Origin of the sequence: Sphingobacterium sp. UBA6320 (assembly GCF_002440335.1) — a bacterium.
Taxonomy (GTDB): Bacteria; Bacteroidota; Bacteroidia; order Sphingobacteriales; family Sphingobacteriaceae; genus Sphingobacterium.
The window spans coordinates 158,821-216,491 of sequence record NZ_DJTA01000022.1; the positions used below are offsets into that span (position 1 = coordinate 158,821).

The following is a 57,671-nucleotide window of genomic DNA, read 5'->3' on the forward strand; positions in this document are numbered from 1 at the left end:
CCCAGTTTAGCAGATCAGCGGAGATTTCCCATTCCGCTTCTGTCGGCAAACGCATTCCTTTCCAATTCGCATAAGCAGTAGCTTCATAAAAGTTCACATGGTTGACAGGAGCATTCAGATCCAGTTCTTGTAAACCAGCAAGTGTATAATGCATCCATTGATGATCAATTTGATGCCAATATAAAGGTGATCTTCGCTGAGAGGTTTTTACCCAATCCCAACCCTCGGCATGCCAATGATTAAATTCAAGATAACCACCAGCTTCCATAAATTCTAGATATTCGCGATTACTAACCAAGCGATTCGCAATTTCAAAATCTCCAAGATATACACGATGCCGCCCAAGTTCATTGTCAAAGCAAAAACCTGTACCTTCAAATCCGATTTCGTATATACCTTCACGGAAGTTTATCATTTCCATAGCCTTCAATTCAGCTGTGGGAGAAATGCTATCTTGCAAATAAGGAGGGAAAAGTGGATTATGACCTAAGATATATTTAATATCGGTGATGAGCAATTCCTGATGTTGTTGCTCATGATTGAGTCCCAGTTCTAATAAAATAGCAATAGGTTCTGATAGATGAAATTTTTGATCAAAAAATAGCTGCATCTGTTCATCAACATATGCTCTATATTGATAAATATCGGCTACCGAAGGACGGCTCAAATTTCCACGATCTGTTCTGATCACACGCGCACCTACAGTCTCATAATAACTATTGAAAACATAATTATACTGTGGATCGAAAGTTTGGTATCCGGTGAAGTATGGAATTAATAAAAAAGTTTCAAAAAACCATGTAGTATGACCAAGATGCCATTTTGGAGGACTTACATCGGCAATGGGTTGTACCACATAGTCTTCGATAGCTAAAGGAGCGCAAATATGGACAGAATGATTTCTGATCGTCCTATATTTTTCTTCTAAATCGATGATGTGCTTGCTTACTGTATCTGCTGTTTTCATGTTACAATTTTTTATTTGACTTGCCAAATGACATCTACAAACCAATGTTTTGAATCGTACAGTTCCTTTACAGGATTAAAACCTGCTTGATGAGCAAGCTGTCGAATATCGTTATCGGAGAATTTCTGAGATATTTCCATATAGATCGGTTCATTTTCTACGAAGGAAATGTGCTGATTATCTATGATTACTTGTTGTGCCGCAAGACTGATGAGATAACTTCGACAGGCACCGCTGAGCGGATCATAGGTTTGATAATGCTCGAATAGATTCAGATCAAAATTAGCTTCCAGTTCCCTATTGATGCGTGCAAGAAGATTTAAGTTAAATTTTGCCGTAATGCCGCTAGGGTCATCGTAAGCATTTAATATGGTTTGAGGGTGTTTCTTTAAATCAAAACCAATGACCAGGTAATCGCCTACGTTAAGTTTTTGCCGCAATGAGGCACAAAACTGTGCGGCTTCTTCCAGTTCCATATTACCAATATTGCTTCCTAAAAACAAAACCACTTTGCGTCTTGAAGATAATGCCATAGCTTGATCGATCATCTCAAAATATTCACCTTTAAGACAAGTGATTTCAAGATTTGGTATGGATTTATTGAGATTTGTTTTTAAAAGAGACAGAATATTTCCTGATATATCGATAGGCATGTAACTGAAATTGACATCTTGATCAATCAGATGTCTCAGTAAGTAAGAAGATTTCATAGCATCACCAGCACCTAATTCAATCAGATCAAAAGGCTCCTCATCAGCTTTTATAAAATGAGCAATATCTGCCGTTTTATTTTTGAATATATCGAGTTCGCAATTGGTCAAATAATAGGTTTGCATAGCCATAATTTGTTGAAATAGATTATCGCCAATGCTATCGTAGAAGTATTTGGAAGATAATTTCTTCGGAGTGTTGCCTAAATCTTCTAATACTTCCTGACGAAATTTCTGAATAGTTTGACTAATATTATCTTGTTGGTGTTCGCTTTGCAGACCAAATTTCATTATGTCGTAATTTTTAATTTGTTATCGATGAAAAGTTCGACGGTTTCTATCGTTCTACTGTTATAACATATGAAAACTATGACTTGTTTGCAATATCGGATATTGTTAAAAAAGTAAAGCCATTTTTTCAAGGGCTTTATACGACTTAATTTGAACTATTATAATTTTAGGAAAGATAATCAGTCGGTTTTTATGATATTTTTATTTGGCTTTTGCTATCTTTTTTTTCTTTTTCTTCATTTTATTGATCCAAATAATAGTACCGGTAATCGGTAGCGAGGCACAGATCAAACCCACGATAAATGTTAGGATTTTGGTTAACATTCCGCCATAACTTCCTACATGAAGATCATAATTCATTGCACCAATTTTATCACCGATCGGAGCATTTTGAGATTGTTTCAGTTTTTCAATTTGACCGCTTGTTTGATTAAAATAATACCAAATGAATTCTCCAGTACGCTCCTCTGAAAACCGTACTTGTATATCCTGAGATTCGGCAATTGATTTGCGTAAGCGGATTGACATCATCTCTGCTTGAGGATGTTTGGATAAGGTGTAATGCAGGGCATTATCTATAGTTTTTGATTGATTTTGAGGTACATAATCAAAGTTGTTTTGTGGTGGTAGTTTTTTTGTATCCCCCAGATGATTGAAAGCATTCACATAAAATTCTTTAAAAGCAGGGAAAGTAAAAGCAATACCTGTTGTTGCAATTAGAAGAGCAAAGATTAAACTATAAAGTCCCAAAATCTGATGCAAATCATAATTTAATCGCTTCCATTTCACGTTGAAATCAAACCAAATCTGTCTTTTTATTTTTTTTAAACTCCATTTTTTAGGCCACCATAAAACAATGCCTGATAGTAGAATAATAATAAATATAATAATAGAAATTCCTACGACCCAATGACCGATCTTTTTCCCCAACAGGAGGTTCATATGTAACTGCAATATCACTTGGAAAAATTCAGTTTTGGAATTTTCCACTACTTGTACCTGACCCGAATAAGGATTTATAAATACCCGCTTATGATAAGTGAAATATTGATGATGACCAATACCCTGTTCATTCGTTTTTACAGCACGAAAAACCCATGTTCTGTTTGGAGAAAGATAAAGATCTGCACGGCTGATATTTTCACCTTCAGGTAAAGCTTTTTGAGCAATGTCTATCAGTTGGGTAAGGGGTAGGAGCTTACTATGATCGGATTGCGGTTCATGCGTATAATATTTTTGCGGATAGATGATTAATTTAAGCTCGTCATAGAATACATAAAAACAGCCAGATAAGCTTACAATGAAAACGACCAGACCTGTAAACAAGCCTAGCCATTTGTGTAACCATAGTATACCTTTTTTAATCATTCTTAAAACTGGTAATAAAGATTCACCGAAGTCACAGTACCGCTTCCTTTCACATACTCTGCATCTAAAGCACGATATTGACTCACTGTCGGGTAGTAAGATGTGTTGAATAAATTTTCTATTCCTAAACCTATTCTCCAGTTTTTATTAAATTTATAGTTCCCCGATAAATTGAAAAGATCTACATGACTGATAGGTCCTTCACTATTGTTGTATTTTCCTTTATCATTAAGCGCAAATCGATCCCTAGACCCTGTATGTATCCAAAACAATTGTACGTTTAATTGTTGGTTGGGTTTATAGTTAATAAATCCTGTTGCTTTTGGTGGTGCAATGCGGGAGCCATTCAGATAAATTTTAGTGCCATCATCCATTTTTGCTTTTCCTTCCACATAAGCATAACTACCACCTAAACTTAACTGTTGACTAAGCTGAGCATCTAGTGCGATTTCATAACCTTTTACCTCTTCAGGCTCGCGTTGTGGCATGAGAAATCCACCGACATCAACTAAGTTTACACCTAAATCCGAAGTACTGATATAATAAGAAGCTGATACATTGAATATGCTGAAACGACTAGAAAAACCCGCTTCATAATTATTGGTAATGATAGGATCTGTTTCTAGATTTCCGATCGTGTTTTCTGTAGCTCTGCGTAAGATACGGCCCAATTCATTGATGGCAAAGGCTTGTGAAAAACTCACAAAGGGATTGAAATAATCGTATTTTGTATACCGTAAACCGGCATTGAACATCGTCGCCTTATAAGGAATATTTCCACCACTCACCATAATGCTACCTTCGCCATTAGCACCTGTAGCGATCGTATTGAAATCATGGATCTTAACAGTCGCATTTTCATAGCGAACGCCTCCTTTGAAGATTAGATTTTCAACTAGATCTGCTTTTAACTGTACATATGGTGCAAAGTTAACCATATTCATTTTAGGAATGTATACACGGCCATCTGTCAAATCTTGATAGGTGACATCTTTTAATAAATCCAAACCATAGGTTATTTCGGTCGGGATAGTAAAAAGTTGAAATGGTGTATTTAAATTGACTCTTAATCCTTTTTTATCCGAGTTGATCATCGTTTGGCCAGGACCATACCAAGCCGTTCCGCTAACAACGTATCTATTCATGGATCTAAATGAATTCAAATAAGCTGTTACATCTAATTGCGTGGATTGAAAGAGATTATTTTTGGAGTAGCTCAGCATGGCATTGTGATTGTAAGGCGTACCAGCAGGTTTACCTGGTTCTTCGCCCACGACCCCGATGGTAGGCGATTGACCGTACACACCATTTTTACTGATATATTGAGCTCTTTGTGTGCTCCCGTAATAGTTATAGAATCCGGTCAAGGTACTGCTTGAGTCAATTTTATAACCAATTTTCGCAAATCCATTATATTGATAAGAGTTCGATAGACCATCTGTTTGTCCGAGCGGGAGACCATCGGAATCCCTTTGTAAACCAGTGTAATCTACAGATCCGGATACGGTGTAGCTCCACCTTTTCACTTGACCTAATAATTGTTGCGAAAATCTATACCCGATCGTTTCTTTTGGATCAAATGGATTGATTGATGTCCCCAATTGGGTTTGCCCGCCTATCTTTTTACCATCGCTGTTTTTTTTCGTGATATAATTGATGATACCTCCACCTGAACCATTACCATAAATGGAAGTAGCACCTTTTATCACTTCGATACGTTCAATTACACTGGGGTCGATAGTTCGTAGGTCACGTGCTCCATTCATAAGCGGTGTTGATTGTGGGATTCCATCAATTAATATGAGCACAGCACGTCCACGTAGTGTTTGTCCCGAATTGGTTGCTTTATTGGTAGAGGTGCCCAGCCCAGGAATCGCATTTCCTAATACCGAGGCCAAGTTATTGGTAATATTAGTCTGCGCTTGAATATCTTGTTGGTTCAGAATCGTAATAGAGGAGGGGATAGTCGAAATGCTTTCTGGTTTTCGACCTGCTGTCACCACGATCTCATCAAGTACATGCGTGCTTGCCACTAAAATAATGTTTAAAGCATCATGAAGCATCTGGTTTGATATTTTGAGCGTTTGCTCACGAAAACCCACAGCAGAAACCGATAGTTTTTGATTCACAATTTTTTCATTCGTTGTCCTTAGCAAACCACTTGTATCCGTACTTCCTAGAAACTGTTGATTAAGAAGGATTGTGGCACCAGCAATTGGATTACCTTTTTCTGTTTTGACATGTATAAGCATCTGTTGGGCTTCACATATGAAAACAAATAGCTGAAAGGCCGCAAACAGTAGGAGATATTTCCATCTTTCTTGGATGGATCTGAATGAAATAAGCATCTGTATTGTTCTATATTAATTTAGATTTGTTCTAAACAGAGGCAAATATACAATCTATTTGATTCGAGTAAAATTTTTTTTCAGTTTTTTTGGTCAATAATGTGATTTTTTTTAGGCTATTAAAAAAGGCCGCTCTAAAATACGATGATTTAGAGCGACCTTTTTTGTTTGTATCGACATTGCTATTGGCATTCTTTATTTTATAGTTTGGTTTCCTATATCCATTGTTTATAAGCTTTTTTAAGCTTGATGATGATCAGTGTAACAAACCCTAAAAATGCAAAAATAGCGTAGCCTATTCCAATTTCAGTTTGGGTATCTGGATTCACGAGACTCACGACAATATAGCTTAATGCCGAAGTGACCAGATACGTAATACCTCCTGCGAGTCCACCTGCTATTCCAGCTGATGAGGGAAAACGACCCAGGCAGTACCCAAAATAGTTATTGAATATAAATCCCGCAGTCACATGGATGAGAAAAGCAAATAACGATAAGGTGTAAATATTGGTGGCATATGGTGATATGAAGATCATCACAACGATAAAACCTATTTGTAGATAATTAGCTATTTGTAATTTTGGCAACAAAGATTTCTGGATAAGGGCTCGCCCTATAAATCCACCCGACATCCATGCAAGTCCCATCAGTAATGAAATGTAGCCGGTCGTAATAGAACTAAAGCCTAGGTTGTGCTCGATAAAGAACGGTCCACTGAGATTATAAAACATGACCAATCCATAACTTATACCACACATCAATACACCGAAGGTAAAATCTTTGGTTTGAAGCATGGTTTTAAATTCGGTCACTAAATAATTCAGTTGTAGGGGGTTCTTTTTACGTATAGTTTCGGCAGAAAAAATCAGTTCCAATACAAATAGAATAGCACTATATGCTGCCAGCAACATAAAGTTCGAGCGCCATCCAAATTGTGCTTGTAAATAACCACCGATAAAAGGTGCGATGATTGGGGCTAATGACCATACGATAGTAATAGCGCTTAAGTAACGTTTTCGTTCTTCCCCTTCATATACATCCACAAAATAGGCGCGCTTTGAAACAACGACAAATGCAGATAAAATCCCCTGCAATATGCGCATCAGATAAATAACCAAGATATTGTCTGTTGTGGCAGTTACCCAAAAACTTAAGGTAAAGAGAAAAAGTGAAATTAAAGTAATCCGGTATCTTCCCCAAGCATCAACAAGGGCACCCGTAAAAAATTGAGCGATCCCATAGCTGATTAAGAAAAGTGATAAGGTAAGTTGAATATTGCTTTCAGCCAATCCAAGCTCTTGCGCCATCTGCGGCATTGATGGTAAATAGATATCGGTAGCCAAACCTGAAATCGGTACTAATGCAAAAGCAATTAGTGTCGGTGCAAATGATTTTTTTGAATGTATAGTATTGCTTTGCATGTAACTCTTTTTATTGAAAAAATGAGGTGGGTAGATAAAGGGAAACCCATGTTGGGCAAAGGTATAAAATTCAACAATGACGTGTACTTGTTTTTACTGCAAGTGCAGCGTTACATGATCTATAAAAGCAATTGAATGGCCTATATAAATTTTATGGTATATAGGGTGTTAGATGATTTGTTGTTAATTATAGTGTTGATAATGAGTGTGATGATTTTTTTTATGCTGATTGATAATCGTTTTAAGACCTTTGTTAATCAGCATCCTGATAAAGAAATGACATCCTTTCTTACCATTTGTTTGACATTTAAATGATGTTATTTGCGGTTATGATGCTATTACTAATATGCTTGGAGATATTGATTATTGAACATAATTTATGAAAATATCCAGCGATATCGTTTTCGTATTTAATATCTATATTTATATCAATCAGCTTAATTTATTAATAATATTCATTTATACTTGTACGATCAACAGCACCAGTGGACTGCTATTATGATTAATTTAAACCAGAACTCATTATTATGAACATCTTGTTGCGCTTCAAAGAATGGTTATTATTGATAGGCATATGCTTTAGTTTCTTATCATACGGGCAAAAACAACCCCCTAATATTATATTTATATTGACCGATGATATGGGGTATTCCGATTTAGGTTCTTATGGCAGTCCGAATATTCAGACTCCATTCTTAGATTCATTAGCAAGCAAAGGTGTACGGGCTACAAATTATGTCGTTTCCACTCCTTCATGTACACCATCTCGCGCATCGCTATTGACCGGGCGCTATGCTTCTCGCTATAACTTGCCTCAGCCGATCGGTCCTGGTTCTGATTTAGGTCTACCTGATGCTGAGGTAACGATCGCTGAAATGTTAAAACAGCGGGGCTATCGAACAGCTTTGGTAGGAAAATGGCATCTTGGTGATAAAGCAGAATCGCTACCCAATGCACAAGGATTTGATTTCTTTTATGGGATGCTATATAGTCATGATTACCGTGCCCCATATGTCAAAACGGATACAGTGATTAAACTTTTTAGAAATCGTACTCCTGAAGTATTTGCACCTGATGACTCAGATCTTAGTCAACATTATCATCGTGAAGCGCTTCAATTTATCAATAAGCAAAAAAAAGACAAACCGTTCTTTTTGTATTATGCCCATAATTTTCCACATCTTCCATTGGCATTTTCAAACAAGAAAAATCCTTATGCTAATGCACAAAATGCGGGTACCCTTGGGGCGGTGTTGTATGAGCTGGATCAATATATTGCTCAATTATGGCACGCATTAGAAGCGAAAGGTCTGGATAAAAATACCATCTTGATGTTTTCAAGTGATAATGGACCTTGGATAGAATATCCAGCACGTATGGCAGATGATGGCGAGACGAAAAACTGGCATGTCGGAACTGCAGGAGTATTTAAAGGCTCGAAAGCGCTGACTTATGAAGGCGGTGCGCGCGTCCCTTTTATTGTTTTCGGAAAGGGGATCATTCCTGAAGGAAAAGTTATTCGTTCTTCTATCAGCAATCTAGATATTTTACCAACTATTGCTTCTTGGACAGGATCTTCTTTACCAGATAGAAAATTGGATGGCCAATCGATTCGTACTTTGCTAGAAGGCAAGGATCCTGATTTACATTATAATCACAGACCGATATTTTTGGTCAATTACGGTAAGCCAGAGGCAGTAAAGGTTGGCGATTGGAAATACAGGATTGTCAAACAGCGAACCAATTTGATATCAGGTAAAACCGAAGAAACGGTTGAAGAATTGTTTAATGTTGCATGGGATCCTAGCGAACGGACCAATTTGATCCATCAATATCCAGAAAAAATGGCAGAGCTGAAAACGGTATTTGCTTCTTTTGATCAAACAGAATAATTTTTCAGTATCTCCTATAACCTCAAATCAAATGATTAAGATAATTTGATTTGAGGTTTCAAACCCATAGTATTAATTTAGGCAATATCTTCGAAGTGGAATGGGAAATTTTCTCCCATAATGTTTCTATATTCGCTAGCAAAGCTTTGAAAACGTATACGGGCTTCTTGTGTCAATTTTAAAGCAAGCATTGCCCTAATTTGCATAAATAATACCTGTTCATGGAGTGGATCAAACATAAATATAACTTCAGCCAATGCTATACTATCGTTGTAGGCATGTGCCTCCATACTGTGATAGAGTTCTGCGATTAAAAGTGGTATTATATTTTTCTCCAGATCAGCCTTAGTCGAATCGAAAATAGGTTGATTGGTACTCTGTAAAAACTTTCCCCTTCCTAGTAAATGAATTAACTCATCTCTGTTTTCCGTAATGTTAAGAGATGAAGTCAGTTCCATGCATCTCGTGTAATCACAATAGAAATCGGCATCTTGTTCTATTTTAAAACGTCCTTTTTCATAGCGTAATTCTATTCCATCTAATTCGCTTAATGCTTTTCTTAAATGATTGATCGTCACACCCCTTGAATTTTTGACTTTATCTTCAGATTTGTCTGGCCAAACCAGATGACTCAATAATGCGGACGAAATTCCAGATTCACCCTGGTGTGTCAAAATCAAACAAAAGACTTGTTTCAGTCGGGTGCTAAATAAATGGGAGATATCCTTTTGATTGCGATCAAATACCTTAAATTCTCCAAACAAATAGATTGCATTGGCTCTAGAGTTGTTTTTCCATATAATTGCATCCGTAGTAATGGGTTTTAATTGATCGATGGGGGCTAATGGTTCAGTCTCGATCAACGCATGTTCCTTAGTCCTATCAGCTTCATTTTCGGGTATTGGAAAGGCAGCAGGTCCATCAAATTTCTTTTTCTTTAATCTTTTGATAATACTATAACTTGCTGTTCCGATAAGCGCCCCTAGCAGCACTAAAATCACATACTTTACTTTATTATCCTTTTTTGGATAGTTACTTAACTCAGCTTCTGAGATAGGAGGAGAATTTAAAGAATAGATTTTCAAGGTTGATTTGATATCATCACTTGACTCCTGTACCAAAGCGAGTAGACGACCAAGTTGATGATCATAGTAAAGCTGTGCCCGAGTTGAAATCTTATCCGAGTAGATCAACACGGAGTCACCTAATATTTCATAGCTTCCATCTTGAATTGAAAACCGATAAAGCTTGATTGCTGATCGGGTTAAGTGCTCAGGGTAGCATAAAGCATAGAAATGTGACTGATCGGGAAATACAATTCCTCTTGCAGGTACGACGTGTTTATCTTTCCATGCAATGTCCCACATCTTGGTTACCTTCTTCGTATCTAAGTTAATTTTATAGAGATCATAATAGTATTTTCTTCCCACGATGTGCTCCCCAGATTCGTTGCCCATACCCCCAAAAATATAAGCTGTACGACTATTTTCCATGTAACCAGCCGATAGAAAATAACGGGGAAAGAGTTTCTCTCCTGCAAGATCATCCAATTTTTGCCACTTGGAAGAGTCAATGGCATATTTATAAAATTGGTCACTATAGGACATGTTTCCATACCCTCCGAAGATGTAATATTGCTTTTCTTGCTGATCAAAAAAGAACCCATGGTGATGTAGCTCCTTTTGCACCCGGTCATAGCTTTCAATAGTCCAAGTAAAGTTATCCAGATTAAGACTTGCAACGGTTGGGCCATCATAGGGATAGTTATGATATAATTCATAGACATACAGCTTATTTGCTTTTACATCTAGAAAGTTTGTTGCTTGAATCAAGTCAACAGGGCATTGTTTTTGAAAAGCAACTTTTCGAGTATCATTCGTTTTAATATTATGAATGAATATCGAATCGCGATTGAAATAATAGATTTCTTTTCTGATGTCATGATAAGTAGACCCTGCTTGAGTCGACGAATGAAAGGTGTTCACTAATTTCCACTGGTATGAATCATTGATTAACCATTCCGGATTGGTTACTAATCCATAACTATTTCCTTCAAAGTCATGAACGATATGACCTTCATTTTCTCGTAATGGAAATATATATTTGGTGTTTTTATTTCCAATGGACAGATTTTTAATCCCCATATTCGGTACATCGATCAGGTAATCACTTTTTCCAAAAGTAATGATTGGAAAATAAGGATTAGAAAGTGCAATTTTTTCGGATGAAAAAACTTTGTTTTCTATTTGAAGTTTAAAAATACCCTGTAGGAGATCAAAAGTTAATTTAACCGGAAACCAAGTGTTATTATTTAATAATCGACGATCTATTTTAGCGGTGATCAAACTACTTTTTCCTTCTTCATTTAGTCTGAAGATGCATTGATCTTTTTCTTCATCGTAAAAGAGATTATAAATAGTGTTATTTTCCTTGTTTTGAACTCTGAGGATATTCCCAAGTGAATTAGTCTCATAGATAGATAGTTGAAAGTCAATGTCAAATGATCCTTCAAATGAAATATTTTTTTTCGCAAATACTTCATAAGATGTGCGTTTATCGATTGCATGATGACCTCCGTTAAATTTAAGTCCCTGTGAAAAGGCTAGCGTCGGCAGGAAAAAGTAAATAGCAAAATATATATAATAGAGTCTCATACAGAGCAATCAAAAACTTAAATCAGAAAGGATGGACGCATGATGCCTTTTTAAAAGGCGACTGCATCAAACCTCTAGCTGATTTAATGGTTAGTAACTAATTTGTCAACATCTTAATGCCCTAAAAGTATACAAAAAAACAATCAAATGAAATAAAAGCTTTGTTACATTTTTGCTGATTTTTTGATGTTTTCAATAGGCTATGCCATTAAAATACGGTGGGGTTATGGTTTTATTTTTATGTATTAACCCCTTTTTAACCCTAAAATTAATCGACTCCACGTATCTTGTTCCAGAATTTAATGCTCTCATCATGGGCACAATTCTGACTAATTATAAACCAGATACTTCTTATGAAATTTTTAAGAAAGCTGCAAAGCATTTTTATTCATGCTATGCCACTGTTTGTACAGTTTTGTTTTTTAATGCCTACTCATGCCGCGATGCCAATGGGCAGAAATGGTGAGAATGTGCCAGATTTACAAACTCAAAATTTATTACGTTCGATTCAACTTGTTGACAAATCTGTTTCCACCTATTTTTCAGGTGATGAGATGACCATGGCTAGATTTTACAATCCGGACACCAAAGAGCATTCTACAGAAAGAGGTAGTGTGTGGATGTATACGGCATCTATGGAAGCTGTCAATGCTGTCTTGACAAGTCTTAAGCTCCAAAAGGAAAACGGTAATACAATTTTGTATGATCAACATTATAATCGTTATGTCGATTTGTTAAAGAAACTATTTAATAATGCTGATTATTATCTAGGCACTTTTACGCTGACTTCATTTACACAAGAAAAAGAGTGGGCTGTTTACGCGGTAGACCGTGTTCGGGAAAAAGGTAAAGCGAATGTTGGCGGTATATTGAATGTTTATGATGACCAAATGTGGCTTGTCCGTGAATTATTAGATGCCTATCATCTCACGAATGATCAGATCTTTTTAGAGAAGGCTGAGTATTTGACGGCATATGTACTTGATGGCTGGGATAGTACGCTAGATGATAAAAATAAAGAGCATGGTGGTATTCCTTGGGGACCCGGTTATGTGACCAAGCATGCTTGCAGCAATGGCCCCATGGTTAGCCCTTTAGTATGGCTACATGAAATTTATAAGCATAAATCTGATCAGATCGAGCATCGCTATGTCGATAAAAAAGATAAAAAATCACGCCGTTCCAAAATGGTCAATAAAGGTGATTATTATTTAAGTTTTGCACAAAAAGTTTACGATTGGCAAAAAAGCTATCTTTTAAACAATCAAGGTGTCTATACAGATATGATGGGAGATTGTTCCCCAGATTGTACTATCGCATATGAAACTGTCCATGGAACGAGATACCGAGCAAATACATTCTTGAAAACTGCTGTAGGTCCCTCATTTTCCTATAACAGCGGAACGATGATTTCTGGAGCTGCAGATCTATATCGCGTAACAAAATCAAAAAAATACAGGGAAGATGGTCAATCATTATCTCATGCTAGTTTCCTGTATTTTGCCAAACTAGGAAAACAGATTCCAGCATATTATACTTACGAATCCTCGGGATTCAATAATTGGTTCAACGGTATTCTACTCCGAGGATTCTTTAATATTTATACCTATGATAAAAAAGCGGGAAGTTACATGGACTCTTTTCAAAAGAATCTGGATTATGGTTATGACCACTTCTTGAAGGATGGGTTTTTACCAACAGATTTATTAATGGGTTGGGACAGCGATCAAAACAAAAATAATCTGGAAGGTATGTTTATGTTTACCTATGCTGCGCAATATGCTATTTTATCGCAATACGAATTAGACAAATCGAAATAAACCTAAATAAGACTATGATGATAAAAACATTTAAAATTGGGGGGGCTATAGGGTTTTTACTACTGTTGCTCACACTTTGTGTTCCTATAACAGGTTGGGCACAGCAAGCATCTATCACAGGAAAGGTGCTGGATAGCAGCAATCAACCACTAGCTGGTGTTCTGGTTAGTGTACAAGGAGCAACTGTAAAAACAGAAACAGCGACCAATGAGGACGGCAGTTATTCCATACAGGTTACTGATGGAGCTTCTCTATTATTTAAGTTCATTGGTTATGAGTCCAAAGAAGAAGTTATTGGGGCAAGAAAGACCATTAATGTCATCTTGATGACCGATGAAACTGAATTGGAAACAGTTGTGGTCGTCGGTTACGGGACACAGAAAAAGATGACGTTAACCGGAGCTGTTGCTGGTGTAAAAGGGTCTGAAATGAGACAGACTAAAAATGAAAACCCACAAAATATGCTTGCTGGTCGTATTGCTGGTGTGCGTGTTTGGCAAAAAAGTGCCGAACCAGGTGCATTTAAAGCCAATTTTGATATCCGTGGTATGGGGGCGCCTTTGGTAATTATTGATGGAGTTCCCCGTACTTCCGAAGATTTTCAGCGTCTAAATCCTAGTGATATTGAAGAAGTTTCGGTTTTGAAAGATGGATCTGCGGCAATCTATGGTGTACGGTCGGCAAATGGTGTCGTTTTAGTTACGACAAAAAAGGGAAAAGAAGGCAAAGTATCTATCGGTTATAACGGTTCATTTACCTTCCAAAAGCCTTCTGGAATGCCTTTTTTAGCAAATGCATCTGATGCCATGACGATCTATAACGAAAAGTCGATGAACAACATCAATGGGGGAAGTCTAATTTATACGGAAAAAGATTTTGAAGACTTTCGAAATGGTACCCGCCGTGCCACAGACTGGACTTCACTGATCTTCTCCAAATTTTCACCACAGACACAACATGATATTAATTTTTCTGGAGGAAGCAGTAAAATACAGTATTATATTGGAGGGGGCTATTCCTACCAAGAAGGCTTTTTTAAATCGGGTGATCTCAATTATGATAAGTATAATTTACGGGCCAATATCAGCGCAGAATTAGCTAAAGGACTGAAGTTAGAATTAAATCTAAGTGGTATGGCCGATCAACAGAATAATCCATACACAAGTTCTGTCGATATTATTCGGAACTATTGGAAACAGGGTGTTTTATTTCCAGCTTATGCAGATCCTGAGAATACTAGATTGAATTATGAGGGGCTTGATTTGGAACAAAATACATTAGCAATGATCGACTCCGATGTATCTGGATATCGTAAATATAAAAAGAAGACATTTCAATCCTCTGCAGCATTACATTATGACTTCAGTAATTTATCGCAAGCTCTTACCGGATTCTCAGCTAAAGCATTAATTGGTTATGATTATCGCGTGGATAACAATGCGATCTTTAGAAAAGAATATTACCAATATGCCTATAATGCGGCTACAAATACCTACAATCAAAAATTATATAACCTCAGTAGTCCTAATCAGATGAAAAGAGAGTTTTTTGATAAACAGCAGCTATTGACACAATTTATCGTGAATTATGACCGTACCTTTTCGGAAAAGCATAAAATTGCGGGATTAGTAGGTTGGGAAACACAAAAGAATAATGGAGACAATTTTTATGGTGTTAAGAATTTAGCATTCGGTTCAGATCAATTATTAGCAGGAGTGGAAGATGGCCAGATGACATCGATGTATGGCGGATTGACCGACTATTATGATGAGGCAAAATCGGCCTTAATTGGAAGAGTTAATTATGATTTCGGAGGTCGTTATATTACAGAATTTCAATTTCGATATGATGGCTCATCGCGATTTGCAAAAGGGCATCAATGGGGATTTTTCCCATCAGCATCTGCTGCTTGGCGAATATCAGAAGAACCATTCTTTAAATCTAATAAAGCACTTTCATTTGTCAATCAATTGAAAGTAAGAGCAAGCTATGGTGTGCTTGGAGATGATTTGTCAAGCTCTTGGGATTTTGGTTGGATTCCTGGTTATATCTATCCTGCGACAAGTGGAAATGCCGAGAATGGTTATAACAATCAATATGCACCAGGTTACTTATTTGGAGATAAATTTATTACAGGAGTAAATCGTAAAGCTATTGCCAATGAGCTTATTACGTGGTATAAAGCTAAATCGTTTAATGTTGGTGTAGATTTCGAAGGTTGGAATGGCTTGTTCGGCTTTACATTAGATTATTTCGATCGGGTACGTTCTGGTTTATTCCAGCGTCGTAACAGTGAATTTCCGACTGTCATTGGAACCACAGCACCTTTAGAAAATGTAAATAGTGATCGTCATTTCGGATTAGAACTCGAGTTGAAACACCGTAATAAAATTAATGATTTTTCTTATAACCTTCGTGCCATAGCAACCATTACTCGAAATAAGTATTTGACCGCTGTGCAAAATGGGCCCTATAAAAATTCATATGATCGTTGGAGAAATGATAACTTAAATCAACGTTATCAAGGATTTCAGTTTGGATATGAAGGTGCTGGACGCTATGAGAATTGGGATGATATCCGTAATTATCCGATTTATAAAGAACGTGATCTATTGCCTGGTGATTATAAGTATTTAGATTGGAATGGGGATGGTGAAATTAGTGGCTTGGATGAACATCCATTTGCTTTGGATCAAACTCCTTGGTTAAATTATAGTTTAAATGTGGAAACAGCCTATAAGAATTTTGATTTAAATGTATTGTTGCAAGGATCTGCATTAGGATCAATGGAATATAAAGAGCCTTTGTATTCGATTTGGGGAACAAATGGCGGCGGAACTCTGGAGCAATACGTGGATCGTTGGCACCCCGTAGATCCAACGGCAGATCCTTACGATCCAAGTATCGAATGGGTAAAGGGTTACTACGGTTACACCGGTAGATATCCAAAATCAAACTCATCATTCAATCGTGTGAGTACAGCTTATTTGCGTTTGAAAAGTATTGAATTGGGCTATACTATTTCCAATTTAAGACCATCTTCCAATATGCGCTTACGTCTATTTGCTAATGCTTATAACTTGTTTACGATCACGGGTGTTAAGTTTGTTGATCCAGAGCATCCAGATGATGATTTAGGTCGGATGTACCCGCTCAATAAAACCTATTCTTTAGGTCTATCCCTTACATTTTAATCGGTTAATGATGTATAAAAATTTAAATCACATGAAAAAAATATTGATCATATTATCTCTTTTTGGATCGTTAGGTCTTGCTGGTTGTACCGATTTGGACATTACACCAAAAAATATTGTTACTGATGAGGATCTATTGACTACTCCCGCTGGGATGGATATCTACATGGCTAGGATGTATAGTTTAATGCCTTTCGAAGATTTTAAATATATGGCCGAATGGGGTATTGAATTTAATGGCTGGTTAGCTTCTAATGGAATTGAAGGTACTGGAGAGGCTGTCAATAGGGATGGAATCACCCGATCTTTTACGGGAGAAAGAACACCGTACTGGGGTAGGGCTTTTGAATTGATACGCGATGCCAATCATCTGATTGAGACTTTGCCTAATTATAAAGATAAATTTTCACAAGAAATCTATAATCATTATTTGGGTGAAGCTTATTATGTACGAGCAACTGCTTTTTATGCTATGGCACGCAGATTTGGTGGTATACCTTTGGTCACTAAGGTTATTCAATATCCTGCTTCATCTGCCGATCTTGAAGTGGCAAGATCGAGTGAAGAAGATACTTGGAATCAAATTCTGAAAGATTATAACGAAGCTATTCAGCTCATGTTGCCTAAAAGCTTGAAATCTGGATATTCCAATAAATATGTGGCTTTGGCTTTTAAATCTGAGGCGATGCTATATGCTGGAAGTGTCGCGAAATATAATGAAACTGTATCTGGAAGATTAACAGGACTCGGACAAAAAACTGGAGTGCGTGTTATTGGTTTTGATCCTTCAAACTGGAAAGCCGCTTCTCAAAAATATTTTTTAGAGGCTTATCAGGCAGCACGAACGGTTATGGCAGAGGGAGGTTATGCACTCTATAAGAAAAAGTGGCAAGCGAATGATGCAGAAGCACAGTATCAAAATATGGTCGATATGTTTAGTGATCTGAGTAGTCCTGAAAATATTTATGTCAAAGAATATCTTTTTCCGACAACCACACATAGTTTTGATGCTTTCAGTTCTCCGTTTATATTTCGATCGCCATTATCAGCAGGAACCTGTCCTACAGTAGATTTTTTAGAGCTTTTCGACGGTTTTGACAAATATCCGAATGGTACTTTAAAAGTGACTTCAGGAAATACGAATGCTGAGGGTGATTATTTGCTGTATGACAAACCGATGGATTTGTTTAAGAATGCAGAACCTCGTTTAAGAGCTTATGTCATTTTTCCAAATGATATATTTAGAGGAAAGTCGATAGAAGTTCGTGCAGGAATTTACACGGGTCAGCTTCCAATAAAACCATTATTTAATAATTATACGTATGCTACTGCAGATACCCGTTATCAGCAACTCAGTGCCTATACCGCAAATCCTAAAACATTGTATTTGAGTCCAAGAGATGGTGGTGGTCAAGAGACTGTTGAATATCAGGGACAGCACATGCCTGCGGCTGGGGCAAATGGTCCATTTTATGATAATGGTGAAGCTACGCTTACTGGATTTTATATACGCAAATGGTTAAATACCAATTCGTCCAAAGAAATTGGTGAGGGAAAATCTGATCAACCTTTTATTTTGATGCGTTATGCTGAAATATTATTAAATGCAGCAGAGGCTGCGGTAGAATTAAATATGCTTGGAGCAACAGCACCTGATGGAAGTGATTTCTTGCAAGTAGCAACATCTGCGGTAAATGAAATTCGCGAACGTGCAGGAGCAAAATTGTTGACGACTTCTATTGTCGGAAATAATAATGGACGAAACATCGTGCGAAAAGAACGACGTAAAGAGTTAGCATTTGAACACAAAGCGAAATGGGATTTACGTCGATGGAGAGTTTTACATTATGAAGGGAGAGACGATTTTTGGGGTGAAACTAAAGACAAAAATCAATATAGTAATAATGAGAATTTCCGTTTTAGAGGACTTTATCCCTTTTTCTCAACAGCATCAGGTAAGTATTTCTTTGATGCTAGGTTTCAGTGGGTAAGTACCAAAACATTTTCTTACACCCCATTGGATTATTATTTTGAGATTCCTGGAGGAGAGGTCGCAAAAAGTGCTGTCATCGATCAACAGCCAAATCGCTAATATTAAAAATAACAGAAAGATGAAAAATAGATTTTTTAGTATAGTAGGTATGTTGCTTTTATTAAGCTCATGCAATCTGTTTAAGGAAGACAATTATGAGATTCCGGCAGTGACATTAAAAGGCGAAGTTGTCGATGCCCAAACGGGAGAAAGTGTATTGACTGATCAAGGCAGTGAGGGTATTCGCGTTCGATTGACCGAGCTAAGCTGGGGTGACAATGTCGAACACAATCCAGATTTTTATTGTATGCCTGATGGTACCTTTCAACATACCAAGTTGTTCAAAGGTAATTATAATATAACAGTAGATGGTCCATTTATACCTTTAGTTCGCAAGGATGTGAATAATACCATCTTATCGGATGATAGTAAGAATATGGAGTTGAATGGTACACACGAAGTCAAGATGGAAGTACATCCATTCTTGAAGATCGAGTGGGTAGGAGAACCTGTTGTCAGTAACGGGAAAATTAGTGCTCAGATTCGTGTAACACGCGGTATCAATGAGCAATTTTTTAAAGATAAGATCGAACCTTTAGGTAACTATAGTGCTGATTTTTTCAATATTACGGATGTTCAATTTTTTGTGAGTTATTCTTCTACTGTTGGTTATCGTGCTCGCGATGAGCGTTGGTCAAGTAAGATCGAATATAGCGGACGTAATTTTGATCCATTACTTGGACAAGTCATTAAACTGGAGTCAGTAGGAGAAATCCCAGCTGGACGTACCGTTTTTGTACGAGGAGCTTCTCGAATTAATTATGATACACCCAGAGGAAGTGGTACAAGACGATGGAATTATAACGAAGCAAAAAGAGTCGATATTCCGCAATAAGGATGGATTTAACTATACTTATATGTATTCAATATGAAAAAAACGAGCATATTAATAGCTTTGTTAGCGGCTTCGGCTTCGGTTACTGCCCAAGTAAAAGATCCAGTAAAAACTACTTTTCAAAGTTCAAGGGAGTGGCGTCCAACGATTGATAATAGAGCAGATGCCGTCATGATCTATGGTACAGGAGGAAATCCATCGGATAAATCCAAAAGAATTCCTTTTGAAGAAAGAGTAAAAACCTGGCAGGACAAGGGATATATTACGCACTTTATGACAGGTATTGCTTGGGGCGAATATCAGGACTATTTTACGGGTAAGTGGGATGGAAAGATGCATCTTGATGAAGGCCAAGTTGACGTAAAAGGAGATACCATATGGCATGGACATATGGTACCTTATATCGTTCCAACGGATAATTATCTAAAATATATTAAGGAAATGCATGTCAAGCGCGTTATTGATGCAGGTATTGACGCTATTTTTATGGAGGAACCCGAATTTTGGGCTAGAGCGGGGTACAGTGAATCATTTAAACGTGAATGGAAAAAATATTATGGTTTTGAGTGGAGGCCACAACATGAGTCTCCGGAAAATACTTACCTGGCCAATAAATTGAAGTATTGGTTGTATTTCAATGCCCTAAATGAAGTATTTACGTATGCTAAAGCGTATGGGAAATCAAAAGGAATGGATGTTAAATGTTATGTGCCGACACATTCTTTAATTAACTATTCGCAGTGGATGATTGTAAGTCCTGAAGCAAGTTTAGCTTCGTTGCCCGTTGTTGACGGTTATATCGCACAAGTCTGGACCGGAACCTCTCGTGAACCAAATTATTTTAACGGCGTTGTGAAGGAGCGTGTTTTCGAAACCGCATTTTTAGAATATGGATCAATGGAGTCCATGACTGCACCAACTGGCCGTAAGATGTTTTTCTTGACCGATCCCATAGAAGATTGGCCAAGAGATTGGGTCGATTATAAGAAAAATTATCAAGCGACTTTTACGGCACAATTGTTATATCCGAATATTGCAGATTATGAAGTCATGCCTTGGCCTGAAAGGATCTATGAAGGTTTATATAAAACCAGCATGAATAGTGATACCAAAGCTAAAATTCCAAAAGATTATGCTACGCAGATGCAAGTGATGATCAATACCTTGAATCAGATGCCAAAATCTAAAAACCAAGTTTCTGGCTCTTCAGGAATCAGTATTTTATTGGCAAACTCGCTCATGTTTCAGCGCTTTCCAACACATGCAGGATATGACGATCCACAGTTAGCTAATTTTTATGGCCTGGCACTGCCATTTCTAAAAAGGGGAGTTCCTGTAAAAACAGTTCATATTGAAAATTTAAGTTTCAAAGAAGCTTTAACAGACACCAAGGTTCTATTGATGTCCTATGCTAATATGAAGCCCTTAAGCCCCGAAGCACATCAGCATTTGGCCGATTGGGTAAAATCGGGTGGTGTGCTGGTATATAGTGGTACTGATCTTGATCCTTTCCAGACTGTTCAAGAGTGGTGGAATACGGAAGGCAATCATTATACGAGCCCGGCAGATCATTTGTTTGAAAAAATGAATATTGAGGGAGCCGCAAAGGAGGGAAGATATAACTATGGCCAAGGTTCGGTGCATATTTTACGAACAGACCCAAAAGATTATGTATTAAAACCGAATAATACAGAGCAATTGCTAGCTGTAGTCAAAGATTTATACGAAACAAAAGCTAAGGGTGGAAAATTACAATTTAAGAATAACTTTTTTCTCACCCGTGGTGTGTATGATTTAATTGCAGTTTTAGATGAAAGTGTCGATGCTAAACCCTATCAGATCAAGGGAAATTTAATAGATCTTTTTGACCCTAAGTTACCCATTTATACCAGTCGGGATGTACAAGCTGGAGAGCAATGTTTCTTTTTAAATCTAGATCGTATCCAAGATAAGCAGAAGCCTCAGGTGCTAGCAGCAGCTAGTAGAATATATGATGAGAAGATAGATGCATATCATTATTCTTTTATTGCTAAAAGTCCTATTCAGACCACTCATATTTCACGTATATTATTACCTAGAAAGCCAAAAAGCATCCTCGTCAATCAGCAAGAAGTATTTACTGAATTGAATTGGGATCAAAAAACGAAAACATATTTGCTCGGATTTGAAAATGATCCTCAAGGAGTAGCTGTAGCCATTAAATGGTAGTTTTTAACGAATAGAGCACTCCGTTGCTTTTGATTAAAAGCTAAAGATTATTTTTCGAAGACCTCATGCGTTTCACATGAGGTCTTTTTTGTGTTTGGTTAAGAATGCAGTTTTTGCTGATCTAAGAATTCAGATGGACTTACTCCAAATTGCTTTTGAAAGTTACGTGAAAAATGAGTGGCAGAGCTGTAACCCAGTAAATTGGAGATTTCATAGATTTTGAATTTTCGTTGTGCTAGCAATTCTGCGGCTTTTCGCAGCCGTGTCAGGTTAATTAATTCATTAGGAGATAGGCTCGAAACAACATTGATTTTTCGATAGAGTGTTGGTCTGCTCATACACAAGATATCGGCCATGCGGTCCACATTGAATTTCGGATCCTCCAAGTGAAGCTGAATAATATCATCCACTTTCTGTAGAAATTCCTGATCACTTGGATTTTGTCCGATACTTTGTATCTGTGATAGCGGATTACTCACGAAAAAAGCTTTTACTTTAAGCCTATTTTTTAGCAGACTAGCGATTTGAGCCTTTAGAAAAGCAGGCGAAAATGGCTTTTCAATGTAAGCATCAGCACCAAACTCCAAGCCTTGTATTTTCGATTCGATGCTGTTTTTCGCCGTCAGTAAAATGACCGGAATATGCGAGTATGCCATATTTTCTTTGATATGTTGACACAATTCATATCCATCCATTTCCGGCATCATCACATCGCTAATAATTAAATCAAAATTATCCGATTCCATCAGTTTCAAGGCTTCTACACCATTGTTGCTGGTTTGAACATGGTATTCTTCACAGAGATCATCCGCAATAAATTCCAGCAATTCTTGATGATCGTCGATTAATAAGATATTGGCTTTTGCATTTTTCATGATGATATTGAGCTTTGATTTAAAGGTATTGTTAATACAAATATGTTGAGGCAAGATTCGTCCGTGTGATAGACTATTGTACCTTGATGCTTTAAGGTGAGTGATTTTGTTAGGGCAAGTCCCAGTCCACTTCCAGAAATGCTTTTACTTCGCTTTACGCGATTAAAAGGTTCAAAAATGTGATCTTGATCTGCAGTAGGAATAATCGGACCATCATTCTTGATAGTCAGTATAAATGCATTTTTGTATGGATCACTTTTCAAACAAATTGTGATGTGTCGATCCGCATATTTTAATGCATTGTTAAGCAGATTATAACAAATTTTCTCGAAAGCATCCCGATCAATGAAAGCCGTGATATTTGGATCAATATCCTGATTAAGGACCCGGTTTTGGGCGATCAAGGTGATCAAAAAGTTATTGATGATTTCCTGTAAGATGAGACTGACATGTTGTGAATCAAAGTTTAATTTAAATCCTTCAGCCTCTACTTTTCTGAAATCCAATAATTGATTGCTCAGATCGATGAGCTTATTCGTATTATTTTCCATCGTCTGCAACAGTTTATCTATCGCAGGATTGCGGTCCACTTTATCCATTAATTTTTCCAATGGTGCTTTGATCAGCGTTAAGGGTGTTCGAATTTCATGGGCAACATCGGTATAAAAATTGATTTTAGATCGATACAATTCATGATCTCTAAGATTTTGTATGGTCAAGATATGTTGCCTGTTGCGCTGTTTTATTTTTTCATTAAAATGATGGATGATAAAAGCGACCAGTCCAATGATAATAAGTCCATATATGAAATATGCAGGTAGGCTTGCCCAGATGGGCGGCAATATTTCTATTTTTAACGTTTTAAGTTGTGGAATTGCTAGCCCATTGGGATCTTCAGCTTTAATCATAAACGTATATTTTCCTGGCGCCAGTTTGGTAAAATATGCGCGTGGATTCCCTTTGATATGATTCCATTTGTCATCTACTCCCTCCATTTTATAGCTGTAGCTTATAGAGTGCGGAGCCTGGTAATGTAGAGCTGCAAAATCGAGGCTAAACGAAGATTCGTCGTGCTTCAGCTGAATATTTTCTGTAAATAAAATTGATTTTTTCAGAATCGTAGAATCATCTGTTTGGTTTACTTCTCGATTATTGACCGTAAGATCTGTAATAAAAATAGGAGTTGTTGTGGAATAATTGATGGCATTGAGCCGCTCTGGTCTAAATCGAATCAAACCATTGATGGAGCCAAAATAGAAGTTTCCATTTTCATCATCGAACGATGAATTGTAATTGAATTGAAGCGTTGGTAAACCAGACTCCATATTATAAGTTCTTATTTTTTGATTTTTTGGATTATATCTAACCAATCCTTTTGAAGTCGCGATCCACATATTGTTTTGGTTATCTTCCAAAAATGATAAGATAACATTGCTGGGCATTCCATTTTGCATATTGATGCATTTAAATCCATTGTTATGGATTTCTTTCTTGGCCACTCCACCCTCTGTAGCGATCCAAAGCTGCTTGTTGGAATCTTCAAATAAACTATTGATCCGATTGTTCGGTAGTGCTTTGGGGTCATTGCTTTGATGCGTATAATGTTTAAAGTATTTGGTCTTCGGGTTATAGCAAAATAAACCATCACGCCACGTTCCAATCCAGATATTACCTTCAAAATCTTCCAATATGCACGTGTAAAAAATATAATCAGGTACATTTTTGATTAAGAAAAATTGCTTGGTATCCAGGTCAAACCGGTACAGACCTCGAGTCGAAGCGGCTAAAATATCACCATTTTTTGTTTGATAAAGATGAAATATAAAATTACTTTCAAGTTCAGAATTTCGATAACTATTTCGATCTAAATGGTGAGTAACCTGTAATCTTTTTAGATCAAATATATCAAGACCATTGACAAAAGCGCCAATTAATAATTGATCTTTAATTGGTAGTAGTCCATGAATATTATTATTCGCCAATGCGCTATTTTGACTGGTGAAATTTTGGATCGTATGGGTTGAAAGATCCCATTTTGAGATTCCTCCGTTTTCAGTACCCATCCAAATATTTCCCTGTTTGTCTTTTTTTATCGCTCGTACAACAGATCCTTGCAGGTTTGATGGTTGATCACCAGGTAAAATTTTCTCAATAATACTATTATGTGCATGATAATAATTGAGACCACCAAAATAAGTACCTAGCCATATTCCTTTATCTTTGTCTTGAAGTATATTATAGATCGCATCATCAGAAATCCCCCATTGATTATGCTTTTCCTTTCGTAAATTTAGGAATGTTTGATTCGCTATTTGATAGATAAATAATCCAGATTCGGTGGCAAACCAATATTCATGATCATTTGGTTGTATAATATCGCGCACATACAAAAATTGTTTCAATTGCTTATGACCTAGTATAGACGTGATGTTTTTTTGTTTTCCATCATATAAAAAAACACCTGCTTTTGAAGTTCCGATCAATAATTCTCCGGTTTTTGTTTCGACAATTTTCTCGATGCTATACCAATCTTTCTTTTCAAATGTACTGGTAAAGTCCAGAAATATATGAAGTTTGTCCCGTTCATCAACTTCATAGATCACGCCTTCCGGAGTGCCAAAGTATAATTTTCCTGTACCTGTGCTGCATATCGAGGTGATGTATAGATCTGAATAGGTGATTTGTTTTGTTTTCTTGTTCACGAGGTTATGCACATATAACATACCATTGGAAATAAACCATAGTCTGTGCTTACGATCAGTGGTGATCACCGGGACTTCCGTACTTCGAAATTTCTCATCCAATATTTTAAATCTTTCATAAATCGGATCATAAGAATAAATTCCTTGATCCGTACCGATCCACATGTTCTTTTGATCATCTTCTTTGAGAGAAATAATTGAATTGCTCCCAAGACTATGTGGATTTTGCTGGGATGAGGTAAACTGTTTAAAGCTATTTCCATCAAAACGATTTAAACCATCTTTAGTACCAAACCATAAAAATCCATAACTATCTTGCATACTGCAGATCACTGCATTATTAGACAATCCTTCATTTATTTGGTAATGATTGAAATAATAAGGTTGAGCATAGGTATTCGTACAAAATAAAAGATAGGCCAAATAAAGAAGCAACAGTTTAATTTTTATCATGTCTATAATTGGTAATTGATACAAAACAGCAACATTATGAAACGATTTCGATGATCAATATTTTCTAAATTTAGGATTTTAGTACTTGCAAAGATGAAGATAAAAAATATAAAAGTAAATCATAACTTTTATATACAATTATTTCATTTATTGATCAACTAAATCGCTTAACTTGATCAATAGTATTCCCATTATAAACCTTAATCAAGCCATCAAAATAAAGTAAATATGAAGATAAAAATAAAGTATATCGGTGTGGTCAGTATCCTTTTTGTTGTAGTAGGGTGTCAGCAAAAGAATGCCACTAAGGCTAAGGATGAACCCGCGATGACTATGCACATGGATAGCAACGCATTTGCAGGGAAAATAAATGATCAAGAGGTGCATTTATTTGAATTGAAAAATAAACAGGGAGTGCAGGCCTATTTGACCAATTTTGGAGCCCGTATTGTCGGTCTTTGGGTACCGGATAAACAGGGTAATTTGCGGGATGTCGTTTTAGGTTTTGCAAAAGCAAGTGATTATCATAACCCGGCCGAACCGTATTTTGGAACAATTGTCGGTCCATTTGGAAACCGGATCGCAAAAGGAACGTTTCAATTGGATGGACATGCTTACCAATTAGCCGTTAACAATGGTGTCAATACTTTACACGGCGGTTTTAATGGCGTTCATTTTGCCAATTGGACAGTAAAAGCTAAAAATGATTCATCGATCACATTTGCCTATACTTTACCAGATCGATCAGAAGGATTTCCTGGAAATATAGCGATGCAAGTAACCTACGCTCTAAATGAACAAAATGAATTGACTATTGCTTATCAGGCACAGTCGGATAAGAAAACAGTAATAAACCTCACCAATCATGCATATTTTAACTTAAATGGAGAAGGTAGTGGCTCCATATTAAATCATCAGATTAAACTATATGCTGATGAATTTACACCCGTTGATAGCACGTTGATTCCAACAGGAAAACTGGAGAAAGTAATCGGAACACCTTTTGACTTTACCGTCAAAAAAGCAATTGGTCGAGATATGAATGCTCATGATCGCCAGCTGTCTTATGGAAAGGGATATGATCATAATTTTGTTTTAAATAAACAAAAAGAAGGAGACTGGTATAAGGCAGCTCAAGTGGTAGGCGATCAATCCGGAATTGTGATGGATATTTTGACCGAAGAACCAGGAATTCAATTTTATAGTGGCAATTTTATGAATGAAAAAGTCCAGTTAAAAAATGGTAAAAAAGACTCGTTCAGAACGGCATTTTGTTTAGAGCCACAACATTTTCCAGATTCCCCCAATCAACCTAATTTTCCTTCAACAGTGTTACTTCCCGGTCAGATCTATAAGACAAAATCGCTGTATCGATTTTCCGTTCAGTGATGAGCGCTGTTTTTTCAATCATCGAACCAAACACTTTTCCTATAAAGGAAAGTGCTTTTTCAGGTATTCATTGGAAAAGGTTTTACCTGATATCAGCAAATGATACAAATACGCACATTATTGAGAAGATAAGCAAGCTAAATTGCCCTGTTAAATCTTAAATTTGGATAACCAGTAATTAAACACAGTAACCTAATAAGAGGTCCATTATTATTACTCATATACCAGTATTAAAAATGTGTGGAGTAGGAACATAGAATAACTTAAAAACGAGTTGTTGGTTCCAAAATTAAACTTGTTATGATCACAAAAAAAATAGTTTTTTTAGTTTTTTCAGTATCTATTTGGATTTCGACATCCGCTCAAAAAGGATCTGTTGCAGTTGTTGAACAGTTGCCTGTAAACGGGAAAAACAGCAATTATATCAATAATAGGTTACCACTAAAGCAAAATGTACTACTCAAAATTCCTGTAGGTAATATTGTTCCTATGGGTTGGCTGGGTAAATATTTAGCATTGCAAAAAGAGGGATTGACAGGGCATTTAGGAGAGATCAGTGCTTGGTTGTCCAAGAAAAATAATGCCTGGTTGAGTCCCGATGGCAAAGGTGATTTTGGATGGGAAGAAGTTCCCTATTGGTTAAAAGGGTATGCGCATCTGGGCTATATCTTAAAAGATCCTAAAATTTTGGCTGAATCTAAAATTTGGTTAGAAGGCGCTATTCAAAGTCAGCGTCCCGATGGCTACTTTGGTCCTTTGATCCTAAGGAACAATAAGCCCGATTTATGGGGCAATATGATCATGCTTTGGTGCCTACAATCTTATTATGAATACAGTCCTGATCCTCGGGTACTCGATCTGATGACCAAATATTTCAAATGGCAGCTGCAACTTCCAGATAGCTTCTTTTTAAAGGATTATTGGGAGAATAGCCGTGGCGGAGACAATTTGCTGTCCGTATACTGGTTATACAATCGCACCCAAGGAAATGAATGGCTGATGCAATTGGCTGATAAAATTCACCGCAATACCGCAAATTGGAAACAGATGAATGATTTACCCAATTGGCATAATGTGAATGTTGCACAATGTTTTCGTGAGCCAGCAACTTATTATTTAAAAAGTCAATCTCCAGATGATTTGAAAGCTACCTACGACAATTTTCATTTTGTCAGACAGGTGTTTGGGCAGGTACCTGGTGGTATGTTTGGAGCGGATGAAAATGCCCGTCCAGGTTATACCGATCCACGACAAGGAGTCGAAACCTGTGGGATGGTCGAGCAGATGGCTTCCAATGAAATTTTACTAGGTATCACTGGAGATCCTTTTTGGGCAGATCACGCAGAAGATGTCGCATTCAACACCTATCCTGCAGCAGTAACCGCAGATTTTAAGGCATTACGTTATATTACAAGTCCCAATATGAGTTTGAGCGATAGTCGCAACCATGCTCCGGGGATTGATAATAGTGGACCATTTTTGATGATGAATCCCTTTAGTTCCAGATGTTGCCAGCATAATCATAGCCAAGGTTGGCCCTACTATGCCGAACACCTATATATGGGCACAAATGATAATGGGGTCGCAGCAGTGCTTTATGCAGCATCCAAAGCAGACGTGAAAGTCGCTAATAATCAACGTGTACATATTCAGCAAGAAACCAATTATCCATTCGACGAGACGATTTCATTTAAAATAACAACAACGTCCAAGCAAGTAGAGTTTCCCTTTTATCTGCGCATTCCTGCCTGGACAAAAGATATGAAGCTTAAAATCAATGGTAAAACTACTGATATCGTCGGCAATGGAAAGTATATCAAAGTAGATCGTATGTGGAAAGATGGTGATCTGATGGAGTTGGTCTTGCCTATGGAAATCCAAGTTAAACAATGGGCTGCAAATAAAAACTCGGTCAGTATCAATCGAGGACCGTTGACCTACGCTTTGAAAATAAAAGAAAATTATATACAGAAAGACAGTAAGCAATCGGCTATAGGGGATTCCAAATGGCAAGAGACTGCTGATCCGTCCAAATGGCCTTCTTTTGAAATACTTCCGCAGAGCGATTGGAACTATGGGTTAGTACCCGAGCAATTGACAGATTTAAAGCAATTAAAAGTAGTAAAAAAAGCCTGGCCAAAAGATGGATTTCCCTTTGAAGCCCATGCTGTACCCATTTCAATTCTGGTGAAAGCGAAGATAATACCCGAATGGAAGATCGATGCGCATGGACTGACTGCTGTGTTGCCTCTCAGTCCAGTAAGTACCGAAACAAAAATACAGGAAGTGGAATTGATTCCAATGGGAGCAGCACGATTACGGATCGCAGCTTTTCCAACTGTAAAATAGTAATAGATAGATTTTAATGATTACACCTTTATGATGATGAAGAAAACCTTATTATTTGCAAGCTTATTGATGACCGTACAGATGAACTTTGCACAAGATTGGAAACCTGCAGGTTCGCGTATTTTAACTTCTTGGGGAGAACAAGTGAATGTTCAAAAACCTCATCCCGAATATCCAAGACCACAGCTTGTGCGCTCAAACAATTGGCAAAATCTAAATGGACTTTGGAAGTATGCCATCACAGCTGTTGGTGCCACGGAAATTCCAACCCAATGGGAAGGTGATATCTTGGTGCCTTTTGCCGTTGAATCAGCGTTGTCTGGTGTAGGAAAAGAAGTAGGTAAGGATAAAGCATTGTGGTATAGCAATAGCATTACTTTAGATAAAGCGGTTCAAAAAAATAAAGTTCTATTACATTTTGGTGCGGTAGATTGGCAGTGTGATGTATTTGTCAATAAACAATTGGTCGGCAGACATGAAGGTGGATTCGATCCCTTTACGATGGATATTTCTACATTTCTTAAAAAAGGAACCAAACAAGATATTGCTATTCGGGTATGGGATCCGACAGATGATGGCCCTCAACCGCGCGGAAAACAGGTGAATCATCCCAATGGAATCTGGTACACCCCAGTGACGGGGATATGGCAAACGGTTTGGTTAGAGAGTGTTCCACAAAGTCACATCGTCAGTACCAAGCAAACTCCGGACTTAGATGAAGGAAATTTGACATTTGAGGCTTTAGTGGCCGTCAGCCAACCAGGTGACCAGATTAAAGTAAAAGCCTTAGATGGTAATCGGGTTATGCAGGAACAATCGGGTGAACCCAACCAGGCGTTTACCATGGCTATTCCAAATGCTGAATCGTGGTCTCCTTCCAATCCAAAGCTTTATGATCTAGAAATTCAACTGCTGCGAAAAGGTAAGCTGATCGATCAGGTAAAAAGTTATTTTGCGATGCGTAAGATATCGATGCAAAAGGATAAAGACGGTATTCAACGATTAATGCTTAATAATAAATTTACATTTCAATATGGACCTTTGGATCAAGGTTGGTGGCCAGACGGCTTGCATACTGCACCATCTGATGAAGCGTTAAAATTTGATGTCGTCAAGACTAAGGAAATGGGATTTAATATGATCCGAAAACATATTAAGGTGGAGCCAGCACGTTGGTACCGTCACTGCGACAGTATTGGTATGTTGGTGTGGCAAGATATGCCAAGTGGTGATCTTGGAGGCAATAACTGGGATATGCAACCGGGAAAAATTTCAGGAGGTGATCGTGACAAAACCCGATCAGCAATATCAGAACAATATTATCGCAAAGAATGGAAAGCGATTATGGAAGTGTTGCATAACTTCCCAAGTATTGTCATCTGGGTACCTTTCAATGAAGCATGGGGACAATTTAAGACTAAGGAAATTACAGAATGGACCATGGCAAATGACCCCTCTCGTTTGGTCAACAGTGCTAGCGGTGGCAATTTCATGGAAACAGGACATATACTCGACATCCACAATTATCCTGATGCCGCCATGCCCGATCCGTCTTTATTTGGAGCCAACCAAGTATTAGCATTAGGAGAATTTGGCGGCTTAGGTTTACCCGTAGAAGGTCATTCTTGGCAGCAAAAGGACAACTGGGGGTATCAAAGTTTTAAAAACAAAACAGAGCTATTGGACCGGTATAAAAGACTCATCCATGATTTAAACCGCTTAATTCCAATGGGACTATCAGCTGCCGTTTATACACAGACCACAGATGTAGAAGTGGAAACAAATGGGCTCATGACCTATGATCGGAAAGTAATGAAAATGCCAGAAAGTGAACTGAAGGCAATTCATAAGCCGCTATATGATTTTGTACTTAAACGTTAGTGTTATCGTTCAACTCACCTGAATATTATGCAGTTAAAGCATGCTCATATACGTGGGTGGATTTTAAATCTACAGCTATCTTAGGTGAGTACTTCATCAAAATAGGAGCAGACAAGGAAAAAAAGTAAAACAGATTTAGATAGGTTGGTTTGTAGGACCTTGCGCATACCTGTATGCAGCAAGGTTCTTTTTTTGACCACGTATTTTAAGACATCAAATAAATCAGGGATCATATGAATCAAGCAAATATTATCGGACGTTGTTTAGTCGTTATTGTTTATTTTTCGATTTCATGCAGTAGCTTACGACATAGGGAACGAAATTCAACAGATAGCAAGATTACGAACAAGGGTGGTGCGACATATCTGAATCCAGTATTTGAACCCATACTCGCAGATCCAACGATGATCAAGGAACCTGAGACCCCTTATTTCTATGCATATGGCACCGCAGATAATTGGGGAGATCAACGCGGAGAACGTCTCGTATCTATACTGCAATCCAAAGATCTAGTTCATTGGAAATGGATAGGCACCGCCTTTCAACAGAAACCATCTTGGAAAGCTTCAGGAGGAATCTGGGCCCCTGATGTTGTCAAGGTAAAAAACAAATACCTGCTTTACTATGCCTTTTCCACTTGGGGAGACCCCAATCCGGGCATTGGTGTTGCGGTTGCAGATCGACCCGTTGGTCCATTCTTAGATCAGGGTAAACTATTCGATAGTCAGGAGATTCAGGTTCCCAATTCTATAGATCCACATTTCTTTGCCGATCAGGGTACTAATTATCTTTTCTGGGGAAGTTTTAGCGATGCCCATACGCAAGGCACGTATGGAATTCCACTTACACAGGACGGACTACATGTTTCTGATTTACAGCAAAAGTTTAAGATAGCTGCTGGAGATTTTGAAGCTGTTATGATTCACAAACGAAAAGGGTATTACTATTTCTTTGGTTCAAAAGGTTCTTGTTGTGAAGGGGCTAAGAGCACTTATCATATGATGGTGGGACGTTCAAAAAAATTGCAAGGCCCTTATTATGACAAAGAGGGACGAGATTTAAAAAACAGGGATGCTGGCACACTATTGCTTCAGGGTAATGACCATTTTGTGGGCACGGGCCACAATTCAAGGATCATCACCGATGACAACGGTATCGACTGGATGCTGTACCATGGTATAGATCCCAAGCAAAGTCGAGTTTCTTCAGGAGGTAATAGGCGAGTTTTACTTTTAGACCAGATCAGGTGGTTCGCAGATTGGCCCGTAGTGGAAAATCAAACCAGTAGCCATATGACCAGAGCAGCACCTTTTTTTAAATCGATATTATAATCGGTATGAACCAACATGATCGATGACCCCTTCGTCGATTTTCAAAAGCAACAAGCTCATGTATATGGTCGATGTGCTCAAAACAGATGAATGAAATGCCTGTTTTGGTTATGTTCAATTAAATAAAGCTCTAGCTTTCATCTAGAATGATTAAAGACAATATTCAGGGTTTCCAGCATCCATTTCCTTCTCAATAATAGGGAAATGGATTTTTATTTTATACAGGGTTTTACCTCTCATGGATAGGTATGATACTAATAAGCAGACTATTGAGATAAATTGATAGTATCAATTTTATTACATTGATTATTTTTGATTAATCAATTATAGAATTAAACCTTCTGAAATCCATTTAGAGATTTATTTATGCCGTAAGCTATCTGTTATGAACAAGAAGCAACTTTTATAGATGTATATGCGGCTTTTTTGGACGCAGGCATATGCTGTAAAAAACGAGTATGAATCAGTACACTGATCTGATTTTGAGGAGATTAATTTTTGAAAGGAAATTACAAAAGTAACAGATTATAAATCGTCGAGTTGAAGCCGTTATCAGGTCTTTTTTTTAACATCACAAGCTAATACCATTTAGCTTTAATAGTATTAACCAATTATGCAGATATCAATTTTAAATGCCTCTTGGATAAGAGCTTTGTCGATACGGTCATACGTTCGTCCCAAAGAAGATGAAACAAAATTGTTTATGACACCACCTTAATATCAGCATATCACACCATAGTGAGTACACCTTTCATTTATATGAATGATTTATTCACTCATCAGATCATACGAAGATAAGTTTTTATCCTCGATCATCGGGTTTGGTAGGAAGAAAGTAAAATGATATGGCCATTCCTCAAAACTCGAACATAAATTTTAACCAAATTATATTTTATGATAACTAACCAATTTATTAAAAGCAATAGGTGGTTCCTCAGCACTCTGCTATGGGCATTTATGGTCCTTAGTTTTGGATTAGTGGGCTGTAAGGATGATAATAAGAACGTCATCGAGACCATACCCTTTGATCCATCTAAACCTGTCGTGGTATCCGATTTTAGTCCTAAATCGGGAGGTATGGGGCAACGACTCGTGATCTATGGGCAAAATTTTGGAAATGACCCGACCCATGTACACGTACTTATTGGCGGAAAAGAGGCAAAAGTAATCAGTGTACTCGGAGAGTCACTCTACTGCCTAGTTCCAAGACAAGCCTTTCATGGCGACATTGAGGTCCGGGTCGGAGATCCAGCTCAACAGGTTGTAGGCAAATCTGCAAAACCTTTTGACTATCAACGCAAAATGGTTGTGTCTACCGTGATAGGGTACCGAAACTCACGTGGTGATGAACCATGGAGGGACGGGAAATTTAAAGATGCCGACCAAAGTAAAATGGCGAGTGGATTCTGGGAGCCTTCTTTTATGAAATTTGATCCCGTCAATCCCAAGCATCTTTGGATGACATTTGACAACAATAATGGACTATACTTGATCAATTTTGAGGATAGTACCGTAACCAAAAAGCGTTCAGATTTTGACCGTCCCCGTAGTATCGATTTTACGATTGATCATAAATACATGATTATAGCAGAAGACCGCGGTGGAGAAAATGACCGTGCGACGTACAGATTATCGCGTGATCGACAATGGCAGGATAGAGAAGTACTCACCACCTATCGGCAGTGCAATGGAGCCTCTGTTCATCCCGTTAATGGAGAAATGTACTTCAATAGCTACGAGAAGGGACAATTTTTTCGCTTCGATCTCAATAAATATTTTAATCAAGGACTCGGTGTCAAAGATTTTGAACAGTTATTTGTCGTTCACGATCCGCAATGGGAATATAAGATTTTGATCCATCCGACAGGCAACTACGCATACATTGTGGTCATCAACCAGCACTATATTCTTCGTGTGGATTACAATTGGGACAAAAAACAATTCAATCAACCGTATTTGGTTTGTGGACAACTTAGAGGAGCAGGTTATGAAGATGCGGTAGGTTCATCTGCCCGACTGAGAAATCCTTATCAGGGAGTCTTTGTCAAAAATCCAAAATATGTCGCTGATGGCAAAACCGATGAATATGATTTCTATTTTACAGATCAACAGAATCATGCTATCCGTATCCTGAAACCAGATGGGAGTGTGACCACTTTTGCAGGACGAGGCAGTTCCAGTATAAATGCTAATCCATATGGTTATGTGGATGGAGATCTGAGGCAGGAAGCACGTTTTGACAGACCTTCCGGTATCGCTTATAATGAAGCCGAAGGTGCATTTTACATTGGAGATCAATCAAATCGCCGAATACGTAAAATAGCACTTGAAGAAATGGATCAAAGTATTAACGAATAATCAGTGGTTTTCATAATGAAAAAATTTTTAATAATAGCGATGTTATTGCTCGGCTTTACCTGTAGTCTGTTGGCTCAAGAGATTGTCGAGATAACCGGTGTCGTCACTGATGCCCAAAAACAACCCTTAATAGGAGTGAGTATTTTTGTAACCGATTCACCTGGATTAGGTACGGTTACAGATAGCAATGGTCGGTATAAAATCAAAGTAGAAAGATATAAACGATTGACATTTTCGTATATCGGATATATCAAACAAGACGTGCTGATCAAAGATGTTTTTGCTATAAATATGACACTGGAAAAATCAGAAACCAGCGTGCTGGATGAAGTCGTGATAACAGGAACAGGTACCCAAAAACAATTGACCTCTACAGGAGCTGTCAGTAGTGTAAATGTCAATGACTTAAAGTCCAATCCCACCTCGAGCCTTTCTAATGCATTAGCAGGAAATGTACCAGGGGTAATGGCCATGATGCAATCTGGACAACCAGGCAAAAATATTTCCGAATTCTGGATTCGTGGTATTTCCACGTTTGGCGGTGGCACAGGTGCCTTGGTTTTAGTGGATAATATTGAGCGTAATATCAACGATATCAATATTGAAGATATTGAGTCCTTTTCCGTATTGAAAGATGCTGCCGTAACCGCAATTTATGGTTCCAGAGGAGCAAATGGAGTAATTCTGATCACGACTAAACGAGGTAAAGAGGGGAAAATCAATATCAATTTTAAAGATGAAACCATTTATAATACCCGTACGATCACCCCTCAATTTGAAGATGGTGTTACCTACGCTAATCTTTTAAATGAATCGCGTATCACCCGTAATCAGGCACCCATTTATCAGCCTGAGGAATTAGAAATTTTACGATTGGGCTTGGATCCAGATTTATATCCAAATGTAGATTGGCAAGATCTGTTGCTCAAAGATGGTGCGATGACTTATAGAGCCAATCTCAATATGAGCGGTGGTGGACCCACAGCGCGTTATTTTGCTTCAGGTAGTTATGTTGAAGAAGGTGGGATGTATAAGATCGATGAAACCTTGCGCAATGATTATAACACCAATGCAAACTTTAAACGCTGGAACTATCGTTTGAATACCGACTTTAATATCACCAAAACAACGGTCGCTAAAGTTGGTGTCGCAGGATCTCTAGACAAACGAAACAGTCCCGGCATGGGCGATGATGACTTCTGGGGTGTACTGTTTGGATATTCACCCATCCGTACCCCAGTGATGTATTCCAATGGCTATGTACCTGCTATAGGCACTGGTAACCAAACGAATCCATGGGTAGTCGCCACGCAGACCGGTTTTAATGAAAATTGGACCAATAGTATTCAGACCAATGTTTCCATCGAACAAAATTTCGATTTTATTACCAAAGGACTTCGGGCCAGAGGGATAGTCGGATTTGATACCAACAATAAAAGCAATATATCTCGCCGTAAATGGCCTGAGCAGTGGCGTGCCGAACGTGCGCGTGATGAAAATGGGAACCTCATTTTTACGCATGTGTCCAATCCCAGCGAAATGTTTCAAATGAGTAGTGCAGAAGGTGAAAGACGTGAATTTCTGGATTTAATGTTCAACTATGACCGGAGCTTTGGTCACCATAATATTGGCGGAGTGATTCGATTTACACGAGACGCATTGGTCAATACTGTAAACATCGGTGGCGATATCAAAAATGGAATTTCCAGACGCAATCAGGCGTTAGCAGGGAGGGTCACCTATAACTGGAAAAATAGATACATCACCGATTTCAATTTTGGTTACACCGGTTCTGAAAATTTCGCTATTGGACAGCAGTATGGTTTTTTTCCAGCAGTTTCTGCGGCCTGGAATATATCAGAAGAACCCTTCATCAAGGAAAACTTGGATTGGGTCAATATGTTTAAGATCCGTTATTCGTGGGGCCGTGTCGGCAATGATCAACTTAGAGTTAATGGCAATCAGGAGCGATTCCCTTATTTATACACTATTGAAGAGATCTGGCGCAGGAATAGTGACGGAAGCTTTGCTTTAGATGGTGCAGGCAACAGGATCCCAGATGGAGGCTATCAATGGGCTGACTATGGGTTCAATAGATACTATCAAGGAATGAAATATGCACAAGTAGCCTCACCTTATGTGACATGGGAAATGGCAACAAAACAAAATCTAGGATTCGATATCTCCCTATTTAAAGATAAGATTATTGCCAACCTTGATTTCTTCGATGAAGAGCGTACAGGAATCTATATGGAACGTAGATTTTTACCTGCGATCGTGGGGCTAGAGAGTACACCCCGAGCCAATGTAGGTGCGGTGCAGTCACGAGGATTCGACGGAAGATTTGAGTATAAGCAAACTCTTGGAGCATTCCATATTACCGCAAGAAGTAACATCACCTACAGCAAAAATGTCATTTTGGAGAAAGACGAAGAGAATAATGTATATGGTTATCAGAATGAACGCGGTTTTCGTGTCGATCAAGCTAAAGGATTAGTGGCCTTAGGTCTTTTCAAGGATTATGATGATATCCGCAACAGTCCGACCCAAACTTTCGGAAATTATCAGCCCGGAGACTTGAAATATAAGGACATCAATGGCGATGGAGTGATTGATGATGGCGACCGCGTGCCTATTGGCGCTACCAGAAGGCCAAATTTGATTTATGGTATCGGTGCTTCGGTCAGTTGGAAATCAATTGATCTGAATGTACATTTTCAAGGAGCAGGAAAATCTACTTTTTCCACCTACGGAAAGACCGTATATGCATTTAGTGAAGGGGAGTGGGGCCAAGTAATGAAAGGAGTAATGGGCGATAACCGTTGGATTTCTGCAGATATCTCTGGAGATCCAGCTACTGAAAACCCCAATGCCTCTTATCCACGTTTAAGTTATGGTCAAAACCCAAATAACTTTAGGGAGTCTACCTATTGGCTTAGAAACGGTCAATACCTTCGTCTCAAAACATTGGATATCGGTTACTCCATACCCAAGTCATTGGCTAATCGGATCAAGACCAATAACATCCGTATCTTTTTTGTTGGAAGCAATTTGCTGACTTGGTCAAAATTTAAGCTTTGGGATCCTGAACTTGCCAGCCCAAGAGGAGAAGACTATCCGCTGCCTAAATCATTTACGTTAGGTATCAATGTTAACTTATAAATTGAAGAGAAATGCAAAAGAAGATATATTCCATGGTATTATTGGTGCTATGCACCAGTATAATTTCCTCCTGTAAAAAAAATTACCTCGAATCTGATCAATACTTCAAAGATCGGATCACGATTGAAAAAGTCTTTAAAAGTAAAGTTTATACAGAAGAATGGTTAGCGCACGTTTTTGAAGAATTAAAGGGTGAGAATGTTGATGTTGCCAGTAAAGGACTGACACCGCATAATTTTGCCGATGATATGTACTATGGTGATCGGGATCGGGATTTTGACCCTTCAAAGAACGAGCTTTCTTATAACATGTTCAAAATGGGGCTTTATACTGAAAATGATAAACAAAGCAGTTGGACCCAGTGTTATCGAGGTATTCGCAATGCAACTACCTTTATTCATCATGTATATATGAATACAGAGATGACTGCAGCCGAGATTGAGGATTATCGGGGCCAAGCTCGTTTTGGCAGAGCCTATCTGTATTGGCTGCTCTTACGCAAATATGGTCCCATTCCCTTATTGCCCGATCAAGGAATCGATTATACAGAAAGCTATGACCAGATTGCTACAGCACGCAGTACTTATGAAGAGTGTGCGACATTCATTGCAGATGAGCTATTGCTTGCTGCAAAAGAAATGGAAAAATTGGGCATGAATCGTGGTCAAGATGGTTCCGCTCGTCCGAGTTGCGGGGCAGCATTGGCCACACGTGCCAAAGTCTTGCTCTATGCCGCCAGTCCGTTAGCAAATGGAAACACATCAAGTTTTGCATCCAGATTAATCGATGATACGGGCAAAAAGTTGCTGTCAGCTGATTATCAAGAAGAAAAATGGGCAAAGGCTGCAGCCGCAGCTAGAGATGTCATTGAGCTGGGCGTATATAGACTGTATTGGGTTCCGATTCAACAAACTGGCGACGATGCAACCGTTGTACCACCCAAAGACAATAATTTTTCAGAAAAAAATTGGCCAGAAGGTTGGGCGAATATCGATCCCGCAAAATCCTATGCGCAAGTGTTTGACGGTACCCTGCAAGCCTCCGGAAATCCGGAACTGATCTTCACAAGAGGTAACAATCAAGACGGTGAGAGTATTGCAGCTATGGTCATCCATCAGTTGCCGCGTTCTGCAACCGGATGGAATACCCATGGGCTCACGCAAAAGCTTGTCGATGCCTATTATATGAATGATGGGAAAGACGCTCCCGGTAAAGATATCGAGATCGGACGTGGTAATGGATCAAATCGTTTAAGCGGTTATGTATCAGCTGATGACTATAAATCAGGGAAATATAAGCCCTTGAGAGAAGGAGTTTCGTTACAATATGCTAATAGAGAGCCACGCTTCTATGCTTCTGTTGCTTACAATGGTAGCTTCTGGACCTTGCTCAATGAAACCTTGGAACGCAACCGCAATCAGCAAGTATTTTATTATCGCGATGATACCAAGGGCAATGGATTCAATTCTTCCAATGCCTATTGGTTAAGAACGGGTTTTGGAGTGAAAAAATTTGTTCATCCTAGTGATACCTACGAAGGAGGAAGTGCAGCACGTGTCATTTCAAAAGCCGAACCGGCCATTCGTTACGCGGATATTTTGTTGGGCTATGCTGAGGCGCTAAATGAACTCAGTGGTTCCTACAATATTCCATCATGGCGAGGTGCAACGTATGCGATCAGTCGGGATATCAGCCAGATGCAGCGCGGTATTCATCCGGTTCGAATTCGGGGTGGTGTCCCTGATTATCCCGCTCCGGTATATAGCAGCAAAGTGGAGTTAAGAAAAGCACTAAAGCGGGAACGTTTTATTGAATTGATGGGAGAGGGCCAGCGCTACTACGATCTCCGTCGATGGATGGATGCGCCGATTGAAGAAGCTTTACCTATTTATGGTTGCAACATCTTGATGAATGCTCAGGAACGGGACCTCTTTCATAGACCCGTAGCCGTTTGGACACTTAAAACAACCTTTGCCGATAAAATGTGGTTTTGGCCGATCAGTCACAGTGAACTGAAACGTAACAAACGACTCACACAAAATCCGGGTTGGACTTACAATGATTAAAGATAGATGAGCTTGAACTTATAAAAATAAATTGTCCCATGAAGAAAATATATATACAACTCTTGCTACTCGCTATACTGCTCGTATTTAGCCGATGCAATGATGAGTGGAAAGATGAACAATTTGAAAATTTTGTTTCATTTAAGGCCCCTTTGACAAGTGAAGGTGTCTCTAATATCTATGTGCGGTATAAAGGAGATCAGAAGACGACTTTCATGTTGCCGATGATCGTTAGTGGATCGACCATCAATGATCAAAATATGACCGTTCAAATTCGTGTAGATACCGATACATTGAAAGTGCTAAATTATGAACGCTTTCAAAATAGAGCGGATTTTTATTATCGCGAGCTCACCAGTCAATACTTTTCCATGGCTCCAACAGTCCATATAAAATCAGGTGAAAGCACTGCTTTAATGCCGATCGACTTTACGCTCAAGAATATTGATATGGTCGATAAATGGGTGCTCCCGCTAACCATCGTGGATGATCCCTCCAACAGTTATCAAGTTAATCCAAGAAAGCACTACCGAAAAGCCTTATTGCGGATCTACCCCTTTAACAATTACTCAGGAACTTATAGCGGAACTGCATTAAAAACAAATATGGAAGGCTATGAAAATGAAACGCCAATCGTTAAAAGTGAAATTCGCAGTTATGTAGTTGACGAAAATACCATTTTCTTTTACGCAGGAAATATCGATGAGGAACGACAAGATCGGGGTAAATATAAAATTTATGCCACTTTTAATGAAACTGGTGGGGTCAGCTTTCGTGCTGATAATCCCAATATCAATTTTAAAGTAAATAAAGATGCCAGCTATACCATTTCAGAACAGAAGGATGCGGTTCGCCCATATCTATTGCATCGCTACATTGCCATCAATAATATTGACTATCAATTTACCGATTATACCATGGTTCCAAATGTTGATATTAAATACAAGGTCACCGGTTCATTGATTTTACAGCGGCGGTTGAATACCGAGATTCCCGACGAAGATCAGTCAATCGAATGGTAAAAAGAAAGACCACACGGATCCATGTGAAAAAGTGTTTACTGATTTAGTTTGTACAGAATGCGGAGTGTCAAAGCTTCGCATTTTTTGTGGAATCTAAGTGATCATGCTACATATTTTTCCATGGATTCCACAAAACTACACCATCATTAAATCTGAAAAGGAGTAGCCTTGTGAAAAATGGAATTTGAATATTTTTTACATGTGCTCGATCGATCGTTATCGATTTAGGATCGGTTCGTTTGTCTGTGCCAGGCGCTGTGAACCATTATTGGCAGGGCAAGAGATATCATCCGTTGCGTCATAGATTAATGTTTGACCTTCCTTTATCAATCCTTCCGGCACATAAATTTGAATACGTGTTACACTGTAACCACTCGGGAAATACCGAATATAGTAACCATCTGGATGTAAAGTCCAAATTCCGCTTGGCGTATCTGTTCTTGGAGGAGCCATACCCGCCAAAATTGCATACTGCTCAAACTCTTCATAAGAGTAATTGCCAGAGGACACGAGATTTCTGATGTTATTTTCTGCTTCAAAGACGGCACGTAGCGATGCTGGTAATTGATCTTTTGCAGCTTGCATAGCATCAAAAGGTAAAATCCCCAATGCACCTCCCTCCAGTTGCAGTAACTGTTTTGGTGTGAGCAAGATTAAGGCAGTTTCCTTGACAGATCCTGCATAGTCAATAAATTTAGTTCGTGCAATGATGGTCCATAAAAGCATTTGAATATCACTTTGCTCAACCTCAGGGTGTTGTTCTGCACTTTTGAGTATCGCCACCACGACATCTCTTTTTTTGCCTAATGTAGGAGCATACATGTAACCATCACCTGATGATGGGGCGTGCGTACCAGCTTTCAGACAATAACTTTTGTTGGTCATCTCATAATGACCTGCCTGTAGGATAAAACCATCCTTCCCATTACGGGATAGTTCCTGTAATGGTTTGTATATCGCATCATGTTGAAAATCTGGCATCTGTTCTCCCTTTCGGTCCACATCTTCAAAATTTGTCGTGATCGCTTCTGGTTCCTTTAAGAGTTTATCCAAACCTAAAACTTGCGCTCCCTTGCTCGTTGCAGCCTTACTTACTTTATTGAGTAAGCCACCAAATTGTGCCGATACAGCATGTGTGCTGAATATTAAACAACAGGAAACTGATATTTTTAATACCGTTTTCAGAATTTTCATAAGGATTATATTTTAGTTAGGTTTATTTTTTGGTAAAGTACTTCTTTAGTCATATATAGATCGTATCATTTTATATCATAAAAATAATTTCTGGCATTCAAAATCAATATTGTCATTACAACTTTTCGAAACATATATCAATGATAATAGATTATAAATCTAGTGATATTTTTTTGTGAAATAAAAAACTGTCCCAATAATTACTGGTCACAATATCAAGTATCAGCGTTAGAAAATACAGTAGAATGCGATTGCTATCTTTAATAATCTGAAAAATATTTCTTAGTTTTATTTAGTCCGATTGCGGATCATCGTCACCAAATACTGAAATCTGTTACCTAAATGTCCCCTCATGAAAAAAATATTTGCAACCTATTGTTATCTTGTTTTTTTAGGTTTCTTTTTTTTATCACCAATCTCTCCGGTAAGAGGTCAGGACAGTATGCATATAAGACGAGATACGTTAAAGGCAGATTTTGTGACCCAGATGGGAACCTTTTTTAAAGAATCTTCAAAGAAAAGCTTGATAGATCTGGAACAAGATCGAGCAATCATTAGGCAGAATAAGATTTTTGAAGAAATCAAAATTATTTCGAGGCAGGCTGGCGCATTTTTGAAAAAGGGATTTGATACCGTTTCTCTAAAGTTGGAATTGGATCAGATTGCCGCTTGGCACAAATTATCTCAAGATGGGGTGTTTGAAAATAAAGGTTCCTCACAAACCTCTCGAAATTTAACAACGACTTTTAATATATTAAATGCGTTGCAAATGGAAGTTAAAGGTTATAAGCGAAATGTAGATCATTATCAATCACAGTTAGTCAATTATCGATTACAGATCGACTCGCTGACTAATGACAAATCGTTGTTCACCCTATCACACGATTCCTTGGAGTTAAGTTTATATTTGAGCAGACTTAAGATATTGGCTAAAGAAATATCGCCTGTTAACGAAAAGCTCAGTCAAAATATTAATGGAATACAGATCGTACAAAACCTTGTCAATCTCGAACTTCTGAAATTGGAAACAGATATGGATGAAATTCGTTATTATCAGCAGCAGATTTCAGATAAGAGTTTTGCCAAAGAATTTGCTTCCCTTTGGGAAAAAAGTAAGTACGACCGTCCTCTCGAAGAAATATTTCATTTTTCCATCCTGAAAGCAAAGCTGCTCATGGCTTATTATATAAAAGCAAATTGGGGAAAGCTTATGGTTTTATTCATCAGTATTGGAATGGTGATTTTATACTTATTTTCATTAAAAAATGGAATAAGAGAGCAAAGTGGTGCTGATGCTGAAAATAGTATGTTGCTAAGTGCTCCAATTTGTTCGGGAACTGCTATCGCTTTAGCCATAGGGCAATTTTTATTTACCGATCCTCCCTTTGTGTTTTCAACCATTATTTTGTTTACTACCGCTTTATTGATCACTATTATTTTTCGTCATCATATCTCAAAATATTGGATGGTTATCTGGTTATCGATATTGACCCTCTATTTATTGGCAGCAATGGATAATTTTATCTTACAGGTCTCTCGTCCGGAACGTTGGGGAATGATCATCATAGCCGTATTTGGTACTCTGATAGGCGTATTGGTACTGTTTTTTAAAAAACAACATCGCACACTTCAGGAGCAATGGATTTTGTTTCCCATCTGTTTGATGGTGATTATGGAGGTGATGTCAATTGCTTTAAATATTTTGGGTCGGCTTAATATTGCGAAGGTCTTGATGGTTTCTGGTTTACTGAATGTCGTAGTTGCCATTGTTTTTCTTTGGGTGATACGTTTAGTAAACGAAGGATTAACCTATGCTTCGATGATCTATAAAAAGCAAGAAAGAAGATTATTCTATATCAATTATAATAGGGTAGGGAAACGGGCTCCCGTATTTTTTTATACCATCCTGATAGCAGGTTGGTTTATATTGTTTGGACGCAATTTTTATGAATTCAAATTACTTGCTGAACCATTTAATGAATTATTTTATAGTGAGCATCAATTAGGGAGTTATACATTTTCTCTATATAATATCCTCATTTTCTTTTTGATTATGTTCAGTGCAACCATGCTTTCAAAAGTGGTTTCTTTTTTTGCCTCAGATCCACAGTGGAGAAACCACGATGAAAGAAAGGAAAACAAGTTTCATATCGGAAGCTGGATCCTCTTGGTTAGGATCAGTATCATCGTATTGGGACTTTTCTTGGCTTTTGCTGCAGTTGGCATACCTGTGCAGCAAATTACGTTGATTATCGGCGCACTAGGAGTCGGTGTTGGATTTGGACTGCAAACACTTGTTAACAATTTAGTGAGCGGTCTTATTATTGCTTTTGAAAAACCAGTGAATGTCGATGATCTGATCGAAATTAGCGGACAGTCAGGTAAGGTCAAGTCGATCGGGTTTAGAAGCAGTGTCATTGCCACGGCCGATGGCGCAGACCTCATCATGCCCAATGGAGACTTATTAAATTCTCATGTGATCAACTGGACACTGGGTGGCATGAGGAAGCGTGTTCATATACGGGTGGAAGTGCAATATGGGACAGACTTGGAAAAGGTCAGGACATTATTATTAGATAGTATGGAGCTAGATGACCAGATCTTAAAAAATCCTGCGCCAGACATACAGTTCGGAGAAGTTTCTGCCCAATTTGTTGCCTTGGAAATCTATTTTTGGGTGAAAACGATAAAAGATTCGGGACAGGTGAAAAGTAATTTGATTGCTACTATCAACAAGATTTTTCAAGCAAATGGAATACATTTAGCGGTCCCTGCACAAGATATTTATTTGAAAAATCCGTCATCATGAAATTCTGATCACAAAATGAAAGATAGCAATGATCTCACTGTATGTAAAAAAAGAGCTGCATGTATGAAACGCAACTCTTTTTGTGCAATTATTTCTTGACCATTAGAGCGGTCTGATCCATATGTTTCTAAAGTTGACGAGATCACCGTGATCTTGTAGTACAATTGGACCTGGACCATGCACTAACCTTTTTGGCATGCCGATATATTCTGTAGTACCCTCGATCTGTGTATTATATTGTACTACAACTCCGTTATGTAGCAATGTCACCATACCCTTCTTGATCAGAACACCATCCGTATTAAAACGAGGAGCGGTATATAAGATATCATAAGTATGCCATTCGCCAGCCGGTTTGACAGCAGTCACAAGAGGAGGTTGTTGCTTGTAAACGGAGCCCGCCTGACCATTGACGTAAGTAGGATTGTTGTTATTGTCCAAAACTTGAATTTCATAATGACCCTGTAAAAATATACCACTATTTCCACGTCCTTGCCCTTGGCCTTTAATTACTTCTGGGCTTTTCCATTCGACATGTAATTGAAAATCTTCAAAGTTCTGTTTGGTCTGGATATCTCTCGTATGTGGAGTAGATATCAAAACCCCATTTTTGACTTGCCAAGGCGCCTGTTGACTTGTGTTTTTAGAACTCACCCATTGATTCAGGTTAGCGCCATCGAAAAGAACAATAGCATCTGAAGGGGCTTGATTAGCAGCAGTCGTGACCGTGCGTAGCGTAGGCGTGTAAAATTCGGTATCTTCAGGTTGAAATTTGGTTTGAGCGTACGTTAATGTACTCATTAAACTCAAGCAAAAAATACCGCTGATCTGAAATATCTTGTTCATACTGTTATAGATTGATTTAACGTAAATATAGGTATTCGGAGATAAAAATTGAAAAGTTCAATAAATTGAGAGTTTAAAGACATCCATGTTAAATAAACTCTTCTTTTTTCTAAATGTCAGAAAGATAGTCCGATCATCGGTTGCACGTCAAAAAGCATTCTCGCTAAAATTGTAAAATGTTAATGTTATTTGATTTTCAGCTTGTTATGTGCGAGTTAGGTGAAAAAACAAAAGGTTTTCAAACGGGGAGAATGAAAACCTTTATAACCAATTATAAACCTAAATTATGATGATACAAATATAGTGTTATTTATACACTAAGTCAAATCTTTTTTAATATTTTTTTTAAAAAAGATTTGTCATCCCTCTTAAATTGTGGTTTTAAACGTCCAGAAGCAGCTAATAATCTATTTATAACCATGTTTTACCGTGATATTCGTTTCTTTTTTATTTCTTTGTATTACTGAATACAGATCGCTACATCGGTTTTTTTTAATTCCTGCGGTAAATGAGTTCGTTCAATTTACAGTTTTAAAAGGCATAGTAGGAGGTAAGTGATATGGATAGATAGGGATTGGTTTAAAGAATATGGATGATGAAGACGTTAAAAGATTTAATAAATAAGGAAGAGTTTGGTTGGGGATTGGTAAAAACGTGGATGAAAGGATCGAAGAATAACTTTGAGATTTTGCCAAAAAATCCAAAACGTGCCGATGAGGAATTGTTACGCTTGCAGATATCCACGAAGTCTCCAGTTGGTGCCATCGTATTTGAGACAGGAGGGATCCTTATTGACCATGGTTGGTTACGGATTTTAGGTTCAGGTTCCACCAAACTCAATAGAGGTATTATGGAATGGAATAAAGGAAAAACATATGTCAACGAAGGAGAAAAGGGCGGCTACCTATTCATTGCAGATGATATTATCGGAGGATATTATGCCATCAATGCAGGTGAGCTGGGCGATGATATAGGTAAAATATATTATTTTGCTCCCCACACTTCCACTTGGGAAAGCTTAGCTTGCGGTTATGCGGACTTTGTCAACTGGTCTTTAAATGGTGATCTGGATTTATTTTATCAAGGCTACAAATGGGAGTCATGGAAGCAGGATATTGCCAACGTTAATGGAGATCAAGTCTATGCACATTTGACCGCGGAGGAGCAAACCAGTGCGCAGTCCAGCCAGAGAAAATTGGTTGCCACAGAGCATCAGGTCAAGCTCGCATTGCAAGCAATATAATGTACAGCAAAAGGTTTTTTCAATTTTAATTCCAGACAGCAATAACTCCCCTAATTTTCAAATCGTAGATGATTGTTGGATGACCATTTTTTTTCTAAAATATATCGAGGCCTTTTAAAAGATTGAGTTGTCTTGGCAAGGAGTACATGATGTGTTAAGGTGCAAAAAAATGGATTTATATGAAAAAACAAAAGGTTTTCAAACGGGGAGAATGAAAACCTTTATAACCAATTATAAACCTAAATTATGATGATACAAATATAGTGTTATTTTTACACTAAGCAAAAGTTTTTTTTATTTTTTTTATCCTGTTGCTTTTATCATGATAGGCGTTTCTAATTATTTTAATTGATATATCGCGATCATGTCGTATTTTAGATCTATTCAGCGTAGTAATATTTATGAATAAAAAAATAGAAAATCCCTCGGTGGATCAACAGTTGAATTCGACTTTAGACCCAGCATATTGGAATTCAAAATGGCAAGACAATCAAATCGGTTGGGATATTGGATATGCTTCTCCAGCGATATGTGCCTATATGGACCAGTATCCAAATAAAGATGCTCAGATCCTGATTGCAGGCTGTGGCAATGCGTACGAAGCCGCATATCTACTTGAGCATGGTTTTAAGCATATCACTTTAATTGATTTTGCTCCTGAGGCAATCAAAAGGGTCGCTGCTAAATTTGCAGATCATGCAACAGTAAACGTGGTCTGCACAGATTTTTTTGAACATGAAGGGCAATATGACCTGTTGTTGGAACAAACCTTTTTTTGTGCTATTGCGCCAGATCGGCGTGCCGACTATGTACAAAAAGTATCCTCCTTGCTCAAGCCAGATGGTAGGCTCGTCGGTGTACTTTTTGATCAATTATTTGCAAATCCAGGTCCTCCATTTGGCGGAGATCTTGTGTCCTATCAAAAACTATTTGCTCCTCACTTTATATTACAGACCATTGAAAAGTGCTATAATAGTATAAAACCCAGAGCAGGTAAAGAAGTTTTTGTTAATTTTTTGAAAAGATAATCCGTGAATAGCATCATTGGATTATGGTTTTCTCCCATACAGTAAAAGTCGCTTAAAAGCATATAAAGCAGGAAATTGAGAAAATTTTAGTTCAATACGTTTTTTATATTCAGCAATAAATTCTTCCTTTTGATCGCCCTGCAATCGATCCATATAAGGAATTAAGGCAGATCCAGATATAAAGTCCAATAGATCTTGTGCATGTTCTGCTAGGATTGGGTAGACCTTTTGAATGATCTGCATGTGGGTCAGTCCGCCATGAAACATGATCGTGGCGTATTCATCGATGCTCAGCATCGGCGATTCTCTTTTCCAGCCCTGTAAGTAACTTTTAAAAGGCTCTTCATCGACCAGTTTCAATAAGATTTGATTTAAGACGTTATCCGATTGCATGGGCATTTGAATAGCTATTTGACCGTGCGGATTCAGTAGTGCTATCAACTTTGGAAATAGTACATCATGCTGATCGGACCATTGTAAAGCAGCATTGCTGAATATCAAGTCCCATTTTTCCTTACTGTCCACGACATCTTCGGTCGCAGCCTGTTTAAAGGATAATCTGTCGTGCACAAATTGTTTCGACTCTGCAAGCATAGCTTCAGAAGAATCAACACCTGTAAATTGTGCCGTTTTAAGCTTGCTTGCTAAAATAGAAGTCTGTTCGCCGGTACCGCAACCGATATCGATCGCATGTTGTTGTTGCTCTGGGGTAATGAAAGCAATTAAATCATAGAAAGGTTGATATCGGATATCTTTAAACTGATTATAAATTTCGGGATTCCAGTTCATGTTTTGCAAATTATTTTTGACCAATGTACAGATACCTTCATAAAATAAGGGAGGGTTTTCCAGATCTAAGAATTCACCATACCATCATTATTTCCTCATATGTGTACCACTTCCATTATAAGTTTGAAAATCAATTTTTGTTTTTTCCGCAATACTATTTCCATTACAATGAACATAAGATCGTTGCTCGCAAGCATGAAAGAAATGCTTTATATATATAGTGAGGGCATTGATTAGTAGGTTGTTGTCATTTTTAGGAATATAATGAAATGACAAAATGTCTTTTTAGAAAATATTTTTAAGACATTTTGTCTACATTGGGTTGTTTTTATAATTTGGTATGGGAATTGAAATATGCTTATAAATTGATATAAAAAAAATAATACATAACTAATAAAAGGAGGATAAAAAAATGGCATTAATTAAATTTCCAACAAAAAGTTTGAATACAGATTCTGTAAATCCATTTGTAAGTACAGTATTTGATAATTTGTTTAATGATTCTTTTATTTCAGATCGATTAATCTCTCGCGTTCCTGCGGTTAATATTTCTGAAACAGAAAAAGCGTTTCGTATTGAACTAGCAGCTCCAGGATTGTCGAAGTCAGATTTTAAGATCAATGTGGATAAAAAAATTATCACCATTTCTGCAGATAAAAAAGAAGAATCAGTAAGTGATGAGAAATTATTTAGTAAAAGAGAGTTTAATTATACCTCTTTTTCAAGATCCTTTGCATTGCCTGAAACCGTAGATCACAGTAATATTGATGCGCTGTATGAAGACGGTGTACTCGTAGTGACAGTAGGTAAAAAAGAAGATTCAATTGTAGCAAAACGGTTAATAGAAGTTAAGTAATAGGTGTTTATTAAAAAAAAGCTTGCAGGATGATTTCTGCAAGCTTTTTTTTATGCGTTTATTTCTACGTAATCGTCCGACTTTGGTATTTTCTTGATAAAATGACTCCATTCATTTGGGATTGGGGTTAACTTTCTTTTTTCTAAATCTAACCAGGCCCCATCCACAATTACGGTAGCACTTTTGGTGCCATCGGCTTTAAATACAACATGTCGGAATGAAAAACGACTGTTCGTTACATTATATTGCGTCAATTCCACTTCAACATAGATCTCCTCGTCAAGATGAATTTCTCTATGATAAAGTAGTTCTTCTCTAAATAAAATGGGGCCGATTTGATGGATAGCAAATTGATTAAGCGATAATCCGATCCCGTTTAGCATATTGCTTCTCGCTTGAGCACAAAAATCTGCATAAGCAGAATGGCGTAAATGTCGATTTGGATCGATTTGGGCCCACAGTACCTGACCTCTAAAAAATACTTTATCCATATGATGATATTTTTTTGATTTAAACTAAAGTAGTGAATAAAATAATATTATTTTCATAGCTGTATTGTAACATTTGACAAAATGCTGCACTAATCCTGTATAGTATATTTTTTTAAGGCAAAGAGTCTAAATAGTTAATGGTAAAGCCAGACGAACAACAATTTTTGAAACAAATAGAAAAAAATAAAGGTGCTATCATCAAAGTGTCGCGTATGTATATGGACAATTTGGAGGATCAGCAAGATTTATTTCAAGAAATTGTGATGCAGTTATGGCGATCATATGGTTCTTTTCGACAAGAAAGCTTGTTCTCGACCTGGTTATATCGTGTCGCTATCAATACCGCCCTCATGTACTTCAAGAAAGAAAAAAGAAGACCAGATCAGCACGAGTTGACTTTGGATATTGATGTGGAAGAAGAGTTTGATACAGAAAGAAAGGAAGAGCAGCTGCGTTATTTTTATCAGGCTGTGCAGCATATCAATCCCGTAGAAAAAGCATTGATTTTTCTATTTTTGGAGGGGCAAAGCCATCGTGAGATCGCTGTCAATCTCGGTATCTCTGAAGTCAATGCGCGTGTAAAATTGAATAGAACAAAAGAAAAGTTGCAACAGATTATTAAAACACAAGGTTATGAATTTTGATGAATTAAAAGAACAATGGAATAATCAAACTGAAAATAATTTCGAGGTTGATCCCAATCTTAGTCACTATAAATCAGTGGGAAGTATACTTGTGAAATTAAGGAAGAATATAAAGACGGAATTTATATCCTGGCTATGTGCGATTATTTTTTTATTGGTATTACCCAATTTAGAAGTGTACCAGATTACCGGATATGCGAAGGTCGCCTACTATTGCATCTTATTCCAGATGTGTCTATCCAGTATGTTTTATTATAAAAAGTTTTTCTATTTCTATAAATCGACCAAACAGTTTGAACTGTTGAGCTCTCGGGAAAATTTGCTGAAATTATATTACGATTTAAAGTTTTCTATCGAAACCTACAAGATGTCATCCTACTTGTTATTGCCGCAGGGTCTCCTGATCTGTTTTATTTTTTTCTCGCTCGGTCACTCTGCAGAGTGGGTGGATAAGATTTATCATTTCGGAGAAACCTGGAAAAATGATTCGTCTTTTATTATTTTCTTGGTGCTAGGGATTTTTGCAGGTTTAGTTTCTTTAGTTATTTGCATTGAGTCTATGAGTTACTATTATTATGCTAAATATTTAAAGATGATCAAAAATAATATAGATGCTTTGGAAGAAGAGGTGGAACTTTAAAAAATACTTTTAACACGTTGATGACTGATCATGTTGCAATAAATTAGATATGTAGGCAGGGTTTTTGTAACTTGAAGAAATTATCGAAGATGGTTTTATGATGCAGAATTCAGCTAAGAAATTACAACGAAGTTCCCATATTATTAGCGTGCTAGCGAAATATGGCTTTCGTGATATATTAAATAGACTTCCTTGGAATACCAATAAAACTTCCTTAGAAATCGGGATAGATGTCACAAACATCTCGGTTTATAGACGAATTCGTATGGCTTTAGAAGAATTGGGCCCTGCATTTGTTAAATTGGGCCAATCTGCCTCCACACGAGAAGGGCTATTACCTCAAGAACTGATCGAAGAATTGCGATTCTTAGAAGATCGTGTCGACCCCTTTACCATAGATATCAGAAGCTATATAGAAGAAGAACTGGAAATCAATTTTGATGAACATTTTTCAGCTATAGAGCCAGAACCCTTTGCTGCGGCATCTATTTCTCAAGTCTACAGGGCAAAACTGATCGACGGTCAAGATGTGGTGGTAAAAGTGAGAAGACCTCAGGTTGATGAAGTCCTAAAAACAGACTTGTCCCTCATGCGAGATATCGCCCGCATATTAGTGGGGTACAGTGAACCGCTACATAATCTCAACTTACCTTTGATCGTTGATTCCTTTGCTGCGACTCTAATACAGGAGATTTCTTTATTGAATGAGCGATATAATATCGAACGATTTGCTAAAAATTTTAAGGGCAATGATAAAATTACTGTACCCAAAGTTTACCCTCAGATAAGTTCCGATCGGATTTTGACCATGGAGTTTATAGATGGTGTGAAAGTGACCGATAAGGATCAATTGAAGTCCATGGGCCTGGATCTGGAAGAGATCGTAGATAATGGTATCAATCTTTATTTGGAACAAGTGATCGTACATGGTTTTTTCCATGGAGATCCTCATCCCGGTAACTTAATGGTGCTCCCCAATGGAAAACTGGCCTTTATTGATTTTGGAAATATGGGCAAATTGTTGTCTATCGACCGACAAAACTTAGAAGAATTTATCCAAGCTGCGGTTTCTTCCAATGCTGTCCATCTCGCAGACACCATAGAAGATGTTGCTATTGTAAGTAGTATTCCCGATCGTGCCCGTTTTGAACGCTCGTTATATGAGATTTTTGACCTTATTGATAATGTTTCGTTAGGCGATATCAGTCTAGAGTTTTTATTTGATAAATTATGGGCGATCATAGGTGATAACCGGCTTTATTTTCCAGAATACATCTATCAATTAATCCGTGGTATATCATTGATGGAGGGTATCGGTCGCCAGCTCAATCCGCATCTAAATATCATGAAAAGTATCAAGCCATTTGCCAACCGTATTATGCGGGAGCGGATGGATCCGAGGTACCTGTTTGAAAAAGGAAAAAATAAAGCTTTTTCATTTGTTCGTGATATTGAAAAACTACCGGACGATCTCAGAAGTTTATTTAGACAGATCAAACTCGGTAATTTTACCCTCAATCATCATTTGATCAGCGCCAAGTCTTTTACTCAAATATTGAGAAAGGGAGTCAATCGCATTGTCATCGGTATTATGGTTTTATCCCTCAATATGCTGGCTGGGATGGTTATAATAGCACATGTCGAACCCAAATTTTTAGGCATTCCCATCTGGGCATGGGTATTTTTAGCAACTTCTTTTTCGCTGTCCATTTACCTATTTGTCGCCATGGTCCGTGCCAAAAATCGAGACTAGTTTATATCAGTTTGAAATGAAAAAATAATATGATAGATATCAATTTAGAAAATAAAAAAGCATTAGTTGGAGCAAGTTCTGGAGGAATAGGCTGTGCTATTGCGCAGCAACTCGCCTTACATGGCGCTTCGGTCACCCTAATGGCTAGAAATGAAGATAAATTAAAAATAGCATTAGCCACCTTAGATCGCAGTAGGGGACAGACACATCGTTATCTTGTTGTTGATTTTAATAATTTCGAAGAATATAAGATCGCCATATCTCATTATTTTAATGATCATGTGGTTGATATTTTAATCAATAATACCCATGGACCAAAAGCAGGGACCATTGCTGCACAATCCTTAGAAGACTATCAGCGTGCGTTTGATCTGTTGTTTAAGACACATTGTTACACCACCGAGTTAGCATTGCCCCATATGAAAAATAAGGGATTTGGTCGTATTATCAATGTATCCTCGTTGACAGTAAAAGAACCGATGTCCAATCTGGTTTTGTCCAATACAGTCCGTACAGCATTGATGAGTTGGAGTAAATCATTGGCAAAGGATGTCGCTTCAAACCATATTACGGTGAATAGCATATTGACAGGTCTTTTTGATACCGCGCGTATTCAGTCGTTGACACAGATGGATGCCGACCGTCTCGATATTTCATACGATGAAGCTCTGGCTTTGCGGTTGAAGCAAGTGCCGATGAATCGATTGGGTAAACCAGAAGAGTATGGTTACCTCGTAGCTTTTATCTGTTCTCAATATGCCAATTATCTCACCGGATCAAATATCCCTTTGGACGGCGGGATGTTAAATGGCTTTTAAAATAAATTTTTAGTAAATAGACATCAAGGATTAAAATAGATAAAACGATTGTATGTAATGCTTGACAATCGATTTTTTTGTCATCAATTTAAATTCCGATACTCAACAGGCGTAACGCCTGTTTTTTGTTTAAAAAGTCTAGTAAAATGTTGTGGATATTTAAATCCCAAATCATAGGCAACCTCACTGATCGATTTAGAATTGTCAAAAATTCGTTCTTTCGCCACATTGATCACTTTGGATTGAATATATTCTTGTGCAGACACTCTCGTTTCTTTTTTAATCAGATCGCCAAAATAATTAGAAGATAGGTTCAGCTCTTCAGCGCACCAAGAGACAGACGGCAAACCGATGTTTTGAGGCTTATCAGAAGAAAAATAATGATCCAATACTTGTTCAAAACGCTCCAAAACCCCCTTATTGACATTTTCTCTTGTAATAAACTGGCGATCATAAAATCGGGTGCAATAATTCAAGAACAATTCAATATTTGATACAATTAATTGCTTGCTATGTTTATCAATAGCGTGCTGCAACTCATATTCAATTTTGGAAAAGCAATCCTGGATAATCTTTCTTTCCTGTTCCGTTAAATGCAGTGCCTCATTCACCCCGTAAGAGAAAAAATGATAATCGCCTATGTTTTTTCCTAGTGAAGTACCGGCAATTAAATCAGGATGGAAAACCAAAGCAATGCCTTGTGGCTGATAATATTCATCCTTATTTTCCCCAATAACTTGTCCTGGAGCAAGAAATATCAAGGTACCCTCCTCATAATCGTAATGATCCAATCCATAGCGTAAATCGCCGCAATGTATTTTTTTGAGAAAGACGGTATAGAACTCATAACGAAGTCGTTTGAGCTTTCGTGGTTCAGCCTTATCCAGATCAACCACGCTTACCAGCGGATGCAGTGTTTCATTATTATTAAAGGCATTATATTCCTTAATATTTCTGAAGTTGATAATATCTTCCATTACTCAAATGTTTAATTTCGATAGACAAATTTACAAAATCATTCCCCGTGTTTTGTGCTAGTCTATACATATCAGTGATTTTGGTAGGTAAAACCGTAATCCGTATAAGCAGTAAGTTAATAATTACGGACAACTTTGTACTACCATAGTTTGAGAGCGTGATCTCAGGATGCAAATTATATAATCGGATGACAAATAAAAGGAACTGGAAGATGCAAATAGTACTTTTAATAGCGATGGTCTTGATCTCCTGCACTTCTGCGCAGCGGAAAGAGATCAATACTGGCCGATCATCAAATATAAAACCCGAAAAGACATTAATTGTTTATTTGTCCCGAACCAACAACACCAAAGCCGTTGCCGAAATTATCCAACAAAATGTAGGTGGCAACTTGGTTGCTTTGGAACTGGAAACACCGTACCCCGAACATTATCAGACAACGGTAAAGCAAGTAGCCGAAGAAAACAGGATAGGCTTTCTGCCTCCCCTCAAAACGAAGATTGACAACATTCAAAAATACGAGGTGGTCTTTGTCGGTTTTCCAACGTGGGGAATGCAGTTGCCTCCACCGGTAAAAAGCTTTTTAAATCAATATGATTTAAGCGGTAAAAAAGTAATTCCGTTCAATACCAATGCCGGCTATGGTATCGGCAGCAGTTTTCAAATGGTAAAAAAATTATGCCCGAACAGTGAGGTATCCGACGGCTATACTGTTAAGGGTGGTGCTGAACGAGATGGGACTTTATTTGTAATGGAAGGCGAAAAGGAAGTGGAGGTTCATACACAAGTAATGAAATGGCTGCATACAATTGGTTTGGTTAAATAATCTTTGACTCCTTGGTGCCCTAAGCCGTAGATCTTTGTAAAAGCCAAAAGATAAAATAAATACTTAAAAAACAGATAAATATGAAAACAATTATTCTCGGATTATTCATCATCGTTATGAGTGCACAAACTGCATTTTCACAAAGTACTCCGCAAGAGCAGGAAATCATTAAACTATCCAAAGACAAGTGGCAATGGATGGCAGACAAAAATGTAGATACGCTGACAACCTTATTTCACGAAAAATCTGTCTTTGTACATATGGGCGGAGCATGGGGGAAAGAGCGTGAAATAGATGTCATTAAAAGTGGAGGTATTTGGTACAAAAAGGCAGATATACATGACGTATCGGTCAATATCATAGGAAGCACAGCGATTCTCCTGAATAAGATTACATTATTAGCAGTGGTAGGCGGAAATGAAGTAACTAACCCTTTTATGGTGACGGAGGTATATCAGAAACAAGCAAATGCTTGGGTGTTGCTGTCTCTGTCATTTACAAAATTATTACAATAAGTGATTTTGGTAATTAAAACAGTGATGGGTATAAGTCAATTATTTTTTATATTCCGAAATTTGTATAGTAAATAGAAAAAAATGAAACAATTTAAAATAATCGGTCTTATAGCCATACTAATTGCCATCTCATGGTTTACCAATCCCTTAAAAGCACAGCAAATGGCATTAACAACTAAAAGTTTAAACCTGCAAGAGCAGAGCATTATTACCATTTCCGCATTGACTGCAACAGGCGATTTGAATAAACTAAAAACAGCCTTAAATACAGGGCTTGAAAATGGACTTACCGTCAATGAAATAAAAGAAGTACTGGTGCACACCTACGCGTATTGAGGATTTCCACGCAGCATCAGGGGGTTGCAGACTTTTATGGAAGTCATGGATGGGCGCAAGGCTAAAGGTATTAAAGATAAAATTGGTAACGATGCTTCGCCCATTGATATTACAGGCAGTAAATATGTACGAGGTAAAAAGATTTTAGGCGAACTGACCCAAACCCCACAACCAGATATGCTTTCAGGCTATTCAGCATTTGCACCGACCATAGATACCTTTTTAAAAGAACATTTGTTTGCAGATATTTTTGAAAGGGATATATTGAGCTACGTACAAAGAGAATTAGTTACAATTTCGGTACTAGCAGGCATCGGAAAAGCAGAACCTATGCTCAAAAGCCATCTGATCATATGCCTGAATGTAGGCTTAACGCAGGAACAGCTACAGCAGTACGTAGAGGTGCTGAAAACAACCCTAGCAAAAGAAGAAGCGCAATCAGCGCAAACGGTCTTAAATGGAATACTTCAAGATTATCAATCAAAATAAGACACCATGGACAATGTCCATATTGAAC

At 37.8% G+C, this 57,671-nt stretch carries 39 protein-coding genes (1 of these 39 running past the window's edge); 26 read left to right on the forward strand and 13 right to left on the reverse strand.

Annotation, left to right across the window (positions count from 1 at the left end):
- From egtB to B3P23_RS14455, 5 genes are all read right to left on the reverse strand, one after another.
- Positions 1–967, reverse strand: the 5' portion of a protein-coding gene (gene egtB, locus B3P23_RS14435; protein ID WP_293927364.1) for an ergothioneine biosynthesis protein EgtB. The gene continues 221 nt to the left of window position 1, outside the view; only the first 967 of its 1,188 coding nucleotides appear in the window; the start codon lies at positions 965–967; its stop codon lies off the left edge, out of view.
- Positions 968–978: 11 nt separating this feature from the next.
- Entirely contained in the window at positions 979–1,968 is a 990-nt protein-coding gene (locus B3P23_RS14440; protein WP_260948846.1) for an L-histidine N(alpha)-methyltransferase, read from the reverse strand.
- Between the two features lie 201 nt (positions 1,969–2,169).
- Positions 2,170–3,336, reverse strand: a complete 1,167-nt coding sequence (locus B3P23_RS14445) for a PepSY-associated TM helix domain-containing protein (protein ID WP_293927368.1) — start codon at positions 3,334–3,336, stop codon at positions 2,170–2,172.
- A gap of 2 nt (positions 3,337–3,338) precedes the next feature.
- Positions 3,339–5,684 carry a TonB-dependent receptor gene (locus B3P23_RS14450; RefSeq protein WP_293927371.1) on the reverse strand — a complete coding sequence of 782 codons (2,346 nt, stop codon included), beginning with the start codon at positions 5,682–5,684 and terminating at the stop codon, positions 3,339–3,341.
- A 215-nt stretch (positions 5,685–5,899) separates the two neighbouring features.
- Positions 5,900–7,105 carry an MFS transporter gene (locus B3P23_RS14455; protein WP_293927374.1) on the reverse strand — a complete coding sequence of 402 codons (1,206 nt, stop codon included), beginning with the start codon at positions 7,103–7,105 and terminating at the stop codon, positions 5,900–5,902.
- A 527-nt stretch (positions 7,106–7,632) separates the two neighbouring features.
- On the opposite strand from B3P23_RS14455, the gene B3P23_RS14460 reads away from it, so the two are divergent.
- Positions 7,633–8,997, forward strand: a complete 1,365-nt coding sequence (locus B3P23_RS14460; RefSeq protein ID WP_293927377.1) for a sulfatase-like hydrolase/transferase — start codon at positions 7,633–7,635, stop codon at positions 8,995–8,997.
- 77 nt (positions 8,998–9,074) lie between these two features.
- Here B3P23_RS14460 and B3P23_RS14465 read toward each other — a convergent pair whose 3' ends face one another.
- The gene (locus tag B3P23_RS14465; protein WP_293927380.1) at positions 9,075–11,651 is read right to left on the reverse strand and encodes a hypothetical protein; all 2,577 of its coding nucleotides are present in this window, start codon (positions 11,649–11,651) and stop codon (positions 9,075–9,077) included.
- Between the two features lie 353 nt (positions 11,652–12,004).
- Between B3P23_RS14465 and B3P23_RS14470 the strand changes: the two genes are divergently transcribed.
- From B3P23_RS14470 to B3P23_RS14490, 5 genes are read left to right on the forward strand one after another with little or no spacing between them, the layout of a single operon-like run.
- Complete coding sequence (locus B3P23_RS14470; RefSeq protein ID WP_293927383.1) at positions 12,005–13,471, forward strand: glycoside hydrolase family 76 protein; 1,467 nt, start codon at positions 12,005–12,007, stop codon at positions 13,469–13,471.
- Positions 13,472–13,485: 14 nt separating this feature from the next.
- Positions 13,486–16,665, forward strand: coding sequence for a SusC/RagA family TonB-linked outer membrane protein (locus B3P23_RS14475; RefSeq protein WP_293927386.1), 3,180 nt, complete (start codon positions 13,486–13,488; stop codon positions 16,663–16,665).
- 31 nt (positions 16,666–16,696) lie between these two features.
- Positions 16,697–18,757 carry a RagB/SusD family nutrient uptake outer membrane protein gene (locus tag B3P23_RS14480; RefSeq protein WP_293927389.1) on the forward strand — a complete coding sequence of 687 codons (2,061 nt, stop codon included), beginning with the start codon at positions 16,697–16,699 and terminating at the stop codon, positions 18,755–18,757.
- A 19-nt stretch (positions 18,758–18,776) separates the two neighbouring features.
- On the forward strand, positions 18,777–19,592 hold the full coding sequence (locus B3P23_RS14485) for a DUF3823 domain-containing protein (RefSeq protein WP_293927392.1): 816 nt from the start codon (positions 18,777–18,779) through the stop codon (positions 19,590–19,592).
- A 33-nt stretch (positions 19,593–19,625) separates the two neighbouring features.
- Entirely contained in the window at positions 19,626–21,800 is a 2,175-nt protein-coding gene (locus B3P23_RS14490) for a hypothetical protein (protein WP_293927395.1), read from the forward strand.
- Between the two features lie 98 nt (positions 21,801–21,898).
- On the opposite strand, the gene B3P23_RS14495 is transcribed toward B3P23_RS14490, so the two are convergent.
- A complete protein-coding gene (locus tag B3P23_RS14495; RefSeq protein WP_094772470.1) occupies positions 21,899–22,675 on the reverse strand; it encodes a response regulator transcription factor in 777 nt (258 codons plus the stop codon).
- Positions 22,672–25,830 carry a sensor histidine kinase gene (locus tag B3P23_RS14500; RefSeq protein ID WP_293927398.1) on the reverse strand — a complete coding sequence of 1,053 codons (3,159 nt, stop codon included), beginning with the start codon at positions 25,828–25,830 and terminating at the stop codon, positions 22,672–22,674. Before B3P23_RS14500 ends, B3P23_RS14495 begins: the two co-directional genes overlap by 4 nt.
- A 228-nt stretch (positions 25,831–26,058) precedes the next feature.
- Between B3P23_RS14500 and B3P23_RS14505 the strand changes: the two genes are divergently transcribed.
- From B3P23_RS14505 to B3P23_RS14540, 8 genes are all read left to right on the forward strand, one after another.
- Positions 26,059–27,219, forward strand: a complete 1,161-nt coding sequence (locus B3P23_RS14505) for an aldose epimerase family protein (RefSeq protein WP_293927401.1) — start codon at positions 26,059–26,061, stop codon at positions 27,217–27,219.
- A gap of 300 nt (positions 27,220–27,519) precedes the next feature.
- Entirely contained in the window at positions 27,520–29,568 is a 2,049-nt protein-coding gene (locus B3P23_RS14510) for a beta-L-arabinofuranosidase domain-containing protein (RefSeq protein WP_293927404.1), read from the forward strand.
- A gap of 30 nt (positions 29,569–29,598) precedes the next feature.
- On the forward strand, positions 29,599–31,449 hold the full coding sequence (locus B3P23_RS14515) for a glycoside hydrolase family 2 protein (protein ID WP_349681568.1): 1,851 nt from the start codon (positions 29,599–29,601) through the stop codon (positions 31,447–31,449).
- Between the two features lie 233 nt (positions 31,450–31,682).
- Complete coding sequence (locus B3P23_RS14520) at positions 31,683–32,780, forward strand: family 43 glycosylhydrolase (RefSeq protein ID WP_293927406.1); 1,098 nt, start codon at positions 31,683–31,685, stop codon at positions 32,778–32,780.
- Positions 32,781–33,674: 894 nt separating this feature from the next.
- Entirely contained in the window at positions 33,675–35,138 is a 1,464-nt protein-coding gene (locus B3P23_RS14525; RefSeq protein WP_248753210.1) for an IPT/TIG domain-containing protein, read from the forward strand.
- Between the two features lie 15 nt (positions 35,139–35,153).
- Positions 35,154–38,300, forward strand: coding sequence for a SusC/RagA family TonB-linked outer membrane protein (locus B3P23_RS14530; RefSeq protein ID WP_293927410.1), 3,147 nt, complete (start codon positions 35,154–35,156; stop codon positions 38,298–38,300).
- A gap of 11 nt (positions 38,301–38,311) precedes the next feature.
- Complete coding sequence (locus tag B3P23_RS14535) at positions 38,312–40,366, forward strand: RagB/SusD family nutrient uptake outer membrane protein (RefSeq protein WP_248753212.1); 2,055 nt, start codon at positions 38,312–38,314, stop codon at positions 40,364–40,366.
- A 38-nt stretch (positions 40,367–40,404) separates the two neighbouring features.
- Positions 40,405–41,388 (forward strand): DUF4973 domain-containing protein, encoded by a 984-nt coding sequence (locus B3P23_RS14540; RefSeq protein WP_293927414.1) that lies wholly within the window; start codon positions 40,405–40,407, stop codon positions 41,386–41,388.
- A 216-nt stretch (positions 41,389–41,604) separates the two neighbouring features.
- On the opposite strand, the gene B3P23_RS14545 is transcribed toward B3P23_RS14540, so the two are convergent.
- Positions 41,605–42,582: a hypothetical protein gene (locus tag B3P23_RS14545; RefSeq protein ID WP_293927417.1), complete on the reverse strand. Its 978-nt coding sequence runs from the start codon at positions 42,580–42,582 to the stop codon at positions 41,605–41,607.
- A 352-nt stretch (positions 42,583–42,934) separates the two neighbouring features.
- Between B3P23_RS14545 and B3P23_RS14550 the strand changes: the two genes are divergently transcribed.
- The gene (locus tag B3P23_RS14550; protein WP_293927420.1) at positions 42,935–45,391 is read left to right on the forward strand and encodes a mechanosensitive ion channel family protein; all 2,457 of its coding nucleotides are present in this window, start codon (positions 42,935–42,937) and stop codon (positions 45,389–45,391) included.
- A gap of 102 nt (positions 45,392–45,493) precedes the next feature.
- Here B3P23_RS14550 and B3P23_RS14555 read toward each other — a convergent pair whose 3' ends face one another.
- A complete protein-coding gene (locus B3P23_RS14555; RefSeq protein ID WP_293927423.1) occupies positions 45,494–46,237 on the reverse strand; it encodes a 3-keto-disaccharide hydrolase in 744 nt (247 codons plus the stop codon).
- Positions 46,238–46,829: 592 nt separating this feature from the next.
- On the opposite strand from B3P23_RS14555, the gene B3P23_RS14560 reads away from it, so the two are divergent.
- Complete coding sequence (locus tag B3P23_RS14560) at positions 46,830–47,480, forward strand: DUF2625 family protein (RefSeq protein ID WP_293927426.1); 651 nt, start codon at positions 46,830–46,832, stop codon at positions 47,478–47,480.
- Positions 47,481–47,881: 401 nt separating this feature from the next.
- On the forward strand, positions 47,882–48,508 hold the full coding sequence (locus tag B3P23_RS14565) for a methyltransferase (RefSeq protein ID WP_293927428.1): 627 nt from the start codon (positions 47,882–47,884) through the stop codon (positions 48,506–48,508).
- 21 nt (positions 48,509–48,529) lie between these two features.
- Here the strand turns inward: B3P23_RS14565 and B3P23_RS14570 are convergent, their stop codons facing one another.
- Positions 48,530–49,297, reverse strand: coding sequence for a methyltransferase domain-containing protein (locus B3P23_RS14570; RefSeq protein ID WP_293927430.1), 768 nt, complete (start codon positions 49,295–49,297; stop codon positions 48,530–48,532).
- A gap of 412 nt (positions 49,298–49,709) precedes the next feature.
- Here B3P23_RS14570 and B3P23_RS14575 point away from each other — a divergent pair, with 412 nt between their 5' ends.
- Positions 49,710–50,153, forward strand: coding sequence for an Hsp20/alpha crystallin family protein (locus B3P23_RS14575; RefSeq protein WP_094772482.1), 444 nt, complete (start codon positions 49,710–49,712; stop codon positions 50,151–50,153).
- A 50-nt stretch (positions 50,154–50,203) separates the two neighbouring features.
- Here the strand turns inward: B3P23_RS14575 and B3P23_RS14580 are convergent, their stop codons facing one another.
- Positions 50,204–50,644, reverse strand: coding sequence for an acyl-CoA thioesterase (locus tag B3P23_RS14580; RefSeq protein ID WP_260948883.1), 441 nt, complete (start codon positions 50,642–50,644; stop codon positions 50,204–50,206).
- Positions 50,645–50,808: 164 nt separating this feature from the next.
- Here B3P23_RS14580 and B3P23_RS14585 point away from each other — a divergent pair, with 164 nt between their 5' ends.
- From B3P23_RS14585 to B3P23_RS14600, 4 genes are all read left to right on the forward strand, one after another.
- Complete coding sequence (locus B3P23_RS14585; protein WP_260948885.1) at positions 50,809–51,288, forward strand: RNA polymerase sigma factor; 480 nt, start codon at positions 50,809–50,811, stop codon at positions 51,286–51,288.
- Entirely contained in the window at positions 51,278–51,928 is a 651-nt protein-coding gene (locus B3P23_RS14590) for a hypothetical protein (RefSeq protein WP_094772484.1), read from the forward strand. Before B3P23_RS14585 ends, B3P23_RS14590 begins: the two co-directional genes overlap by 11 nt.
- 97 nt (positions 51,929–52,025) lie before the next feature.
- Complete coding sequence (locus tag B3P23_RS14595) at positions 52,026–53,681, forward strand: ABC1 kinase family protein (protein WP_260948889.1); 1,656 nt, start codon at positions 52,026–52,028, stop codon at positions 53,679–53,681.
- A 29-nt stretch (positions 53,682–53,710) separates the two neighbouring features.
- Positions 53,711–54,499 carry an SDR family oxidoreductase gene (locus tag B3P23_RS14600; protein ID WP_281046936.1) on the forward strand — a complete coding sequence of 263 codons (789 nt, stop codon included), beginning with the start codon at positions 53,711–53,713 and terminating at the stop codon, positions 54,497–54,499.
- Between the two features lie 83 nt (positions 54,500–54,582).
- Here the strand turns inward: B3P23_RS14600 and B3P23_RS14605 are convergent, their stop codons facing one another.
- Positions 54,583–55,476, reverse strand: coding sequence for a helix-turn-helix domain-containing protein (locus B3P23_RS14605; protein ID WP_293927443.1), 894 nt, complete (start codon positions 55,474–55,476; stop codon positions 54,583–54,585).
- 212 nt (positions 55,477–55,688) lie between these two features.
- Here B3P23_RS14605 and B3P23_RS14610 point away from each other — a divergent pair, with 212 nt between their 5' ends.
- From B3P23_RS14610 to B3P23_RS14625, 4 genes are all read left to right on the forward strand, one after another.
- Entirely contained in the window at positions 55,689–56,303 is a 615-nt protein-coding gene (locus tag B3P23_RS14610; protein WP_293927446.1) for a flavodoxin, read from the forward strand.
- Positions 56,304–56,383: 80 nt separating this feature from the next.
- Positions 56,384–56,818 (forward strand): nuclear transport factor 2 family protein, encoded by a 435-nt coding sequence (locus tag B3P23_RS14615; protein ID WP_293927449.1) that lies wholly within the window; start codon positions 56,384–56,386, stop codon positions 56,816–56,818.
- Between the two features lie 81 nt (positions 56,819–56,899).
- Positions 56,900–57,154 carry a carboxymuconolactone decarboxylase family protein gene (locus tag B3P23_RS14620; protein ID WP_293927452.1) on the forward strand — a complete coding sequence of 85 codons (255 nt, stop codon included), beginning with the start codon at positions 56,900–56,902 and terminating at the stop codon, positions 57,152–57,154.
- A gap of 36 nt (positions 57,155–57,190) precedes the next feature.
- Complete coding sequence (locus B3P23_RS14625; protein ID WP_293927455.1) at positions 57,191–57,643, forward strand: carboxymuconolactone decarboxylase family protein; 453 nt, start codon at positions 57,191–57,193, stop codon at positions 57,641–57,643.
- The last annotated feature ends 28 nt before the right edge of the window (positions 57,644–57,671 follow it).

Bases quoted from the DNA above. Each gene is read 5' to 3' on its own strand.
- B3P23_RS14440 (WP_260948846.1), bottom strand. From the start codon at position 1,968: ATGAAATTTGGTCTGCAAAGCGAACACCAACAAGATAATATTAGTCAA.
- B3P23_RS14445 (WP_293927368.1), bottom strand. From the start codon at position 3,336: ATGATTAAAAAAGGTATACTATGGTTACACAAATGGCTAGGCTTGTTT.
- B3P23_RS14450 (WP_293927371.1), bottom strand. From the start codon at position 5,684: ATGCTTATTTCATTCAGATCCATCCAAGAAAGATGGAAATATCTCCTA.
- B3P23_RS14455 (WP_293927374.1), bottom strand. From the start codon at position 7,105: ATGCAAAGCAATACTATACATTCAAAAAAATCATTTGCACCGACACTA.
- B3P23_RS14460 (WP_293927377.1), top strand. From the start codon at position 7,633: ATGAACATCTTGTTGCGCTTCAAAGAATGGTTATTATTGATAGGCATA.
- B3P23_RS14465 (WP_293927380.1), bottom strand. From the start codon at position 11,651: ATGAGACTCTATTATATATATTTTGCTATTTACTTTTTCCTGCCGACG.
- B3P23_RS14470 (WP_293927383.1), top strand. From the start codon at position 12,005: ATGAAATTTTTAAGAAAGCTGCAAAGCATTTTTATTCATGCTATGCCA.
- B3P23_RS14475 (WP_293927386.1), top strand. From the start codon at position 13,486: ATGATGATAAAAACATTTAAAATTGGGGGGGCTATAGGGTTTTTACTA.
- B3P23_RS14480 (WP_293927389.1), top strand. From the start codon at position 16,697: ATGAAAAAAATATTGATCATATTATCTCTTTTTGGATCGTTAGGTCTT.
- B3P23_RS14485 (WP_293927392.1), top strand. From the start codon at position 18,777: ATGAAAAATAGATTTTTTAGTATAGTAGGTATGTTGCTTTTATTAAGC.
- B3P23_RS14490 (WP_293927395.1), top strand. From the start codon at position 19,626: ATGAAAAAAACGAGCATATTAATAGCTTTGTTAGCGGCTTCGGCTTCG.
- B3P23_RS14495 (WP_094772470.1), bottom strand. From the start codon at position 22,675: ATGAAAAATGCAAAAGCCAATATCTTATTAATCGACGATCATCAAGAA.
- B3P23_RS14500 (WP_293927398.1), bottom strand. From the start codon at position 25,830: ATGATAAAAATTAAACTGTTGCTTCTTTATTTGGCCTATCTTTTATTT.
- B3P23_RS14505 (WP_293927401.1), top strand. From the start codon at position 26,059: ATGAAGATAAAAATAAAGTATATCGGTGTGGTCAGTATCCTTTTTGTT.
- B3P23_RS14510 (WP_293927404.1), top strand. From the start codon at position 27,520: ATGATCACAAAAAAAATAGTTTTTTTAGTTTTTTCAGTATCTATTTGG.
- B3P23_RS14515 (WP_349681568.1), top strand. From the start codon at position 29,599: ATGATGATGAAGAAAACCTTATTATTTGCAAGCTTATTGATGACCGTA.
- B3P23_RS14520 (WP_293927406.1), top strand. From the start codon at position 31,683: ATGAATCAAGCAAATATTATCGGACGTTGTTTAGTCGTTATTGTTTAT.
- B3P23_RS14525 (WP_248753210.1), top strand. From the start codon at position 33,675: ATGATAACTAACCAATTTATTAAAAGCAATAGGTGGTTCCTCAGCACT.
- B3P23_RS14530 (WP_293927410.1), top strand. From the start codon at position 35,154: ATGAAAAAATTTTTAATAATAGCGATGTTATTGCTCGGCTTTACCTGT.
- B3P23_RS14535 (WP_248753212.1), top strand. From the start codon at position 38,312: ATGCAAAAGAAGATATATTCCATGGTATTATTGGTGCTATGCACCAGT.
- B3P23_RS14540 (WP_293927414.1), top strand. From the start codon at position 40,405: ATGAAGAAAATATATATACAACTCTTGCTACTCGCTATACTGCTCGTA.
- B3P23_RS14545 (WP_293927417.1), bottom strand. From the start codon at position 42,582: ATGAAAATTCTGAAAACGGTATTAAAAATATCAGTTTCCTGTTGTTTA.
- B3P23_RS14550 (WP_293927420.1), top strand. From the start codon at position 42,935: ATGAAAAAAATATTTGCAACCTATTGTTATCTTGTTTTTTTAGGTTTC.
- B3P23_RS14555 (WP_293927423.1), bottom strand. From the start codon at position 46,237: ATGAACAAGATATTTCAGATCAGCGGTATTTTTTGCTTGAGTTTAATG.
- B3P23_RS14560 (WP_293927426.1), top strand. From the start codon at position 46,830: ATGATGAAGACGTTAAAAGATTTAATAAATAAGGAAGAGTTTGGTTGG.
- B3P23_RS14565 (WP_293927428.1), top strand. From the start codon at position 47,882: ATGAATAAAAAAATAGAAAATCCCTCGGTGGATCAACAGTTGAATTCG.
- B3P23_RS14570 (WP_293927430.1), bottom strand. From the start codon at position 49,297: ATGAACTGGAATCCCGAAATTTATAATCAGTTTAAAGATATCCGATAT.
- B3P23_RS14575 (WP_094772482.1), top strand. From the start codon at position 49,710: ATGGCATTAATTAAATTTCCAACAAAAAGTTTGAATACAGATTCTGTA.
- B3P23_RS14580 (WP_260948883.1), bottom strand. From the start codon at position 50,644: ATGGATAAAGTATTTTTTAGAGGTCAGGTACTGTGGGCCCAAATCGAT.
- B3P23_RS14590 (WP_094772484.1), top strand. From the start codon at position 51,278: ATGAATTTTGATGAATTAAAAGAACAATGGAATAATCAAACTGAAAAT.
- B3P23_RS14595 (WP_260948889.1), top strand. From the start codon at position 52,026: ATGATGCAGAATTCAGCTAAGAAATTACAACGAAGTTCCCATATTATT.
- B3P23_RS14600 (WP_281046936.1), top strand. From the start codon at position 53,711: ATGATAGATATCAATTTAGAAAATAAAAAAGCATTAGTTGGAGCAAGT.
- B3P23_RS14605 (WP_293927443.1), bottom strand. From the start codon at position 55,476: ATGGAAGATATTATCAACTTCAGAAATATTAAGGAATATAATGCCTTT.
- B3P23_RS14610 (WP_293927446.1), top strand. From the start codon at position 55,689: ATGCAAATAGTACTTTTAATAGCGATGGTCTTGATCTCCTGCACTTCT.
- B3P23_RS14615 (WP_293927449.1), top strand. From the start codon at position 56,384: ATGAAAACAATTATTCTCGGATTATTCATCATCGTTATGAGTGCACAA.
- B3P23_RS14620 (WP_293927452.1), top strand. From the start codon at position 56,900: ATGAAACAATTTAAAATAATCGGTCTTATAGCCATACTAATTGCCATC.
- B3P23_RS14625 (WP_293927455.1), top strand. From the start codon at position 57,191: ATGGAAGTCATGGATGGGCGCAAGGCTAAAGGTATTAAAGATAAAATT.